The sequence below is a fragment of the Cupriavidus sp. BIC8F genome, assembly GCF_032465815.1.
Taxonomy (GTDB): domain Bacteria; phylum Pseudomonadota; class Gammaproteobacteria; order Burkholderiales; family Burkholderiaceae; genus Cupriavidus; species Cupriavidus necator.
Genome location: NZ_CP136095.1, coordinates 507816 through 563472 on the forward strand (window position 1 = coordinate 507816; position 55657 = coordinate 563472).

The window sequence follows — 55657 nt, forward strand, 5'->3', positions numbered from 1 at the left end:
GCATGTGGCCATGGTGGAAGGCCCGGCCCGCATCGTCTATATCGCGGGGCAGGGCGGTGAGGACGCGGCCGGTTGCCTGCCGCTCGATTTTCCGCGCCAGGTGGCACGCGCCATGCAGAACCTGCGCATCGCGCTGCAAGCGGCAGGTGCCGACGTGGGCGATGTGGCCAAGCTCACGGTGCTGGTGGTCGACCACTCGCACGACCGCCTGCGTACCTTCGGTGCGGCGCTGCGCGAGATGTGGGGCGACAAGCCAACGCCGGCCTGCACGCTGATCCCGGTGCCGCGGCTGGCGCTGGACAATATGCTGTTCGAGATCGAAGCGACGGCGGTGCTGCCGGGCTGAACGCAGCTCAACGACTGCGTGATCGCCGAAGTGGCGCGCGTGGTCGGGCGGGAGCGGATGAAGGCAATGCGCTTCGGGCCGATGTCAAAGGCAGGATTGCCTGCAGCCGCGAAGTAGGCCTGGGCTGCGGCGCTTTGCCGCAGCGGCTGTCCTATCTTCAGCGCGGTGCGGCGCTGAAAGTCTTGTTGACGATCTTCCAGGCGCCGTCGATTTCCAGCAGCGTCATATAGTCGGTGAAGGTCACGCCCGGGTATTCCAGCACGACCTTGGCGACGCCGGCATTGCCCACCACATCGAACTGCGTGATAAAGCGCTTGCGCTGCGCCTCGTCCGCCGCGGGATGGCCGGGGCAGCGCGCCGAGGTGAATTCCTCAACCGTCAGCGAATGCAGCTTGCCATCACGGAACGAGACGATGCGTGCGTCGGCTGCAAACGCCTTGTACATGAATTCGGCCTTACCGGTGACATGGCCCTGCAGGTAGTCCTCGATCGGCGCGAGCGCGGCCACGTGGCGGGAAGTCAGGCCCGTTTCCGAATACGTCATGGTCTCCTCCAAAACTGGGGCGGCACCGGGTTACCACCGCATGCCGCAGCGTTGAAAGCGATGATTGTATTCCAGTTTTGTATGCAAAAGTGCGATGCGGCGCCACTCAGACCGATGTGGCGATGAGTTCACGCAGCCAACTGTGTGCCGGATCGCGATGCACGCGCTCTGGCCACAACATCGACATCTCATAGCCCGGCACTTCGACTGGCGGTTGCACAACCTTCAGTCCCGGCACGCCGCGCACCAACCGCTCGGGCAACATCGCCACCAGATCGGTGCTGGCGACGGCCGACGTGACAAACAGGAAGTGGGGTACGGACAGCACCACACGCCGTTGCATGCCGGCCAGCGCCAGCGCCTCGTCGGTGACGCCGTGAAAGCCGCCGCCGTCCGGCGACACGATCACGTGGTCGAGCGCGCAGAACTGCGCCAGCGTGGGCCGCCGCTTCAGCCGCGGATGCCCGTCGCGGCCCACCAGCACATAGCGCTCGGTGAACAGGGCGCGCCGGTGCAGGCCCGGCGGCGAACCATCGGTGGTGTGCAAGGCCAGGTCCAGTTCGGCACGCTCGGCCTGCCGGGCGATGCGCGGCGGCACCATCTCCACCACGGCCAGGCGCGCGCCGGGCGCCGCCATGCGCAGCGCCTGCAGCGCCGGCAGCACGATGGTCGTTTCGCCGTAGTCGGTCGCGGCCACGCGCCAGGTGTGGGTCGAGGCAGCGGGATCGAACGGACTATCGGACGAAACCGCGTGCTCCAGCGCGCCCAATGCTTCGCGCAACGGTTCGCGCAGCGATTCGGCCCTGGCGGTGGGGCGCATGCCGCGCGGGCCCGGCAATAGCAACGGGTCGCCGAAGTAATCACGCAGCCTGGACAGGTGGACGCTGACCGAAGGCTGTGACAGGTGCAGCCGCTGCGCCGCACGGGTCACGTTGTGCTCGGACAGCAGCACATCCAGCGTCACCAGCAGGTTCAGGTCGAGCCGCCTGAGATTAGTCATGACAATACCTGGGATATTGGATATTCATTTTTAATATAGCGGACGACGGCCTATGCTGACTTCACTCAATCATTGGAAGCCGCTGTCATGAACGTACTGCTTGTCTATGCCCACCCGGAACCGAGGTCGCTCAACGGTGCGATCCGCGACTTTGCCGTGCAGCGCTTGCGCGATGCCGGGCACCAGGTCCAGGTCTCGGACCTGTATGCGATGCAATGGAAGGCCCAGCTAGACGGCGCCGACACCAAGGCGCAGCCGGGCGATGCGCCGTTCCACCCGTCACTGGATTCCAAGCACGCCTTCGAGAACGGGCTGCAGAGCGATGACATTGCGCATGAGCAGGAAAAGCTGCGCTGGGCGGACACCGTCATCCTGCAGTTCCCGCTGTGGTGGTTCTCGATGCCGGCCATCCTGAAGGGCTGGGTCGAGCGCGTCTATGCCTATGGATTTGCCTATGGCGTCGGCGAGCACTCTGACGAACGCTGGGGCGACCGATATGGCGAGGGTATGCTCGCCGGCAAGCGCGCCATGCTGATCGTCACGACCGGCGGCTGGGAATCGCACTACAGCCCGCGCGGGATCAATGGCCCGATCGACGACATCTTGTTCCCGATCCATCACGGCATCCTGTACTACCCCGGGTTTGACGTGCTGCCGCCGTACTTGGTGTATCGGACCAGCAAGGTTGACGAGGCGCGCTTTGCTCAGATTCGCGAGGAGTTGGGCGAGCGGCTAGATGCGTTGGGGACAACCGCACCGATTCCGTTCCGGCGGCAGAACGCTGGGGACTACCGGATTCCGCAGCTGACGCTTCGCGAGGAGGTTGCGCCGGGAACGGTGGGGTTCGCGGCGCATGTGGAATAAGGGCGGCAACCGACGGCCGCCCCGGTGGACTTACTCGGCGCGAATATCCGCCCGCGCCGCCACCGCCCGCATCTCCGGCAATTCCTTCTCCACCCGCGCCTTCACCGCCGCGCCATTGCCATAAGCCGGCGTCAGCGCCAGTTCGACCATGCGCGCTTTGGTAGCCGGCGCGCTGGCGACGTCCGCCAGGGCTTTCTCCAGCTTCTGCTGCACCGGCGCGGGCAGGCCCGCGGGTGCCAGCAGCGCGAACCACGTGCCCATCTGGAAGCCGGGGTAGCCGCTCTCGGCCACCGTCGGCACTTGCGGCAACGCTGGCAGTCGCTGCGGCGACAACACTGCCACTGGCCGGATCTTGCCGCCCTTGATCAGCGGCAGGGTGGCCACCACGGTATCGACCGCGACCGGCACCTGGCCGCCGGCCAGCGCGGTCAGGCTGGGGGCGCTGCCGTTGAAGGGCACGTGGACCATGCGGATGCCGGTGGTGGACTTGAGCATCTCCGCGCCGAAATGCACCGAGGAACCCGCGCCGAACGAGCCGTAGGAGAACTTGTCAGGGTGGGCTTTGGCCTGCGTCACCAGATCCTTGAGCGAGGTGATCTGCGTGTCCGGGTTGGCTACCAGCACCAGGCTCATGTCGGCGACCAGGCCCAGCGGGGTGAAGCTCTTGATGGGGTCGTAGCCCAGGTGTTGGCGGATCGCCGGGTTCAGCGTCAGCGTGGTGCTGGCCGCCAGCAGCAGCGTGTAGCCGTCGGGCGCGGCCTTGGATACCTGGGTGGCGCCGATCACGGTGCTGGCGCCCGGCTTGTTCTCGACCACCACCGACTGGCCGAGCTTTTCGCCAAGGCCGACTGCCAGCAGGCGGCCCAGCACGTCAGTGGCGCCGCCCGCGGCGAAGGGCACCACCAGCCGGATCGGGCGGTCCGGCCAGGACTGCGCGGCGGCGGGCGTTGTGGACAGCATCGCGCTCAGGGCGGCGGCGCAGGCGAGAAACAGCTTCGGGGGCATTGCGGTCATCGTTGGCACTCCTGCCGGCAGTTGTAGGAATAGAAGGCAATCGGAAGCAATACGAAGCGGGGCCAGGACAAGTCGAGGGCTCAATCGAGCCAGGGGCTGCGCACGCGCGAGAAGCTGCCGGCCTGGTCATAGGCATGGCCGAGCTGCAGCACCGCGGCGTCGGCCTGCGCCGGGCCGATGATCTGGATGCCGGCCGGCAGGCCCTGGGGGCCGAAGCCGGCTGGTGCGGCCAGGGCGGGCAGTCCGGCCATGGTGGCCGGCACCACCGCCTGCATCCAGCGGTGGTAGGTGTCCATGTCGCGGCCGTCGATGGCGTGCGGCCAGTCCCAGTCGGCATCGAACGGGAACACCTGCGCGGCCGGCAGCACCAGGTAGTCGAAGCGCTCGAACAGCGAGCGCAATGCCTGGTACCACGCGCTGCGCTCGCACAAGGCCTCGTACACGCGCGTGCCCGGCAGGGCCAGGCCGCGCTCGATTTCCCATGCGGCCTCAGGCTTGAGCAGCGCGCGCCTGGCGGGGTCGTGGTACAGCGCCGCGTTGGCGCCGGCCACCGAGAAGCTGCGCAGGTCGATCCACGCGTGCCACAGGCGCTCCAGGTCGAACTCGGGCAGCGCGGGGTCCACGGTGCAGCCGAGCGTGCGCAGGTGCGTGAGCGCCTGCTCGCAGGTCTCGAGCACGCCGGCTTCGGTCGGCAGGTGGCCGCCCAGGTTGCCCAGCCAGCCGATGCGCACGCCGGCCCAGTCGCGTTCGGGCGGCAGCGTGAAGGTGCCGGACGCTTCGGTGCGGTGCGTCAGCGGCAGGCGCGCGTCAAAGCCGGCATGCACCGACAGCAGCAGGGCCAGGTCCGGCACGTTGCGCGCCATCGGGCCGGCCACGCTGAACTGCTGGAAGAAGACCTCGTCGCCCGGGCCGTGCGGCACGCAGCCGACCGAGGTGCGCAGGCCATACACGTGGTTGAACGCCGCGGGCGTGCGCAGCGAGCCCATCATGTCCGAGCCATCCGCCACCGGCAGCATGTGCAGCGCCACCGCCACCGCGGCGCCGCCGCTGCTGCCGCCGGCTGAGCGTGCCGGGTCGAAGGCGTTGCGGGTGGTGCCGTAGACCGGGTTGTAGGTATGGCCGCCCAGGCCAAACTCCGGCGAGTTGGTGCGCCCGACAAAGACCGCGCCGCCGGCGCGCATGCGCTCGAAGATCACGGCGTCGGCCTCGCTGACCTGCCCCGCGAAGATCGGCGAGCCCTTGGTGGTGACCATGCCTGCCGCCGGGCTGATGTCTTTTGGCGCCTGTGGGAAGCCATGCAGCGGGCCGCGGCTGGCGCCGCGTGCCAGTTCGGCGTCGAGCCCGGCGGCCTGCGCGCGCAGGGTGTCGCGCCCCACCGGCGCCACGATGGCATTGACGCGCGGGTTGTGGCGGTCGATCTGGCCAAGGAAGGCATTGAGCACTTCCACGCACGAGACCTCGCGTGCATGGATGGCGCGCGACAGGGCGACGGCATCGAGTTCGGTGATGGGATCGGTGGACGGGGTGGGCGCCATGGCTCGGGTGTCTCCTGTGGTGTCGGGAAAAAGCATACGGGCGGCGCACGGTTTCCCGCAATCGATGATTTTTTCAAATATCCTTGCGTAAAACGCAAACCACCCGCCGGAGCCGCCCATGCTGTCGCATCGCCTGCAGGAAACCTCGCTGCGCTATTTCCTGGAGGTGATGCGCAGCGGCTCGCTGACCGAGGCGGCGCAGCGGCTGAATGTCACCGTGTCGGCGGTGAGCCGCCAGGTCGGCGCGCTCGAGGCGTTGCTCGGCGTGCCCCTGTTCGATCGCCGGCCGCGTGGCATGGTGGCCAGCGCCGCCGGGGAGTTGCTGGCGGCCTATGCCCTGCGCGGCGCACTGGAAGCCGATCGGGTGGTGTCAAAGATTGCCGCGCTGCAGGGCCTGCGCCGGGGCCGGGTGCGGGTGGCCAGCTCGGCGGGGTTTGCGATCGAGTTCCTGCCGCGCATCATTGCCGAGTTCCGCCAGCGCTATCCGGGCCTGCAGTTCCATGTGCGCGTGGCGCCGCCTGCCGAAGTCACCGGCATCGTGCTGCATGGCGATGCGGACATCGGCATCACCTACAGTCGCGCCGCGGAGCAGGGCATCCGCGTGGAGCACCGCCAGCCCGCGCCGGTGATTGCCATCATGCGTCCGGACCATCCGCTGGCGCGCTTTCGCAGCGTCACGCTGGCGCAGATGCAGCCTTATCCGCTGGCGCTGCCGGAGGGCGACAACACCGTGCGCCAGCTGTTCGACATCGCTTGCGGCGAACGCGGCATGGTGTTCGAACCGGTGCTGGTGACCAACCACTTCGAGACTTTGACCAACTTCGTGCTGCACGGTGGCGGGCTGTCGATCTCCGGCGCCGTCACCGTGGGCGACAGGTTGCGCCGCGGCGAACTGCACGCTGCCTCGATCCGGGAGCGCGGCATGCGCAGCCGCGCGGTCGAACTGCAGACGCTGGGGGGCCGCACCCTGCCTGAAGGCGTGCATGCGTTCCTGGGGTTTATCCGCGAACGGCTGGCGGCGGAGGTTGGCGTGGCGGGCGCCTAGGCCGAAGCTGGCCTGCGGCGCCCGCCATTGTTGGCGTCATCCGCGCCAGGTGCTGCCGGTCACATCGCCGGTGCCGCGGGCTTCGTGGGGCTCGCGGCGCACGCGGATGTCGTTGTTGACCTCCTTGACGCCGTAGGTGCCGTCGGCCAGGTCTTCGATATAGAACTTCTGGCCGCGGTCGCGCACGGTGCCGGTCAGTGACACCACGCCTTCGCTGACGTCGACGCTGACGTCGCTCACGTCAACGCCGCGCGCGTAGCTCAGCTGCTCGCAGATCTGGTCGCGGATGCGCTCGTCGCTGCGCTGGTAGCCGCGCGGGCCAGTGTGGCGTTCTGAGGTGCCGAACCAGTCGCCCACGGCTTCGCCGATGCGGCGGCCCAGGTTGTAGAGCACGCCATGCGAGCCCTCGCGCTCGTCATCGGGAATGTCGGTTTCCCAGCCGCGGCGCTGCGCATATTCCCGGTAGCCCGGGCTGTGGCGCCGGGCTTCATAGCGCTGCTTCTCTTCCCAGTCCTCGCGCGGGTCGACCCAGTAGCGGGTGTCGCTGCGCAGGTCGCTGAAGTAGGTGTCATGGCCGCGCGCATGAGGCGACTCACGCGGATCCCGTGCGCGTTCGGCGCTGCGGCGCCACTGGCGCTCGGCGTTCTCGTCGTCGCGTTCCCATGCCTGCGGATCGCGCCATTCGCTGGCACGTTCCCAACCATAGCCGCCGTTCAGGCCGTAGCGCAGGTTGCTGCCGTAGCGAGCGCCGGACGGGTGTTCCGGGTACCTGCCGGCGCCGTACGCTTCATTGAAATCCCGGCCCGGGCGGGCGGGGCCGCCGTAGCTGGTCTGGCCGGGCGCCATTTGCTGGCGCCGACGCCGCGCTTGCCAGCGCTCCTGTTCGGATTCAGGTTGCCAGTCATCGTCTTCCCATGCCTGGCGGCGTTGGCGCGCGGCGCGCGCATTGCGCTCATCGTAGTAGTAGCCCATGCTGCTTTCCTGACAGTGTGCGTGTGGCGCCATGTGCGGGCGCAGGCGCACACGCCGTGCGCGAACCGCTGGCGGGTAATCAGGAAGGGGCAAGATTCGTACCGTGCGGCGGGTGCACCGCGGACGGGGGTTTGCCGGCACTTTGGTGCACTGCATCCATGCAAGGGTTTCAGAGCTTGTAAGGGATGCCGGTCCGGATGGGCGGGGCGTGCCGCAGTATCCACATGGCGCGAGGCAGGGCGCCACGCGCACCGGGGCAGGCGTGCCGGGCGGCCGTACTGCCGCCCGTCGCCACCTTTTTGCCGGTTTACTTCGTGCTGCTGGTCTTGGTCGACTTTGTCGATTTGGTCGATTTGGTGGTCGTGGCTTTCGCAGGGGCGGCTGCGCTGCCAGCGGCCGTGGTCGCCGGGGTCGGTTCGATCTTCGACTTGGCGAACGCAAAATAGCATTCGGTATTGCTGTTGTTGTACGTTTCCGAATCGCTTGTGGCCAGCACGCCGGTGACGTTGATCTTGTCCCCGGTCTGCAGGTTGCTGATCTTCTTCTGGTTGACCATCAGCGCATCGCGCATCAGCGCCTTGCCGGTGCACTGCGGATTGACCGAGTCCTTGAAGTAGACGGCGATGGTGTCGTCCGACTTGCGCAGGCCATCCACCTTGGTGATGCGGGCGACCGTACCGGATACCAGGATTGCCTGCGAATCCCACTTCTTCTTCGCGGTGATTTCGTTCTTCTTCCAGTCCGACCAGATATCGCCCAGCGAAGCCGGCTTCGGATCCGCCAGCATGCGGAAGTCGCCGCTCAGCACGTCGCCGGTGCCGTCGAGCACGCCGCTGATGGAGGACATTGCGCCGTCCATCGATTCACACCCCGCCAGCAACCCGGCCAGCGCGAGCCCTACCACCAGTTTTCCCGTCTTCATTCTTTTTTTCTCCAGGTCCGCCAGCTCCCTCGGCTGACGCCGGGGCATTGTATTCGTACAACCTGCAAAATCCAACAGAACTGGCAAAAACGCTCTATTTCCGGCAAAAATGAGGTGGCATCCCCGAGCGGGGTTGTCCCGGCTTAATCTCGGGAGCCGGCCGGTTCGGCGCCTCCCCGGAACATGGGATGGGCAACGGTGCGCGGCCATGCGATGAGCAAGGGCGGCAGACAAGCGCGGCGGCGTTTACCCTGAAGGGACCCGCCCGGCCGTCCCATGCGCGGGCGGATATGGCAGAATCCGCCGTCGTGCCCGGCACAGCATGCAGTAGTACGGGCAGCAAGACTGGCCCGACAACGGGCAGCACCACGGCATGGCTCGGGAACACAGGCATGGCAAGCACAACAAGAGTCCTGATCGTCGAAGACGATCCCGCAGCGCTGAGCCGCCTGGTGCAGGCCGTTGAGATGCATGCGCCGGCCACGGTGGTGGCAGGCTGCACCGCCAGCGCGACGGAAGCGCTGGCCTGGCTGGCGCAGCACCAGCCCGACGTGTTGCTGTGCGACCTCGGCCTGCCGGACGGCAGCGGCATCGACGTGATCCGCGACGCGCGCGCGCGCTATCCCGCCTGCGACTGCATGGTGGTCACGGTGTTCGGCGACGACCAGCACGTGCTGGCCAGCATCGAGGCGGGCGCCATCGGCTACCTGCTCAAGGACGAAACCACGGACCGCATCGCCGCCTCCATCGGTGAACTGCGCGGGGGCGGCTCGCCGATGAGCCCGCTGATCGCGCGGCAGGTGGTGAACCGGCTGCGCGGCGCGCCGGCCGAGGCGGTTGCGCGCGATACCGCGGCCACCGGCGCCGTGGTGCTGTCGGTGCGCGAGAACGAGATCCTTGACCTGATCTCGCGCGGCTATACCTATGCCGAGACTGCCCGCTACCTGGGTCTGAGCGTGCATACCGTGCAATCGCACATCAAGAACATCTACGGCAAGCTGGCGGTGCGCTCGCGCGGCGAGGCCGTGTTCGAGGCGGCCAAGCTGGGCCTGCTCAAGTCCTTGTAACCCCACCCCATGCTGCATCGTCCGCGCCACTTCCGGACCGTGCTTGCCGTGCTGCTGGCATGGGCCTGCCTGATGCTGTCCGGCATGGCGGCAGCCGAGGGCACGATGGAACTCGCCGCGGCCACGCGCTCGGCCACGCTGACCGACGGCACGGTGCTGCCGGCGCGCCTGCTGACGCTGCCTGACTACTGGGACCGGGAGCAGCCGGGCAAGTCCGGCACGCTAGTCTACGAACTGCGCTTTGACCGCAACTGGCCCGCGGCTGACCCTGGGGGGCTGTTCGTACCATGGGCCGGCGGCAGCTACGAGGTGCGCCTCAATGGCGTGCTGATCGCCGCCGGCGGGCGCCTGGACGCTCCGTCGTCGGCGCTGGCCAAGCGCCCCTACTACGCGGCCGTGCCGCCCGAGCTGGCGAGCGCGCACGGCAACCTGCTGCGCATCACCGTGGCGGCGCGCGCCTATGCGCGCTCGGGCCTGCTGCCGGTGACGGTGGGTCCGGCCGCCGAAGTGCGCGCGCAGTTCGAGCAGGCCTTCCGCCTGCGCGTGGTCGGCCCGCTGATCGCGGCGGTGCTCAGCGTCGTGCTGGGCTGCCTCGCGCTGCTGATCTGGTGGCGCCAGCGCGATCCGCTGTTCGGCCTGTACGGGCTGGCCGAGGTCGCGTGGAGCGTGCGGCTGCTCGACTACTTTGTCGATGACCTGGCGATTCCCGCGGAACTGCGCAGCTATATCGTCGCCGCCGCGCGCGAGGTATTCCTGGGCGCCATCGCCCGGTTCTGCCTGCTGGTGATCCGCGTGCCGTGGCGCTGGCTGCATCGCACGCTCAATGCCTACCTGTGGCTGGCGCTGCCGGTGATCGCGCCGCTGGCCGCCGTGTCAAGCCACCCGATGGTCTTTCCGCTGAGCTGGCTGGTCAAGGTGGGCATCATCCTGACCGTGGCCGGCGCGATGGTATGGGGCGCATTGCGCCGGCCCAGCCGCGAGGCAACGCTGCTGGCCGCCACCGTGGGCGTGTCGGCGGTGCTGTTCCTGGCGGACTGGATCAAGGTCTGGCTGACCGGCGACTACTACTGGGTCCATTCCATGACCCGCTATGTGTCCGTGCCGTTCAGCGTGGTGATGGCATGGATGCTGGTGGAGCGCTACACCAGTGCGGTGCAGAGCCTGCAGGACGCCAACCAGGTGCTGACCGAGCGCGTCGCGCAGCGCGAGGCGCAGCTGCGCGCGGCCTTCGCGCGCACGCAGAAGATCGCCGCGGAGGAGACCGCGCTGCGCGAGCGCGGCCGCATCCTGCGCGACATGCACGATGGCCTGGGCAGCCAGCTTGTCACCACGATCTCGATGCTGGAATCCGGCAAGGCAAGCTCCCCGGAAATCGCCGTGCAGGTCCGGCACGCCCTGGATTCGCTGAAGCTCTCCATCGACGCCATGCAGGACACCGGCGGCGACCTGGCGGCGGTGCTGGGCAACCTGCGCTACCGCCTGGGGCCACGCATCGCCGATGGCGGCCTCGATATCCACTGGGAGGTCGAGCGCCTGCCCACGCTGGCGCATTTCACCGCTCGCAAGGTGCAGGAGCTGCAATACCTGCTGCTCGAAGGCATCACCAACGTGCTGCAGCATGCGCGGGCAACCGCCCTGACCGTGACCGCCCATGCGGACATGGACGCGCAGGTGATCCGGATCACGCTGGCCGACAACGGCCGCGGCTTCGACACAGGGGCCACGCGCGGCGGGCGCGGGCTGCGCAATATGCAGGTGCGCGCGGCGGCCATCGACGGGCGGCTGCTGATCCGGTCGGCGCCGGGCAGTACGGCGCTGACGGTGGAGGTGCCGCTGGCCCCGGGAGACGGCGATGAGGCCGGCACCGACGGGGAGGGCATCGCCCCCGCCGCGTAGAGGCTCCGGGCGGCCTCGGCGCGAAGGCTCAGCATGCCAGGCCGGGGGCTGGCGCTCAGCGCGCGCCACGCCGCGGCGCCAGCCGCACGGCCAGCGCAGCCAGCGCGGCGGCGGTCGCCAGCGCGGCCACGCCGGTCCAGCCGAAACGCGCCAGTGCCAGGCTGCCGAGCGCGGCGCCGACGGCCATGCCGGTGAACATGCAGACGAACAGCACGGCATTCAGGCGGCTGCGCGCGCCCGGATCGATGCCATAGACGATGGTCTGGTGCGCGACCAGGGCGATCTGGACACCGAGGTCGAACCCGATGGCGCTGGCGCCGATCAGCCACAGCTGCGCATGCGGCGATACCAGCGGGTTCAGCAGCATGCCGGCAAACGACAGCGCTGCCAGTGCCGCGCCCAGCCGGGTCACCCGCTCCGGCCCGCTGCGGTCGGCAAGGCGCCCGGCAAGCGGGGCGCCCAGCGCGCCGGCGGCGCCGGCCAGGCCGAACGCGCCCGCGGCTTCACTGCCGAGATGGAACGGTGCGCCATGCAGCATCACCGCCAGCGTGGACCAGAACGCGCTGAAGCCCACCGACAGCAGCCCCTGCGCCAGGGCGGCGCGGCGCAAGGCGCCATGCTCGCGCCACAGGGCCGCCAGCGAGGCCAGCAGCGCATGATACGGCAGCACCGTGGTGGGCGTGAAGCGCGGCAACTGGCGTCGGGCAACCAGCGCGACCGCCGCGATGCTGGCCGCCGCAATCATGAACATGGCGCGCCAGCCGAAGTGCGCGGCGACGAAGCCGCTCACCACCCGCGACAGCAGGATGCCCAGCAGCAATCCGGTCATGACTGTCCCGACCACCTTGCCGCGCTGCGCCGCGGGCGCCAGCGCCGCTGCAGCGGGCACGATGTCCTGGGCTATGGTGGCGGCCAGGCCCACCACCAGGCTGGATACCAGCAACGCGCCAATGCCGGGCGCCAGGCCCGCCAGCAGCAAGGCGCCGACCAGCGCCACCGCCTTGGCCACGATGATGCGGCGGCGGTCATAGCGGTCGCCCAGCGGCGCCAGCAGCAGGATGCCCAGCGCATAGCCGAGCTGCGTCAGGGTCGGGATGGCGCCGGTTGCCGAATCGGAGGCATGCAGGTCGGGTGCCATCACCCCGAGCATGGGCTGGCTGTAGTACAGCGAGGCGACTGACAGGCCCGCGCCGACGGCAAGCAGCAGCACCAGGCGTCCCGGCAAGGACGGGCTGGCAACGGTGGCGGCGGATGGGCTGGCGGGAACAGAGGACATGTTGGGGTTGCGTGGTCCGCAGGCAGGTTTGGATGGCTCGAAGTGTTGTCCACGCGGGCGGATTCTGGTAGACGTGCGGGATGAACAATGGTTATACGAGATACGTATGAAACGCCAGCCAGCATTGCCGCGAACCCACGCCGCGCAGGGCAGGGCAACTGCCCGCGGCGCCACCAGCGCCGACCGCATAGACCTGATGCAGACCTTTGTGCGCATCGTCGAGGCCGGCAGCCTGTCGATGGCGGCAGCGCAGCTGCAGACGACTCAGCCCACCGTCAGCCGGCGCCTGCAGACGCTGGAGCGGTTGCTCGGCGTGCGACTGCTGCAGCGCTCCACGCATGCGATGAAGCTGACCGAGGACGGCGAGCGTTGCTATGAGCGTGCCAAGGAACTGGTGGCCGACTGGACCATGTTCGAGGCCGACGTGCGCGGGGTCGGGCATGCGCCGGCAGGCACGTTGCGTGTGGTGGTGCCGCACGCTTTCGGGCAGGAGCTGCTGGTCGGCCCGCTGGCCGGCTTCTTGCAGCAGTACCCCGAAGTCTCGGTGGAATGGCTGCTGCATGACCGTACCCCGGATTTCATCGCCGAGGCCATCGATTGTGCGATTCATGTGGGCGAGGTGCATGAACCCGGCGTGGTGGCGGTGCGGCTCGCCGACGTGCCGCGCGCGGTCATTGCCGCACCGTCGCTGTTTGAGGGTAAGCCGCTGCCACGCCGGCCGGAAGACCTGGAGGCCTTGCCATGGCTGGCGCTGCGCACCTTCTATCGCAATGAGATCGTGCTGCAGAACACGCAGACGCAGGCGCGCCAAGGCATCGCATTCCAGCCGCGCATGAGCACGGACAGCCTCTACGCGCTGCATTCGGCGACCCGGCTAGGGCTGGGCGTTGCCGTCGGCTCGGCCTGGATCTTTGCCGACGACATTGCCAGCGGCAGGCTGCTGCACCTGCTGCCGCAGTGGCAGGCGGACCCCTTGCCGATCTACCTGGTCTACCCCCATGCGCGCTTCTATCCGGCGAAGCTCAGGTTGTTTGTCGATGCCATGCGGCAAGCCATTCCCACGCCGGGTATGGTCGGGAGCCCGGGCCCGCAGCGGCGCGAGCGCGGCGAGCGGACCCGTCGCGCATGAGCGTGCTCAGGGAGGCGCGGAAGACGACCCCGCTTGCGCCGGGGGCGTGGGCCGCAGGCACGACCAGGCCCACCCCAGCAGCGTGAAGACCAGGAACGGGTAAGCGAAGAACGGCAGCGGCTCGGACAAGGGCGTCAGGCCGCTGCCGCCCAGCATCCGCAGCGACGACGCCGCCAGCAGGATGGCCGCGATCGCACCCGGCATCCGGACCGCATTCGGCATCACCGTTGGGGCGCTGATCAGTACCAGCGCCGCGGCCCACAGCCCGGCGCCCGCGGCGAAGGACGGCGCGCTGTCCTCCAGCGCCATGCCCGCGCCCGACACCACCAGCGCCTGCCCGGCGAGAAAGACCAGGAAGCCCGCGGCCACCAGGTCATGGTGGTGGCGGAAGAAATGCACGGCAAGCAATGCGGAGGCGATGACCAGGGCGATGCCGTCGAGGCCCCAGGCCAGGCTGCGCCATGACGCCGACGGGACAAAGCTCCCGCCCATGCCAAGCAGGGCACCGGCAACCAGGCAGACGGGCGCCAGCAGCGGGGGGCGGTGACGGTGCATGCGAGTCTCCTCCGTGCCAGGCGGCTTGCGGCAGCGCTGCCGCCTCACAAGATACTAGGCGCCCCGGGGTCTGGCCGCGGAGTGGCCGGTACCGAAGCCGTGCGGGCCATGCCACACATGGCGATGGCGGACCGGCTGGCGACCGGTCAGGAGCACAAGGCCGGAAAAGCCGCCGTCACCCCTTGCCCGATGTCCCACACGTCTTCGGTGCAGGTGGGCAGGCAGCGGTGCCGACGCTGCCCGCAACCCGTGCTGTCTGCCCCACTTCAGCGCATTTTCCGCACCGGATTTGCGCATTATCAAGACCTTCGAAATCCGCGCTTCAGGCCTGCCAATCAAGGCCGATAGGAGGAAATCCAAGCCAGGTTCCGCGACCGCCATGACTCCTATTTTCCTTCCCGCCGAGCGCCTGATGGCGCGCCTGAATATCAACCGCAAGCTCGCGCTGATCGCCGTGCTGTTCCTGGTGCCGCTATGCGGCGCGATGTACGTGGTGCTGAGCGATGCGGCGCGATCGATCCGCACCACCGGCGATGAAGTGCGGGGGCTTGCCGTGGCCGGGCATGCGCTCGACTTCATGCGCGAGACCCAGGTCCGGCGCGGCGCCGCCAATGCGGTGTTGTCGGGCAATACGGCCTTTCGCGCCACCTTCGACGCGGCCGACAACAAGGCCGCGGCCGGCCTGGCGGGGCTGACGCGCAGCATCGCGGAGAATCCTGCATTCGAACTGGCGGCCGGGGCGCGCAAGCTGGAGCAGGACTGGCAGCATCTGCGCGGGCTTGGCCTGGACACCACGGCGGGGCCGCTGTTCGAGCGCCACAGCGCGCTGGTGCGGCAGACGCAGGCGTTTATCGGCGATGTGGCCGAGCGCTCGCAGCTGGCGCTGGACAGTGAAGCGGGCTCTTACTACCTGCTCAACCTGCTGGTGGGCCCGATGCCGCGCCTGGCTGAGCTGAGCGCGCTGGCGCGCGGCCGTGGGGCCGGCATCATCGCGCAGGGCGGCTATGCCGATGCCGCGCAGCAGGCGGGCCTGGGCGCGCTCGCCGAGCAGATCCACGAGGGGCTGGAAACGGTGCGGCGCGACATCGCGCGCGTCGGGAACGCGGCACCCGCGTACCGGCCGCGCATCGACGCCGCGCTGGCGCGGCTCGCCGCGATGGACAACTTCCATCGCACGCTCAAGGTCCGGATGCTGGGCGCGACCGGCATCGATATCGATGCCAAGACCTACTTCGACGAGGCCACCGCGGCCATCGAAGGCGTTGCGGCCGCCAACAAGGCGTTTGCCGGGATCGTGGACGCCATGCTGGCACAGCGTGTCGCGGCGCAGGAAGGGCAGTTCGTGTTGCTGGCGGGCATTGCGCTGGTTACCGTAGCCGCCGCGTTCTACCTGTTCATCGGCTTCAGCCGCGGCATGCGCGGCGACGTGCGGCAGGTGGCGGAGATGGTCGAGCGCATCAATGCGGGCGACCTGACCCTGCGCATCTCGGTGCGCGGGCGCGACGAACTGAGCGAGATCAAGCGGCACCTGCTGTCGCTGGTGGACAGCTGGCGCGCGCTGATCGGCGACACTAAGGCCGGCGCGCACAACGTGCTGGCGGCGGCGGGCGATATCGCGCAGGGCAATATCGACCTGTCGCAGCGCACCGAGGAGCAGGCTTCGTCGCTGGAGCAGACCGCGGCCAGCATGGAGCAGCTGACGGCGACCGTGCAGCAGAACGCCAGCAATGCCGGCCAGGCCAGCGAGCTGGCGCGCGAGGCGTCTGGCGTGGCGCGCGCCGGCGGCGACGCGGTCGGGCGCATGCAGCAGACCATGCAGGAGATCGAGGCCGATTCGCGGCGCATCGTCGACATCATCGCGGTGATCGACGGCATTGCCTTCCAGACCAATATCCTGGCGCTGAACGCGGCGGTGGAGGCCGCGCGCGCGGGCGAGGCCGGCCGCGGCTTTGCGGTGGTGGCGACTGAAGTGCGCGGGCTGGCGCAGCGCGCCGGCAGCTCGGCCAAGGAGATCCGCACGCTGATCTCGCAATCGGCGCAGCGTGTGGCGTCGGGCAACACGCTGGCGCTGGACGTTGCCGCGACCATGGAGAGCACCGTTGCCGCCATCGGCCGCGTGACGGCGATGATGGATGAGATCAGCCATGCCTCGCGCGAGCAGAGCAGCGGCATCGCCCAGGTCAACCAGGCGGTGACGCAGATGGACCAGGTCACGCAGCAGAACGCCGCGCTGGTGGAGGAGGCCGCCGCGGCGGCGCAGTCGCTGCAGGAGCAGGCGCTGCATATGCAGCGGGCGGTGGCGGTGTTCCGGACCGAGGCGCGAGCCTAGTGCACCTCGCAGTGCTCAGCGCCGGAAGATCCAGATCACGACCGACACCAGCACCGACACCAGGATGCAGGTCGTGATCGGAAAGTAGAAGCTGAACCCGTCCCGGACGATATGGATATCGCCGGGCAGCCGCCCGAGCGGCAGCTTCGACAGCCAGGGCCAGGCAGCGGCGGCTGCGATCAGCAGGCAGCCAAGGATGAGAAGCAGGCGTTGCATGATCGGATGGATTTGTTCGGGCCGGCGGCTTGTGGCGCCCCGGATCCTGAGACGTTGGACAGGCACTTCGCCGCAGGATTGCATCGGCTCGGCGCACCGGGGGCAGGGACTATAGGTCTCGGATTTCGGAATGTAAATTGAGAGTTGGCGCTCTTTGCATGAAATTTGGTTATACCGCCGGAATGCCGCAAGGTTAGTCTGATGGTAAATTTCACGATCAGCCTGTTTTCTGATAGAAAGCACTGTTCCCTGATCCAGATGTTCAGTCTGGTTCCACAAAAATGGCGTGCTCCGGCGAAATCCACACGCTGGACGGCCAATTTCCCGCCGGGTTAACGCTAATTCTGAGTCGCAATGCCCGTTGCCTAAGATTCCGTTCAATTGGAGAACAGCAGTTCGCCATTAGAACAGCATCGCATTGCCGGCCTGCAGGACGGCTCGTGCGATTTCCAGGCAAACGGAGACAGCAGTGCAACATCCCACCCAAACGACGGGCGGCGTCACGGACGTCCAGGCCCTGATCGACGGACAGCGATTCACTGGTTACCAGTGGCTCATTCTTGTGCTGTGCTTCCTGATCGTTGCCATTGACGGTTTCGATACCGCCGCAATCGGATATATCGCGCCGGCGCTGGTGCAGGACTGGGGGATCGAGAAAGCCGCCCTCGGGCCCGTCATGAGCGCGGCCCTGTTCGGTCTTGCTTTCGGTGCGATCTTCGCCGGTCCGCTGGCTGACCGTGTCGGCCGCAAGAAGGTGCTGGTGCTGTCCGTCTTCTTCTTTGGCGCCTGCAGCCTCGCCACCGCGTTTGCGCCCACGCTGGGCTGGCTCACGGTCTGGCGCTTCCTGACGGGCCTGGGCCTGGGCGCCGCCATGCCCAATGCCGTGACGCTGACATCGGAGTTTGCGCCGCAACGCCGCCGTGCCGTGCTAGTGAACACCATGTTCTGCGGCTTTCCGCTTGGTTCCGCGGCCGGCGGCTTTGTCGCCGCCGCGATGATTCCGCACTTCGGCTGGCATAGCGTGCTGCTGCTTGGCGGCATCGTGCCGCTTGCGCTCGCGCTGTTGCTGGTGGTGCTGCTGCCGGAGTCCGTGCGCTACATGGTCCTGCGCAACTATCCTGCCACCCAGATCCGCAACGTGCTGCGGCGCGTGACTGGCGCAGACCTGTCCAAGGCCAACAACTTCATCATCGGCGAGCAGGCCCCTGTGACCCGATCCGCCATCGGCACCGTGCTGGCGCCCGGCTATCGCCTGGGCTCGGCGATGCTGTGGTCCACTTACTTCATGGGCCTCGTCATCTTCTACCTGCTGACGAGTTGGATGCCGACGCTGATGAAGGACGCCGGTTTCTCGATCCAGCACGCGTCATTCCTGACGGCGCTGTTTCCGCTCGGTGGCGGCATCGGCACCATCGCGGCCGGCTGGTTCATGGACCGCTTCAATCCGAACAAGGTCATCGCCATCACCTACGCTGCAACCGGCGTACTGATCTACGCCGTGGGCCACGGCACCGGCAGCCAGGTGCTGCTGGGCGTGCTGATCTTCCTCGCCGGTACGGCCATGAACGGCGCCCAGTCTTCGATGCCTTCGCTGGCCGCGGCGTTTTACCCGACGCAGGGCCGCGCTACCGGCGTTGCCTGGATGCTTGGCATCGGCCGCTTCGGCGGCATCACCGGCGCGCTGCTCGGTGCGGAACTGCTGCGCCTGCACCTGGGCTTCGACACGATCTTTACGCTGCTTACCGTGCCGGCATTCCTTGCCGCCGGTGCACTGCTGGTGAAGCATTTCAGCAGCCGCCCTGCGGCTGCCGCCGACTCAGTCAATGCCAGCGCAAGCGTCGCGAGTCACTGAGCGAAATCAGGCTGGGCCGCGGCGCGAATGCAGTTCGCCAGCGCCTCGGCCATCGGTGTGAGCGTGCGGTCGCCGTGCCGCAGCAGGCCGATCGGTTCCTCGGTGCCCTGCGTATCGATCGGCAGGAGTACCAGCTCCCCCTCGGATACCGCGCGCCTGGTTGCGGAGAGCGGCGCTGCCCACACGCAGTCGCTCTGCCGGGCCAGCAGCCGTCCGAGATAGGCGTCCGAGGTTTCCACGCATCCGCCTGGCAGGGGCAGGCCGTGCCGGGCGAGCAGGCTTTCCGTGTTGTGGCGGGGAATCGAGCCCGCTGCCGGAATCACCAGCGGCCACGCCAGCGCGTCAACCAGCGTTGGCCGCGATACGGCGGCGAGGGGATGCCCGGGACGAACCGCCAGTGCCAGCGAGTCCGGGCCCAGCGACTCGAACCACAGGCTCTCCATGGCCACCGGGTCGTCCATCCGGCCAATGACGAGGTCGAGCACATCCGATTTGAGCTGGTCGATGAGATTGCGGTTCATGCCGGTCTGCACGGCAAGGCCGACCTCGGGATGTGCGGCGCGGAAACGCAGCAGGGCATCAGTCAGCACGGCCGGCACCACGCTTGGCAGCGCACCCAGCCGGATGCGCTCCTGCGGCAGCGCATCCGCGCCGGCCATGCTGTCCGCCGCGGCATCGATATCCGCGAGGATGCGCAGGGCGTGGCGCAGGAAGCGCGTGCCGGCGGTGGTCAGTTCAGTGCCGGCTCGCTGCCGGACCAGCAGGCGGGTGCCGGCCAGTTCCTCGAGCTCGCTCAGTGTCTTGGAGACGGCTGGCTGCGTCAGCCCCAGGCGTTCGGCGGCGCGGCCCAGGTGCTGGGTCTGGGACACCGCCACGAAACAATAGAGGTGCCGCAGCCGCACGCGATTGCGGAAGATTTCGAGCGCGAGTGGGGCTTGTGGTTTCATGTCAAAAAGTTATCGTATTTCGACGAATTATTAATTTACATGACTTTATGTGTTGTTTAAAGTCAAACCATTCCAATGACAAGGAGACTGCGCGATGACCCGTCTTGCCCAGTACCGCCGTCCCTACTGGGACACCCAGCCCGAATACCGCTTCGATCCCTATGCCTCGACGCAGAAGCGCTCGCCGGACCAGCCGCTGATTGCGCTGCCGCAGTCGCTGTCTGAAGTGACCGGCCCCACCTTTGGCGCCGAGTTCGTCCGCGAAGGGGACAACGACCTCACCGTCGGCAACGGCGGCGAGCCCATCGGCGAGCGCATCCTCGTGACCGGCCGCGTGCTGGACGAGAATGGCAGGCCGGTGCCGAACGCGCTGATCGAGGTCTGGCAGGCCAATGCGGCCGGCCGCTACGTGCACAAGCGCGACCAGCATGATGCGCCGCTCGACCCGCATTTCTCGGGCGAGGGCCGCACCGTCACCGATGCCAGCGGGCGCTACCAGTTCAAGACCATCAAGCCGGGCGCCTATCCCTGGCGCAACCACCACAATGCCTGGCGGCCGCAGCATATCCACTTCTCGCTGTTCGGCAACGCCTACGCCACGCGGCTGGTGACGCAGATGTATTTCCCCGGCGATCCGCTGTTGCCGTTCGATCCGATTTTCAACTGCGTGCCGGACGAAAAGGCGCGCGACCGGCTTGTGGCCAGCCTCGACTGGGAGACGACCCAGCCCGAATACGCGCTCGGCTACCATTTCGATATCGTGCTGCGTGGCCGCGATGCCACGCCGATGGAGTAAGACCATGCTTTACGCCACCGCATCCCAGACCGTCGGCCCTTATCTCCATATCGGCCTGAGCGGCCTGAGCGGCCTGAACTGCGCCGACCTGACCGCCAGCGCGCCGGAACTGGCTGGTCAGCGCATCGTGATTGAAGGCCGCGTGACCGACGGCAACGGCGAGCCCGTGCCGGACGGCATGGTCGAGATCTGGCAGGCCAATCCCGCCGGCCGCTACCGCCACCCCGACGATGCGCGCGAGCTGCCGCTGGTGCCCGGCTTTACCGGCTTCGGCCGAGTGCCGACCGAGGCCGACGGCTCGTTCCGCTTCGTCACCGTCAAGCCCGGCACCGTGCCCGGTGCGGACGGCCGGCCGCAGGCGCCGCACATCATGGTGTCGGTGTTCATGCGCGGGCTGGTCAAGCATGTCGCCACGCGCATGTACTTCCCAGACGAAGCGGCCGCCAATGCTGCCGATGCCGTGCTGGCACTGGTCCCCGCCGAGCGCCGCGGCACGCTGATTGCCAGCGATGCCGGCAACGGCACGCTGCGCTGGGACGTGGCGCTGCAGGGGCAGGGCGAGACGGTGTTCTTCGATATCTGAAGGCCCCGTTGCCGGCAACAGACGCATAATCGGGTGGCCGTCGATGTCACGGCCACTCACGCTACCCATCGCCCCCAATGCCAACCGCTACGCGTCTCACCGATCCCATGTCCGGCAGCCCGGCCGTGCTGGAAATTTTCTCCGACGCCGGCACGGTGCAGCGCATGCTTGCCGTGGAGGCCGCGCTCGCGCGCGCCGAAGCCGACAGCGGCGTGATTCCTGCCGCGGCCGCGGCCGTGATTTCCGACGTCTGCCGCGACCCCGGCATCATTGATCGCGACGCGCTTGCGCAAGCCGCGGTCGCTGCCGGCAATCTCGCCATTCCCTTCGTCAGGCAACTGACCGCCGCCGTGGCCGCGCGCGATGCGCAGGCGGCGCGCTTTGTCCACTGGGGCGCCACCAGCCAGGACATCATCGACACCGCACTAGTGCTCCAGGCCGGCGACGCGCTGCGCGCGCTGGATGCCGACCTGGTGCGCCTGGGCTCAGCCTGCGCCGCGCTGGCTTCGGCGCATCGGGCCACGCCCATGGTCGCGCGCACCTGGCTCCAGCATGCACTGCCGGCCAGCTTCGGCCTCAAGGCCGCGGGCTGGCTCGATGCGCTGCGCCGCGATCTCGGCCGTCTCGATGCCACCCGCGCCCAGGCCCGCGTGCTGCAGTTCGGCGGCGCCGCCGGCACGCTCGCCAGCCTTGGCCAGGCCGCGCCCGCGGTGACCGCCGCGCTGGCCCGCGAACTGGACCTGGCCGCGCCCGTGTTGCCGTGGCACGCGCATCGCGACCGCATGGCCGAGATCGCCACCACGCTGGGCATGCTGACCGGCACGCTCGGCAAGATGGCGCGCGATATCTCGCTGATGATGCAGACCGAGGTGGCGGAAGTGGCCGAGCCCTCGGGCCCCGGCCGCGGCGGCTCCAGCACCATGCCGCACAAGCGCAACCCGGTCGGCTGCGCCGCAGTGCTGACGGCCGCGGTGCGCGTGCCCCCGCTGGTGGCGACGATGCTGGCGGGCATGGTGCAGGAACATGAACGCGCCCTGGGTGGCTGGCAGGCAGAGTGGGACACGCTGCCGCAGATCGTGACGCTGGCCGCCGGCGCGCTGCGCCAGATGGGCGAGGTCGTGGCGGGGCTGCACGTCGATACGGCGCGCATGCGTGCCAACCTCGGCCTCACCCATGGCCTGATCCTCGGCGAGGCGGCGATGCTTGAACTTGGCAGCAGGATCGGCCGGCTGCCGGCGCACCATCTGGTGGAACGCGCCTCGCAGCGTGCCGTGGCCGACGGCACCAGCCTGCGCGAGGCGCTGGCCCGCACGCTGCAATCCGACCCGGCGCATGCCGGCCTGCTCGATGACGCCGCGCTGGACCGACTTGCAGACCCCGCCAACTACGCGGGCCAGTCAGCGGCCTTTGCCGATGCCGCCGTGCAGGCCTGGCAATCCGCACTGGCGGCGCGCCAGCCCTGAGACTGCCCTGAGCCCGGAACTACCGCGATGCGCCGGCCACGCCGCCGGCCGCGCACCCAAGGAGACTGCATTGCCCTACCTCGACCACGCCGGCGCCCGGCTCTTCTACACCGTTGACGGCCCCGATTCCGCGCCCGCCATCCTCTTCTCGAACTCGCTCGGCACCGACCACACCATGTGGGAGCCGCAGGCTGCCGCGCTGGCCGGGCGCTTTCGCGTGGTGCGCTATGACACCCGCGGCCACGGCCGCTCGACCGCGCCGGGCGATGCCTTTGCCGTGGCGCAGCTCGGGCAGGACGTCATCGCCATCCTGGACGCGCTGGGGATCGGGCAGGCGGTGTTCTGTGGCCTGTCGATGGGCGGGCTCACGGGGATGTGGCTGGGCATCCATGCGCCGCAGCGGTTCTCGCATATCGTGCTGGCCAATACCGCCGCGAAGATCGGTAATGCCGACGGATGGAATACCCGCATCGACACCGTACGGCGCGAAGGCATGGGCGTGATGGTCGCGCCTTCGGTCGAGCGCTGGTTCACGCCGGGGTTTGCCGCCACGGCGGAGCGCGCGCTGGACGGCCTGCGCGAGGTGCTGGCCGGACTCGATCCGCGCGGCTATGCGGCCAGTTGCGCGGCCGTGCGCGACGCCGATTTGCGCGAGTCGGTGGCGTCGATAACGGTGCCCGTGCTGGTTATCGCCGGCAGCCAGGACCCGTCAACCAGCGTGCAGGAAGGCCGCGCGCTGGCCGACGCGATTCCCGGTGCGCGCTTTGTCGAACTGCCCGCCGCGCATATTTCCAGCTTCGAGCAGCCCGGCCGCTTCACGGCGGCGCTTCTCGATTTCGTGCGCGGGCGGCTGCCCGTGAGCGACGATCATGCGCGTTACGACGCCGGCCTTGCCGTGCGGCGCGAGGTGCTCGGCAGCGCGCACGTGGACCGTTCGCTCGCGCGGCTGACCCCGCTCAACGAGGAGTTCCAGAATCTCATCACGCGCTATGCCTGGGGCGAGATCTGGACGCGCGAAGGCCTGCCGCGGCATACGCGCAGCCTGCTGACGATCGCCATGATGGCGGCGCTGAACCGCGCGGAGGAGCTCAAGTTGCATCTGCGCGCCGCCGCCAACAATGGCGTGACGCGCGACGAGATCAAGGAGGTGCTGCTGCAGACCGCAATCTATTGCGGCGTGCCGGCGGCGAACTCGGCCTTTCACCTGGCCGAGGAGGTGTTCGCCGGGATGGACCAGGCCGGCTGACCGGTCACCCCGCCGCATCCGCGGGCGGCGGCATGGCAAATGCCGGCAGCCGCGCGCGCCCCGATTGCCGGAACTCAGTCGGCGACTGTCCTACCAGCCGCGCGAAGAAGCGCGAGAAGTAGGCGGCGTCGGAGAACCCGAGCGACAGGGCGATGTACTTGACCTCCAGGTCGCTGAACAGCAAGTCGCGCTGCGCCTCGGCCAGCACGCGCGCATGGATCATCTGCAGGGCCGACTGCCCGCACGCCTGGCGGCACACGCGGTTGAGCTGCGTGGGCGTGATGCCGATGGCGCCGGCATAGTGCGCGATTTCCTTCTGCTCACGATAAGCAGACTCGAGCATCTGCTGAAAGTGCTGGAAGTGCCGCGCGGGCCGGCTGTTGCTGCGCACCGCGGCGGGCGCGGTGGCATTGGCCAGCCGCGCGATGCCGATCAGCAGCAGCGTCAGCAACGCCGACAGCGACGCCCCACGCCAGGCGGACACAGTTTCCATCTCATCACGAACGAGCGCCAGCGTATCGGCCAGCGCGTGGCCCCGGCGCACGCGGTCGTGGCGCGGATGGGCGAACAGCGGCAGCGCATCCGGCACACCGGCCAGCAGCGTGCGCAGGTGGCTATCGGTCATGGTCACGACCATGCCGTCGGTGTCCGGAGTGAAGACAAAGCCATGGATATGCCGTGGCGGCATCGTCACCAGCGAACCGCTGCGCAGCGGTTCGCGCCGCTCTTCCAGCAGGGCTTCGCCGGCGCCTGAGTGAATGTACAGAATTTGCAGGAAGCGTTCATGCCGGTGGGGCTTGATCTCCCACCCGTGCAGGCGGCTGCGTGCGGCAATGGATTCGAAATGCAGCTGGTTTGACAGCAGTTCCGAGGGATTGATGCCATACAGCGAGTACGTCGGGACAGGTCTCACGGTGGCTTAGGTGTTTACCAGCGATGTTCCGATTGTCCTGTCATTGGTTCGATCTGTCCATTCCTTGGCGGGCCGCCGCCGACTATCTTTAGCGGCAGAAGACGGATACCCACAAGGAGACAAGACATGCGCACCCAGGTTGCCATCATCGGCGCCGGCCCGGCCGGCCTGCTGCTCGGCCAGTTGCTGACACGCGCCGGCATCGACAACATCATCATCGAACAACGCAGTCCCGAATACGTACTTGGCCGCATCCGCGCGGGCATCCTGGAGAGCGTCACCGTCGACGCGCTGGAACGCGCCGGCGTGGCCGGGCGGCTGCATGCGGACGGCCTGGTGCACCACGGCATCGCCCTGTCGTACGGCGGGCAGCGCCACCATATCGACCTGCATGCGCTGATCGGGCGCAGCGTCACGGTGTATGGGCAGACCGAGGTCACGCGCGACCTGATGGATGCACGCCGCGCCGACGGCACCCCCACCATCTATGAAGCGCGGCAGGTCAGCGTGCAGGGCTTCGACGGCAGCACGCCGTCAGTGCGCTATCGCAAGGATGGCGCCATGCACGAGGTTGCCTGCGACTACATCGCCGGCTGCGACGGCTTTCACGGCATCTGCCGCGAGAGCGTGCCGGTGGCGGCGCGGCAGGTGTTCGAGCGCGTCTATCCGTTTGGCTGGCTGGGGCTGTTGTCGGAGACGCCACCCGTTGCCGATGAGCTGGTCTACGCCAGCCATGAGCGCGGCTTCGCGCTGTGCAGCATGCGTTCACGCCACCGTAGCCGCTACTACGTGCAGGTGGCGTCGAGCGAGCGCGTGGAAGACTGGTCCGATGAGCGCTTCTGGCAGGAGCTGCGCACCCGGCTCGATCCGCTGACGGCAAGCGCGCTGGTGACCGGGCCCAGCATCGAGAAGAGCATTGCCCCGCTGCGCAGCTTTGTGAGCGAGCCGATGCGTTTTGGCCGGCTGTTCCTGGCGGGCGACGCGGCGCATATCGTGCCGCCTACCGGGGCCAAGGGGTTGAACCTGGCGGCCAGTGATGTGCTGGCGTTGTCCGAGGGCTTTGAAGCCCGTTACCGCCATGCCGATACCAGCGGCCTTGATGGCTATTCCGCGCGTTGCCTGCAGCGTGTGTGGAAGGCCGAGCGCTTCTCGTGGTGGATGACTTCGCTGTTGCACCGGTTCCCCGATGCGGATGCGTTCTCGTTGCGGATGCAGCAGGCGGAGTTGGATTACCTGGTGGGGTCCGAGGCGGCGTCACGGGTGTTGGCGGAGAACTATGTGGGGTTGCCGTATTGAGCAACGCCCTCAACCGAGCAAGGATCCCCAAAAGGAAAACGCGCGGCATCGCCGCGCGTTCTTCACCAGTTACACCCCCATCTTCGCCGCCTGCGCCTGCCGCCGCAGGCTCTCCGTGGTTTCGCCGCTACCGTCCGGCGTCCAGCCCGGGGGCATGATCAGGTAACCGATGGCATTGGTGACGCTGCCGGCGTTGGCCATGTCGCGCAGCAGACCCGCCCAGTGCTCGAACTGGTTGACCAGCGGGTTATGCGTGGTGGTCGGCTTGACCAGCCCATATCGGCACGGCTCGTCGGCACGTTCTTCCACATAGGTGCCGAACAGGCGGTCGAAGATGATCAGCACGCCGCCATAGTTGGCATCCAGGTAGTCGACATTCGATGCATGGTGCACGCGGTGCGCCGACGGGGTGTTGAACACATACTCGAACCAGCCCAGCTTCGGAATCCAGGTGGTGTGCAGCCAGAACTGGTACAGCAGGTTCAGGCTCAGCGCGGCCAGCACCACTTCCGGACGCACCCCGAGCCATACCAGCGGTGCGAAGAAGATTGCCGTGCCGGTGATCTTGCCGGTCCAGCCCAGGCGATACGCCGTCCCCAGCGTCAGTTCATTGGGCGAGTGGTGCACCGCATGCGTGGCCCAGAAGAAGCGGATGCGGTGCGACGCGCGGTGGTACCAGTAGTAGCAGAACTCCTGCCCCGCGAAGAGCAGCAGCACGGCCAGCGCACTGTTGATCTCCACCGTGAAGATGCGGTGCTGCCAGGCAAACGAGAACACCGGCGTGGCCAGCGACAGCGGCAGCAGCGCGAGCAGCTTGCGTCCGGCGAGGTCGGCGAGCGACATCCCCATTTCATGCCAGGGGTAGGCCTTGCCTTGCTGGCGGGCCTTGCGCGCCAGCACCAATGCCTCGACCAGCGAGACCGCCACGACGAAGGCCGTGACGTAGAGCGTGAATCTTCCGAGGTTGTGCATGATCGATCCAGTGCGGTGAGTTGAGACGCTTGGCTTGCGGAAAGGTCCGTCGCTGCGTCGGTGAGGCAAATGTAGTCGGCGGCCGCAGTCATCGCCATGCGAGAAAATGTGTCGCCGGATGTCATGGCCGCCGGGGTGGTGCCATGTAACACGGCGACATTTTTCCGGGCGCGAAAAACACAGCCCCTTTGCCTATAGTTCGTCCCGTTGCCGCGCTGCAGTGCGCGGCCCGAACCGAACCAAACCTGAAGGACCTGCGATGACATACCGCCTTTCACAGACTTCCCGCCTGCCGCGCCTGCTCGGCATCGCCGCGGGCGCGCTGGTGATCCTGGCCAGCACCCCGGCCTTTGCCGCATGGGGCGGCCACGGCACGGCCTATACGCCGCACGGCGTCTACAACGGCGCGCACGCCGGCGCTTGCGGTGGCGGCAGCTGCTCGCACGCCGGCGGTGTGGCTGGCCCTTACGGCGGCCTGGCCACCAACACCGGCACCGTGACGCGCAATGCGCCAGGGCAGTTCTCGAATGCCGGCACGGCCACTGGGCCGAATGGCCGCTCGGTGCAGCACGACGGCAGCACCAGCTGCGCCGGCGGCACCTGCTCGCATACCGGCGACCTGACCGGCCCAAATGGCCAGAGCGCCACCACGGCGGGCAGCGTGACGCGCGAAGTCGCCGGCCAGTATTCATCGTCAGGCACGGTCACTGGCGCAAATGGCAATACCGTCAACCATGCGGCGTCGACGAGCTGCGCGGGTGCGACCTGCTACCGCTCCGGCACGGTGACCGGCACACAGGGCGGCACCGTCACGCACGTGGGCAGCGCAACCGAGGTCGCCCCTGGCGTCGTCAGCAATGGTGGCGGTGCCACCGTGGTCCATGGCACCACGGTGGCCACCGCCGGCAGCGTGACGGCCGTCGGCGCGACGGTGGCCGTCAGCACGCCGCCGGTGGTGGTGACGCCGCCGCCTGCGGCGATCTACGTGCCGCCGCCGGCCACCGTCTACGTCCCGCCGCCGGCCAGGGTCGTGGTCGCCGCCGCGCCGCTGCCGGCCGTGGTAGTGCGGGCCAAGCCCCTGCCGCGTGCGGTCTATGTCGCGCCGCGCGCCGTCTACGTCGCGCGTCCGGCCGGGGCGGTCGTGCTGGTGCCCGGACGCTGGGCCGGTGCCGTCTGGATCCCAGCCCACCTGGCCTGAGGGCCTTCAGGTTTTCATCCCCCTGCCGGCCGCGCCGGCGGTCTCACGGAGTCCGTCATGAAGAAGATGATTGCAGTGCTTATCTTGTGTATTGTTTCAGCAGGTGCCTCGGCACAAAGTGTCGAGATGCCCGCGGCCGGCGGCGCGCGCTTGGAGCGTGCATTGCAGCAATTGCAGGCGCGCTTTGCCAGCGCCAATACCACGCGGGACGGCAAGCTGACCCGCGAGCAGGCTGCGGCAGGCATGCCGATGGTTGCCAACCACTTCGACCAGATCGATACGCAGCGCGCGGGTGACGTGACGCTGGCGCAGATCGAGGCGTTCATGAGGCAGAAGATGATGTCGCGCTGACGGCTGGCCACGCAGGCCGGCAGCGGCGGCCGGCATCGCCGGAGACCCGTCATGGAACAGGCGAACAGGATTGTGGTGCTCGACGACGAGGCCGAGCTGCGCAACATGCTGCAACGGTTCCTGACCGGGCACGGATTCCGCGTGCGTGCGGTGGCCGACGGCAGGCAGCTGGACAAATACCTGCAGCGCGAGCCCTACGACCTGCTGGTGCTGGACCTGATGATGGAGCCGGAAGACGGTCTCACGATCTGCCGGCGCCTGCGCGCCGAAGGCCACACCTTGCCGATCCTGATGCTGACCGCCAAGGGCGATCCGGTCGACCGCGTCGCGGGGCTGGAGACTGGCGCCGACGACTACCTGGCCAAGCCCTTCGTGCCGGATGAACTGGTGGCGCGCATCCGGGCGCTGCTGCGCCGCCAGAAGATGGCCGCCGGCGATCCGACCGTCACCACGCAGACGCTGCGCTTCGGCGACTTCACCTTCGACGTCGGCAAGCAGATGCTGATGCGCGCCGGCGAGCTGGTCGAGGTCCATTCCGCACAGATGCTCTTGCTGCACGCACTGGGGTCTTCGCCGAACCGGGCCGTCAGCCGCGACAACCTGCTGGCCCGCGCGCGCGGGCGCGACCACGATGCGCTTGACCGCAGCATCGACGTGCAGATCCTGCGCCTGCGCCAGATCGTGGAAGCGGATCCGTCCAGGCCGCGCTTTATCAAGACGGTGTGGGGCGTGGGCTACATGCTGGTCGCCGGCGTCGAATCGTGATGCGGCTGCTGCCACGCTCGCTGCTCGCGCGCAATATTGCGTTGCTGATGGCGCTGGTGGCCGTCACCCAGGCGTGCTCGCTGAGCGTGCTGCTGCATTTCGTGCAACGCCCGCGCATCGAGCGTGCTGCCATCATCTTCTCGGATTACGTAAAGACGCTCGACGGCGTGCTCGCCGCCACGCCGCCGGAAGCGGGCACAGCGGTGGCCCGGCGTCTCGGTGCGCAGCGGCAAGACCCCGCCCGCGCCGCGCCCGCGGCCGCCCCTGACGCGCTGCACCTGATGCGCACGTGGCAGCGTGACGTGTTCCTGGAAGCCCTGCAGCGCCAACTGCCCGATACGCCAGTGCGATGGCAGAGCGGAGATGGCGAGAAGCTGTGGATTCGCCTGCATGTGGCCGGCTCGCCGCAATGGGTCGCCTTGCCGATGAGTGAAGACGCGCGCGCTGGCGGCATCGGCACCGCGCTGGTGCTGTCGTTGGCGCTGGCACTGCTGGCGGCGCTGACCGGCTACCTGATCCAGCTGCACCTGAACCGCCCGCTGCAGGACCTGGCACAGGCGGCGCGCCAGATCTGCGCGGGTGAGACGCCGCCGCCACTGCCCACCAACGGGCCGACTGAGATTGCGCAGGTCGGCAGCGCCTTCAACCAGATGACGCAGGCGCTGCAGCAGGCCGAGCAGACCCGTGCGCTGATGCTGGCCGGGGTCTCGCACGATATCCGCACGCCGCTGACCAAGCTGCGCCTGGCGATGGCGATGGCGATCCCGCGCGGCGCCGACGACGCCTTCGTGGCGTCGGCAGAAGGCTACCTGGACCATATCGAGACCATCCTGCAGCAGTTCATGGACTACGCCGGCAGCGGCGAGAAAGAGCTGCCGCAGCCTGGCGACCTCAATGCGCTGGTCGGCCAACTGGCGTCCGACTTCGCCGGCCTCGGCCATGAATTCGCGCTGTCATTGGGCGAGTTGCCGCAGGTGCCGTTCCGGCCGGTCAGCCTGATGCGGCTGCTGATGAACCTGATGCAGAACGCTGTCGTCTACGGCAAGTCAGGCCTCAGCGTGCGCACCTGGCGCGACGCCGCGTGCGCCTACGTGGCCGTGGGCGATCGCGGCACGGGCATCGCCGCACACGAACTGGAGCGGCTCAAGGCGCCGTTCAGCCGCGGCGCCAACGCGCGCGGCCGTGCGGGCGGAACCGGCCTCGGGCTGGCCATCGTCGAGCGCATTGCACGGCTGCACGGCGGCTCGCTGCAGTTCCGCGCACGCGATGGCGGCGGCCTGGAAGCGGTGGTGGCGCTGCCGCTGCAGGCAGCTTCCGCGCCGCGTGGGCACGGCACCGCGCCGTGACATCGCGCGAAATATTTCCCGCATGGCATTGCCGCCGGGTATTTCCGATACTTCGGTCACTGCGATGCAGCGCGCGGCAACAACGAGGCGCGGCTCGCGATGACAGGCTCCCCGATGGTTTGCGATCTTGCTGGTCGAACGATTGTCGGTAACAGCTTTCCCCGACGACTGACGGCACTGACGTGCCAATGAAGGAACCGACATGCGCAACCCCATCCAGACCATCGCCCGCCAGACCCGGCGCCTGACCATCGCGGCCCTTGCCGTCACCGCCATGCTGAGCGCAGGCTGCGCCAGCGCCGGCGTGACCGGCATCGACCAGAGCGGCCTGCTGCAGCCGGTGCACGCTGACGTCATCTACGTGCGCGCCTTCGGCGCCGGCGCCGGGCAAGTGAAGCAGGACGGCGGCCTGGCGCGGAAGGTGAAAACGATGGTGGCGGGCGGCTCCCCGGCCAGCGCGACCGCGCAGACGGCCACCGAAGCCCGCGAGCAGGTTGCCGACGAGATCGTGCGCGAGCTGCAGGCCAAGGGCTTGCATGCCGTTCGCTCGGATGCGCCGGTCCCGGCCGGTGCCAATGCGCTGATCGTCGACGGCGACTTCAGCAGGATCGATGAAGGCACTGCCCGCCGCCGCCTGCTGATCGGGCTGGGTGCGGGCAAGAGCGAACTCAGCGCGGCGGTGCGGATCACGTACCAGCAGGCCAACGGCGCGGCGGTGCCGCTGCAGAGCTTTGTTGCCGATGCCGACAGCGGCTATATGCCGGGGGTGGCGGAAACCGGCGGCGCAGGCGCCGCGGCGGGTCACCTGGCGGTGGCTGCCGGCGCCGGCGCGGGCTTGCACGGCGTGTCCGAAGTCAGGCATGACTCGGTCTACGCCGACGCCACCCGCCTGGGCAACACCATTGCCACCCAGGTCATCGCGGCCAGCACGGAGGAAGGGTGGCTGACTGCTGCTGCCGCGATCTGATGCGCAACTGGCCCGGGTGCCGACGCTACGCGGCCAGCGGGCCGGCGCCCGGGACCATTGCCTGCACCGCCTGCAGCGTGTCTGCGACCACCCCACCCACCAGTACCACGGCCGGGCTCGCCAGCCCCGCCGCGAGCGACTCGGCGAGCGTGCCGAGCGAGCCGGTCCAGCTGCGTGCCTGCTCGCTGCCGGCATGCATCACCACCGCCGCCGGCATGTCGCTGCGCATCCCCGCCGCCAGCAAGCCGTCGCGAATCGCCGCGATCCGGCTCATGCCCATATAGATCACCAGCGTGGTGCCGCCACGCACCAGCGCCTGCCAGTCGGGCGAGCCGTGCGCGCTGGTATGGCCGGTCACGAAGGTCACGCCGTGGCAGTGCGCGCGGTGTGTCAGCGCAATCCCCAGTGCCTGCGCGGCGGCCATGCCGCTGCTGATGCCGTTGACGATCTCGACGGCCACACCGTGGCCGCGCAGGAAGGCGGCTTCTTCGCCGCCGCGCCCGAACAGCAGCGGATCGCCGCCCTTGACGCGCGCCACGGTGCGGCCGGCCAGCGCATGCTGCAGCGTCAGCTGCTGGATGCGCTCCTGGCTGACCGAGCAGCGCCCGCCGCGCTTGCCGACCCACTCCACATGGGTGCCGGGGCTGGCGTAGCAGGACATCTCCGGCGCGACCAGATCATCGACCAGCCAGACCCCGGCCGCGGCCAGCGCGCGCATGGCGCGTACCGTGACCAGGTCCGGGCTGCCGGGGCCGACGCCGACCAGCCAGACCTTGCCGGGTTTCAGGGGTGGGTTCATCTCGGGCTCCTGCAATGGGGCATCACCACGCCGGCTCAGTGGCTGGTGCCGGCCGAGCGCGTGGTCTTGTTGAAAACGTTGTACTTGCCGATGGGCTTGTCCATCGCCAGGCGTTTGACCTCCTGCAAGGTGGCCGCGTCGTAGACCACGATGGCGCCGTCGCGCTCCATCAGGCTGACCAGCGCGTAGCGCCCGTCGCGCGTGAATTCGACGTGCGCAGCGGTGCGCCCCGGGCTCGGCGTGACGCTGCCGACCACCCGCAGGCTTTGCTTGTCGATCACCTGCAGCGTGTCGCGCTTCGGGCTCATCATGGCGTCGGCCCAGGCGTAGGGGGTGTTTTCATGGCTGCGCAGGAAGAAGCCCGGACCGTTGGTCGGCACGGTGGCGACCGTATGCCAGTCCTGCATGTCGATCACCGTGACGCGTCCTTGCCCGAGGTCGGGCGAGGCCATCACTTCACGGCCATCGCGCTGCCAGGTGATGCCGCTGCCCAGGTGCGGCATGCCGCCAAGCGCAAGCGCCGCAACCTTGCGGCCCTGCTGCAGGTCGATCACTTGTCCGCCACCTTTGCGCGAAGCGCCCAGGATATGGCGATAGGACTGGTCGAAGAAGAAGTCGTCGAGCACATCGTCCAGCGCCACCACGCGCGGTGCCAGCGCGGGCAGTGGCGTGCCGGCCGCATCGGCATAGGGAATTTCCCAGACCTCGGCGATATCCTTCAGCGCGGCAATAAAGCTGTGGCGCGGCGCGGCGTCGTAGACGGCGGAGACGCGCGAGGCCTCGCCATCGCGCCCCCTCACGTCGATCACCCGCGCCAGCGACAGGTCTTCGGCATGGAGCAGCACCAGCGTGCGCGGCAGCGTATTGCCGGCCAGCACCCAGCGGCCGTCGTCGCTGACGGCGACGTTGCGCGTGTTCACGCCGACCCGGATCTCCGCCACATAGGCCAGGTTCCACAGGTCGTACTTGCTGACCCAGCCATCGCGGCTGGCCATGTAGACATAGCGGCCGTCGCGGCTGAACTTGGGGCCGCCGTGCAGCGCAAAGCGGGTGGCAAAGCGATGGACCGGTGCCAGCCGGTCCCCGTCCAGCACGGTCATATGATGGCTGCCGGCCTCCACCACCACGAACAGGTTTTGCGGATCGGCGCTGAACACGGGCCGTGCCGGCAGGCTGCCGGGGGCGTGGTGGACGATATGGCTGGCGCGAATGGCCTCCACGTTCCATTGCGGCATGGCTGTGGGTGCCGTGCGCAGCCAGCGCGCCAGCGCCTGCAGGTCGGCCTCGGCCGGCGTGCCTGCGAATGCCGGCATCTGCGTGGCGGCGCGGCCAGCGTGCAGCACCTGGTCTAGTTCGCTGGCGCGCAGGCGTTCCAGGCTTTCCGGCAGCAGCGCGGGGCCCATGGCGCCGAGGCGGTCGGCGCCATGGCAGGCGGCGCAGTGCTGGCTGTAGACCGCCGCGGGGTCGGCGGCCATGGCGGCTTGCGCTGCGCAGGCAAAGGCCAGGGCGACCAGCCATCGGAGCACGGTCTTCACGCCGTGACCTCCGTGCCAGGCGCATGCGCGATCTCGTCATCGCTCAGGTAGCAGCCCGGGTCCTCCGCCCAGGCGTTGCCTGTCAGCGCAAAGGCGCGCACACGGGTATTGCCGTTGCAGATGGCGCGATATGCGCACCCCGCGCAACGCCCCTGCAGCGGACGCGGGGTGCTGGCCAGGCCCGCCATCAGCGGATCGGCGCGGCTGGACCAGATCTCGCCGAACGGCCGCTCGCGCACATTGCCCACGGTCACGTGCCACCACATCGTGTCGGGATGGACATTGCCCAGGTTGTCGATATTGGCCACGCCGACGCCGGTGGCGTTGCCGCCCCAGTGTTCCAGCCGCTGGCGCATATCGGCCAGGCGATGCGGCAAGCGCCTGGCGATCCAGTGCAGCAGGTACACGCCATCCGCATCGTTGTTGCCGGTGACGAAGTCGCCCGCATGGCCCTGCTGCGTGCGCTGCCAGACGTGGTCGAACAGCCAGTCGAGCGCGGCGCGGGTGCGCGCATGGTGCGCGTCTTCGGCGCGATGGCTGCGCGCACGGCCAGCATAGTTGAAGTGCGACAGGTAGAACTTGTCGATGCCCTCGCGCTCGGTCAGCGCCACCAGGTCGGGCAGTTGTGCCGCGTTGGCTTCGGTCAGCGTCATGCGCACGCCCACGCGCAGGCCGGCCGCGCGCGCGGCGCGCAGGCCCGCCAGCGCCTGTGCAAAGGCGCCGTCGCTGCGGCGGAACCGGTCGTGCGTGGCGGGCAGGCCGTCCAGGCTGACGCCGACGTAGTCGAAACCCGCTGCCGCGAGCCGGGCGGCATGTCCTGCATCGAGCAGCGTGCCGTTGGACGACAGCGACAGGTGGAAGCCGAGCGCGCGCGCCCGTGCGGCGATCTCGTACAGGTCAGGCCGCAGCAGCGGTTCGCCCCCGGACAGGATCAGCGCAGGCACGCGCGCATCGTGCAGCTGCTCGAGCACGCGCAGCGCCTCGGCGGTAGCCAGCTCGCCCTTGAAGTCCGTGTCGGCGGAGGTGGCATAGCAGTGCCGGCAGTTGAGGTTGCAGCGGCGGATCAGGTTCCAGATCACCACCGGGCCGGCGGGCTTGCGCGGCGGCGGCACCGGGCCGGCATCGCGCAGGGCTTCCATGAAGCGTGACAGGCGGAACATGGGCGGGGTTTCCTATCGGTCTGGGCCGGGCGGCGGCAGGCGCAGCCCGGTTTTCTTGAGGATGCGGGTGGACCACAGCACGTCGTGCGCGCGGCAGGCGTCGCCAAGCAATGCCGCGATCGCGGCAACCTGCGGCGCGGCGTCTTCGCGGGAGCGCGCATGGACCATCGCGAACAGGTTGTAGGGCCAATGCGGCAAGTGGCGCGGACGGCGATAGCAATGGCTGACGAAGGGCAGGGCGCCGATGCGCTCGCCCAGCGTGTCAATGCAAGCATCGTCCACGTCCCACACGGTCATGCCGTTGGCGCGCCAGCCCAGCCGGTAGTGGTCGGGCACGGCGCCGATACGGCGCAGCACGCCGCGCGCCTGCATCGCGGCGAGCCGCGTGATCACTTCGTGCTCAGTCAGGCCGAGTTTGTCGGCCACTGCGGCGTAGGGCGCCGGCACCAGCGGCAGGCCGGCTTGCGTGGCGCGGATCAGCGCCAGGTCGACGGGATCGACGGGCTCGGGCATCAGGCGGGCAGGTAGAGGTTGACGAAGAACTCGCGTTCCTTCGGGAATGGCAGGATCTCGACGCCGGCCGCCGCGGCAATGCGCGCAAGTACCGGCGCGACCTCCTCCGGCCGCGCCACCGCCAGCACGAACCACAGGTTCAGGTGATGCGTGCGCGCGTAGTGGTGGGCAACCTCGGGGTGCCCGTTGATGGCGGCGATCACGGCGTCCATCCGTTCGGCGGGCGCATGGCAGGCGCACAGCACGAAGCTTCCGCCCGCGCGCTCGATCTGGTACAACGGGCCGAAGCGCGTCAGCACGCCTGCGGCAAGCAGTGCGCACAGCCGCTCCAGCAGTTCGGCCTCGGTGATGCCGAGCGCCGCCGCGGCTTCGGCATATGGGCGCGGTACCAGCGGCAGCCCGCGCTGCAGCGCGTTGATGATGCGGCGGTCGAGTGGATCGAGTGCGGCGATTGCACGGGTCATGCCGACCCCTGCATGGCATAGCGTGTGCCGCGCTGCTTGTAGCAGCGCGTGCCGACCAGCACGGTCCCGGGCGCATGTTCCAGCCCGGCGGTGGCGTGGATGCGCGCCAGCGCCGGCTGCAGGTCCTCCGCATTGCGCGCATGGACCATCGCAAACAGGTTGTAGGGCCAGTCGGGCAGCCGGCGCACACGGCGGTAGCACAGGGTCACGCGCGCCTGCCGGGCCAGCCGCATGCCGATGGCGTCCACGTGCGCGTCGGGCACGTCCCACACGCACATGGCGTTGTGGCCGAAGCCGAAACGCCCATGCTGCAGCACCACGCCCAGGCGCCGGATCACGCCCTGCGCGGACCAGCGCGCCAGCCGCTCCAGGACCTGCGGCATCGGCATCCGCGCTTGCGCTGCCAGTGCGTGGAACGGCCGCGGCGTCAGCGGCAGGCCGGTTTCCAGTGCTGCCACCAGGCGCCAGTCGTCATCATCCAGGGCGACAGGCGCGGCGGGAGCGGCCGCGCTGGCCACGCGGCGGGCGCGTGCGCTGCCCGGGCGCGCCAGCGGGAAGCCGAGATCAATGTGATACTCGCGTGCCATGGGCAGGTCCAGCGGCGCCAGGCCGGTCATGTCCCCGATCGACGCCAGCGTGACGTCGAGCATGCGGCGCTCGCGCGCGCCCGCGACGAACCACAGGTTGTACGGGTGGCCGCTGCGCGCATAGTTGTGGCTGACCGCGGCGCAGGCGCTGACGCGCGCTGCCACGCGGTCCAGCTGGGCCGGCGGCACGGACAGCGCCGCCAGCGTGCTGACGCCGATCACGTTGGGCGCGAACACGGCACCGACGCGGCTGATGCGCCCGCCGCCCAGGTCGCGCGCTAGCAGGCTCAGCAGCGTGTGTTCACACAGGCCGAGCTTGCCGGCCAGCGCCTGGTAGGGCCGCGGCTGCAGCGGGAAATCGCGCTGCAGGGTGTCGTAGAGGTTCAGGTCATCGTACATGGTGCCCTTACATGCCGAACCGTTGCGCGCGCACGGTGAAGAAGATGCCGCTGGGGTTGTCGGCGGGCAGCGTGGCAATGCGCGCCAGGCTGGCGGTGTCGTAGACCTCGACACGGTTGTCGTCGCGGCAGGACAGCCACAGGGATTCGCCCTTGGGCGTGAATTCCATATGCAGCACGCCGCGGCAGGGATGCAGCGTGCGCACCACCTGGCGCGTGGCGGTGTCGATCACCTGCACCGTGTCGTTGTTGGGGAAGGCGAAGTTGACCCAGACCTGGCGTCCGTCGGGCCGTGCCATCACAAAGACCGGCTGGCCGGCCAGCGGCACGCGCGCGGCCTGCTGCCAGCCGTTGGCGGGGTCGGCCACCAGCACCTCATGACGGCCGATCGCCGGCAGCCAGGCCATGCTCTGGGCCATGGCCCAGCCGCGCAGGTGCGGCATCTTGTAGACCGGCAGCGGCGCGCTGCCGCGGCCGTAGCCGGAGAGCACGCGGCGCGACTGCAGCGGCGCCTGCCACAGGTCGACCAGCGCCAGGCCGTCCTCACCGAACAGGCCGGCCAGGTACCAGCGGCCATCGGGCGTGACCAGTCCGTCGTACGGCTCGCGGCCGGCGGGCAGGCGTGTCACCTGCGGCTGGCGCGGATCGCTGGCGTCGATGATCCAGATCTCGCCGGATTCGAACAGGCTGGCGGCAAAGCGGCGGCCGGGCAGGTCGGCCAGCCCCACCACCTTGGAGCGGCGGCCGTCATTGCCGATGGCCGGCAGCTCCGCCAGTGGCTCAAGCGTCTGGGCGTCGAACAGGCGGATGCCGCCGGGCGCGTAGTTCTGCGCGGCCACCACGCGGCCATCCTGCGAGATCGCGCCGCCGATGCTGTTGCCCGCCTGCAGCACGCGGTGGGTGATGCGGGCGCTGAACAGGTCCACGCGCGTCAGGCCCCCATCGCGGCCGAAGACATAGGCGTAGCGCGCATCGCGCGAGAACACCACGCTGGCGTGGGACAAATCGCCGAGTCCTTCCACCGTTGCCAGCCGGGTCATGCCGGTGGTCTCGACAATCTGCAGCCGCCCGGCAGCGCGCTCCACCACCACGCCCAGGTCGCCGGTGCCGCGCACGGTGCTGGCACAACCGGCCACCAGCGCGGCGGCAACGGTGGCGCACAAGGCCGCGGCCAGGCCGCGGATCAGTTGCCTTGCGGCGAGGCGGCCGGTGGCTTGCCGGCCTGCAGTCGATCGATCAGCCATTGGGCTTCATCCTGCGTCATGAAGGGTTGCCAGGGCGGCATCGCGGTGCCGGGGCGGCCGTACAGCACGGTGGCGGCGAGGCCCGCGGGCGGCTTGCCGGACAGTGCCTCGCGCGTCAGCGGCGGGCCCAGCCCGCCGCTGAGCGTCATGCCATGGCAGGCGCCGCAGTCATCGCGCAGCCAGTGCGCAAGCTGCGCCTGCCGGGCAGGGGTGGGCTGGGCCGCCGCGCCGGGCGCTGCGCCCAGCAGGGCCGCTGCCAGCCCCGCCAGCGCAGCGCGCCGCCAGGCGATGTGATTACGCATGGTGGCGCCGGCTCAGTACACGTCGTGCTGCGTGTTGTAGGCGTTGAACTTGCCGGTCGGGGTGACCAGGCGCTTGTCCTTGATCACGGTCTTGAGCGTGCGGGTCTTGTCATCGACCACCACCAGCGCGGACTCGCCGTCCTTGGTGCCCCAGACCGAGAACCAGACCTCGTCGCCGGCCTTGTTGTACTCGGCCTGCACCACGCGCCTGGCGCCCGCGCCCTTCAGGTCGGCCCAGTCGGCGATCGGCAGCACCTTGTAGCCGGCTTCCAGGTTGCGCGTGTCGAATACCGCCACCGACTGGTTGAGCTTGGCGTCAGTATTCAGCGGCGTGTCGACCCACAGGTTGGACGACTTCGGGTGGGTCTTGATGAAGAGCGAGCCGCCGCCCTGGCCCTTGATGGTCTGCACCACCTTCCACGCCTGCGCCGGGTGTCCGGCCGGATCGGTGCCGATCAGGCTGATGGTCTCGTCGCCAAGGTGGCTGGTAGCCCAGACCGGGCCGAACTTCGGATGCGTGAAGTTGGCGCCGCGCCCCGGATGCGGGGTCTTGCCCACGTTGATCAGCGCGGTCAGCTTGTTGTCCTTGGTGTCGACCACGGCGATCTTGTCGGACGCATTGGCGGCCACCAGGAAGTAGCGGCCGGTGGCGTCGAAGCCGCCGTCATGCAGGAACTTGGCTGAATCAATCGTGGTGGTCTTCAGGTTGGACAGGTCCGAGTAGTTGACCATCAGGATCTTGCCGGTCTCCTTGGCGTTGATCACGAACTCCGGATGGAAATGGCTGGCGACGATGGCCGCCACGCGCGGCTCGGGGTGGTATTCGTTGTCCACGGTCATGCCGCGCGTGGAGACCACCTTGAGCGGCTTGAGCGTGTCGCCTTCCATGATCACGTACTGCGGCGGCCAGTAGGAGCCGGCCACGGCGTACTTGTCTTCATAGCCCTGGTACTTGGAGGTCTCGACCGAGCGTGCCTCCATGCCGACCTTCACTTCCGCGACGATATCGGGCTTGGGCAGCCACAGGTCGATCAGGTCCAGCCGCGCATCGCGGCCGATCACGTACAGGTAGCGCCCGGACGCCGACATGCGCGAGATATGCACCGCGTAGCCGGTCTTGACGATATTGATGATCTGCTTGCTGTCGCCGTCGATCAGCGCGACCTCGCCGGCATCGCGCAGCGTGACCGAGAACAGGTTGTCCAGGTTGTATTGGTTCATCTTCCTGGTCGGGCGCTGGGCCACCGGCAGCATGTCCTTGCGGCTTTTCTCGATATCGGCCAGCGAGTACTCGGGCGGGGTCGGCGGGTCGAGCTGGATATAGCGCGCCATCAGGTCGACTTCCGGGTCGGAGAGATCGCCCGAGGTGCCCCAGTTAGGCATGCCGGCGGGGCTGCCGTACTTGATGAAGGTCTTCAGGTACTCGGTGCCGCGCGCGCGGGTGATGTCCGGCGTCAGCGCCTTGCCGGTGGCGCCCTTGCGCAGCACGCCGTGACAGCCGGCGCAGCGTTCGAAGTAGATTTGCCGGGCGTGGTCGAACTCAGCGGCAGTGAGGGTGGGGATCGCGGGCTTGGATTCCGCCTTCGGTTCTGCCTTGGTGGCTGCATGTGGCAGCCCGAGCCAGAGTGAGAGCGGCAATGCCGCGATTGCCGGGTACAGCCAGTTTTTTGCTTTCATGGGTGCCGTGGATCAGCGGTGAGGAAAGCGGTTTCGCGGTGCCCATGCCTGGGTGGCGGGCACCTGTCGTCATGTGGGAAGCATGCGGACACACTGACGACATGGAATTGACTGGCATCAAACGGCGGCGGTGGTGCGGGAACGAAGTGTGGGGTGGTTGATGTTTGTCGTTTGCTATGTTGCAAGCGCACCGTGGAGGCGGCGCGCTTGCAAGGCAGGCTTCAGGTCGCGCCCAAGCGGTCGCGCGTGCGCCTGGCCACGTTGGTTGTCCACGGGAACGCGGTCCGGTACTGCTGGATGAACTGCTCGATCTCGCCGCGCTGCCGCAGGGACAGGCCGATCATGTCCAGCCCTTCGATAAACATGCGGCGGTGCCGTGCCGACAGCTCGAAGGCGTAGTCGCCGGACGGAGTGCGCACGCGCATCGCCTCGACATCGAGGCTGATGGTGTTGCCCGCGTCCGCATCCACGTCGTTCATCAACGGCTCGATGACCTCGCGCGGCAGCATTACCAGCAGCAGCCGGTTGTTCATCGCGTTCGAATAGAAGATCTCGCCGAAGCTCGGCGCAATCACGGCGCGGATGCCAAATTGCTGCAGGCCCCAGACGGCGTGCTCGCGGCTGGAGCCGCAGCCGAAGTTGGCGCCGCTCACCAGGATGCTGGTGCCGGCGTACTCGCGCCGGTTCAGCACGAAGTCGGGGCGCGGCGCGCCGCTGGCATCGAAGCGGTGGTCGTAGAGAATGCCCTCGGCCAGCCCCGATTTGTCGATCCCACGAAGGAACTGCTTGGGGATGATCTGGTCGGTATCGAGGTTCTCGAAGCGGATGGCGGCGCCTTTGCCGGCGATGCAGGTGTGTTCAGGCATGGGTGATCTCCAGCTTGCGGACGTCGGTGATGACGCCGGTGACCGCTGCCGCGGCGGCCATGGCCGGGCTCATCAGGTGGGTGATGGCACCGCGTCCCTGCCGGCCCTCGAAATTGCGGTTGGTGGTGGAAGCGCAGCGCACGCCGTCGGCGAGCACGTCGTCGTTCATGGCCAGGCACATCGAGCAGCCCGGTTGCCGCCATTCAAAGCCGGCGGCGGTGAGGACTTCGGCCAGGCCCTCGCGCTCGGCCTGGGCCTTGACCGCGCCAGACCCGGGCACCACCATGGCCCTGACCCCGGCGGCCACCTTGCGGCCACGCACTACGCTGGCCACCGCGCGCAGGTCCTCGATGCGGCCGTTGGTGCAGGAGCCGATGAAGACGTGCTGGATCGGCGTGCCTGCCAGCGCGGCGCCCGGTTGCAGGTGCGTGTACGCCAGCGCGCGCTCGACCGAGCGCTGCTCGGCCTCGTCGATCTGGTCTTCCGGGAACGGGATCTGCCCGGACACCGGCAGCACCTGGTCCGGGCTGGTGCCCCAAGTGACGTAGGGCTCGATCTCGCTGGCATCGAACGCGAAATCCATGTCGAACACGGCCTCCGGATCGCTCTGCAGCGTGGCCCAGTAGCTGAGCGCGGCGTCGCGCTGCGGACCTTCGATATCCACGGCGCGGCGCAGCACATAGTCGGTGGCCACTGCATCCGGCGCGATCAGCGCGCCGCGCGCCGCGGCCTCCACGGTCATGTTGCACAGCGTGAAGCGGGCCTCGACGCTCAGGTCGCGGATCGCCGATCCACAGTACTCCACCACATAGCCGCGCGCACCTTGCGCGCCGATCGCGCCGATGATCCTGAGGATCAGGTCCTTGGCCGTGGTGCCGGCGGGCAGCTTGCCGTCCACGCGGATGCGCATGGTCCTGGCCATCCGGTAGACCAGCGTCTGGGTGGCCAGCACATGCTCGACTTCGGACGTGCCGATGCCGAAGCCCAGCGCGCCGAGCGCGCCGTAGGTGGTGGTATGGCTGTCGCCGCAGATCACCACCATGCCCGGCCGGATCATGCCGTGCTCGGGCGCGATCACGTGCTCGATGCCCTGCAGCGTGTCGTTGGTGTCGAACAGCGGGATCGCGTGCCGCTCGCAGTTGGCACGCAGCTTGGTGGCCTGCAGCGCCGAGGCCGGATCCGCGATCACGCGGATCGCGGTGGGGTGCGTCGGGATGATATGGCTGACCACCGAGACGTTCTGTCCCGGCACCAGCACGCCGCGGTCCTGTTCATGCAGCCCGGCGAAGGCCTGCGGGCTGGTGTACTCGTTCATCAGGTGCAGGTCGCAGTACAACAGCACATTGTCGTCGTCGATCCTGGCCACGGTATGGGAGTCGACCAGCTTCTGGTATAGCGTCTTGGGGGTCATGGCAACTGCCTTGTCTGTCGTTATTCCGCGGTGATGCCGCGCTGCCTGATCAGGTTGGCCCACACGGGCATCTCCTTTTCCAGGCGCTGGCGTGCCGCCTCGGGCGTGGTCGGGGTGGGCTCGAAGCCTTCCTTGAGCATGCGGTCACGGGTTGCCTGCGCGGCCAGCGCGGTGTTCAGCGCCGCGTTCAGCTTGTCGATCACGGGCCGGGGCGTGCCGGCCGGGGCAAACACCATGAACCAGGTCTCGAAGGCATAGCCGGGCAGGCCCGCCTCGGCCGCGGTCGGCACATTCGGCAACTGCGGCGAGCGCCTGGTGCCGGTGACGGCGAGCGCCTTGAGCTTGCCGCCCTGCACATGCTGCTTCGCGGCCGAGACCACCGGGAAGCTCATGTCGACCTGGCCCGCAATGGTGTCGACCAGGGCCGGGCCGCCGCCGCGGTACGGCACGTGGACGATGGAGACGTTGGCCACCGACTTGAACAGCTCGGCCGACATATGGAACGTGCTGCCGTTGCCCGCGGACCCGTAGGTCAGCTTGCCCGGCGTAGCCTTGGCCGCCGCGATCAGTTCCTGCAGGTTCTTGGCGGGCACGTTGTTGTTGACCACCAGCACATGCTGCGAGCTGGCGACCATGCCGATCGGGGCCAGGTCTTTCAGCGTGTCATACGGCATGCGCGGGAACAGGCCCGGGTTGATCGCCAGGGACACGGTCTGCAGGCCGATGGTGTAGCCGTCGGCGGCGGCCTTGGCCACGGCATCGACGCCGATATTGCCGCCGACGCCGGCACGGTTCTCGACCACGATGGTGCCGCCCAGGCTCTTCGACCAGACATCCGAGACCAGGCGGGCGGCGATGTCGGCGCTGCCGCCCGGGGCGTACGGCACGATCAGGCGTACCGGGCGCTGGGGATAGGACTGCGCCGCGGCCGTGCCGATCGACGCGGCACACAGCAGCAAGGCCGTGAGGTGGGCAACTTTCATGGGTGTCTCCTGGTTTAGGAATCGTTATGGAAACCATCGTATCATTCACCCAGAAGCACATAATTCAAACTCAGTTACTTCTTTATTTCCTGGTATTCACTAATGGATAACCTCTCGGACGTCGCGTTCTTTGCGTGCATCAACAAGCACGGCAGCCTGGCCGGTGCCGCGCAGGAGCTTGGCGTGACGCCGCCGGCGGTCAGCAAGCGGCTGGCGGGGCTGGAGGCACGGCTGCGCGTCCGGTTGCTGCACCGGACCACGCGCCGCATCAGCCTGACGCCGGAAGGGGAAAGCTATCTGGTGGAAGGGGCGCGGATTCTTGCGGAGATGGAGGCGCTGGAGCGATCGATCGCAGGCACCGGCAGCACCCCGCACGGCTTGCTGAAGATCGGCGCTACGCTCGGCTTCGGACGGCGGCATATCGCGCCGGCGCTGTCGGGGTTCTCGCGCCGTTTCCCGAATATCGAGGTCCAGCTCTATCTGACTGACCGGCCCCTGAACCTGGTCGAGCAGGGCCTGGACGCCATGATCCACTTTGGCGAGATGCCGGACGTGCGGCTGACGGCGCGCCTGCTGGCCAGCAACCGCCGCCTGCTCTGTGCCGCGCCGTCCTACCTGGAAGCGCGGGGCGAGCCGTCAAGCCCGCGCGAGCTGGCGCGGCACAACTGCATCTTCATCCGCGAAGCCGACGAGACCTTCGGCACCTGGCACCTGCGCCATGGCGCGCAGCAGGAGACCGTCAAGGTCCGCAGCACCATGAGCACCAATGATGGGGAATCGGCGCTGGCCTGGGCGCTGGATGGCCAGGGCCTGATCGTGCGTTCCGAGTGGGATGTTGCGGAGCACCTGCGCAGCGGCGCCCTGCGCCGGGTGCTGCCCCAATGGCAGTTCGCGCCCGCGGATATCCATTTGGTGTTCCCGGCGCGCAACCATCGTCCGGACAAGGTGCGGGCGCTGGTGGACTTCCTGCTTGATCACTTTGCCAGCCACCGTGCCTCCGGCGCGGGCAGCGCGGACAGCTGCTGGTAGCCATCTGGCGGCGATCATGCGCGGTACGGGGGCCGCGCCACCCGATATTGGGGGGCGATTCCGGCGCCACTAGCGTCCATCATGGCTGGCAATACCAGAAGCCTGATGGAAACGCGCATGGAAACAGCCCCGACGCCCCAACCCGGACGCACGCTGCGTCACACTCGCCAGATCGAATGCCGCGGCTATCTGCGCGACGATGGCCTTTACGATATCGAGGCCGAAATGCGCGACATTTCCGCCGATGCCACGGAAATGCCCTTTGCCCGCGTGCCAGCCGGTGGTTCGATCCACCATATGCGCCTGTGCATGACGATCGACGCGGACCTGGTGATCCGGGACTTCGAGGCCCGTACCGAGACCGGGCCGACACCGTTCTGCACGGAGATCAATGCCGCCTATCGCCAATTGCGCGGGGTGCGCATCGGCAGCGGCTTCCGCCAGGAGGCCCGGGCGCGCCTGGGTGGCGCGAAAGGCTGCACGCACCTGACGGAACTGCTGTCGCCGCTGGCGACCACTGCGATGCAGACGGTGATGTCGGTGCAGCGCGACCAGTCGCCGTGGCATGCCAAGCTGGCGGGAGACGCGGCGTTACCCAGGCCCTGGATACTGGACACCTGCCACGCCTACCGCATCGACGGCGATGGGGCCAAGGTCATCTGGCCGCTGCATCGCCGCGCAGGCGGCTGAGCGCGCAAGCCGCGGGCATCGCCGCGGCCGCATCCTTCATGGCGAGGATAAAGCTGCCGACCTGCGCGATGTCGTCCAGCGCCATGCAGGGTAGCACCGTGTCCATGCGCGCATCGGTGGCCAGCGCGATGATCGAAGCATCGCCCGGATAGTAGGGCGCACGCCCGTGCGCCGGTCGGTAGACCTCGATGCGCGGAATCGCCTCGCGCCGGAAGCCTTCCACCAGCGTGATATCGGCCGGCCGCAGGCGCGCCACCTGCTCGGCCAGCGTCGGCTCGGCCTCGTCGGCCAGTTCGCGCACGATGGCAAAGCGATATGGCGATGCCACCATCACCTCGGCCGCGCCGGCGGCGCGAAAGCGTGCGCTGTCCTTGCCCGGCGGCTCCAGTTCCAGCGGATGATGGCTGTGCTTGATCACGTTGACGGTCAGGCCCTGCGCGCGGAACCACGGCAGCAGCGCCGTGATCAGCGTGGTCTTGCCGCTGCCGGAGGTGCCGGTGATGCCAAGGATGAAGGGATGCATGGTGTCAGGGTTCGCAGGATTCGCGGAGTTCAGTTTGGGCGGGCAGGGGGCACACCAGCGGCAGGAAGCTGTCGGCACGCTGCGAATAGGCCAGCAGTGCGCCGGCCTGCAGGTCGAAATACCAGCCGTGCAGCGTCAGCCTGCCGGCCTCCAGAGCGCGCCGCACGAACGGGAAGGTCTGCAGGTTGCGCAGCGACACCAGGATCGCCGCCTGCTCGCAGGCGCGCTGGCGCTCGGCGGCGCTGGCCGTGGCCAGGGTTTCCTCTACCTGCCTGCGCGCCGGTGCGGCGATGCGCACCCAGGCGCCGATGTAGTCGGGGTCTTCGCTTTCATCGGGCGGATGGTCGCCGGCGTCGGCCGGCTGCGCCAGCAAGGCGCGGATGCCGCCGCAGCCGCCGTGGCCCATCACGATGATGCGGGCCACGCGCAGCTGCTGCACGGCAAACTGGATCGCTGCGGATACGCCGTGCAGGGTGCCTTCATGGCGGCCGGTGCAGGGCGGCACCAGGTTGCCGATATTGCGCACGGTAAAGAGTTCGCCCGGGTCGCAGCCCAGCAGCAGTCCAGGATCGACGCGTGAATCGCTGCAGCCGATCAGCAGTGTGGGCGGGCGCTGGCCGGTGCGTAGCGTGTCGAACAGCCCGGGCTCGTCGTCGAAATAGCGTTGCTGGAAGCGTTCGAAACCTTTGAGCAGTTGTTCGATGTGATGCATGGCGGCGTCCAGGCGCTACTGCACCAGCGGGCTGTCGGCGCCTTCCAGCTCGATGCCTTCGATGCGCGCGCGCCCGATCAGCAGGCTGGCGTATTGCTTCCAGGCACGATCGCGCGCGGCGCTGGCGAGGGCGCGGGCAATATCGCCGCGCACCGCATCGAAGGGCAGGCGCGTGCCGGGGCAGCGTTCCAGGACGCGCACGATATGCAGGCCATAACGGGTTTCAAGCAACTGCGGCAGCACGCCGTCCTGCTGCGCGGTGAACAGCGCGCGCTCGAATTCCGGCGCGGTCTCGCCGCGGAACACGCGGCCAAGCCGGCCGCCGTTGGCGCCGCTCGGGCAATTGGACAGCGCGCGGGCGTGCTCGGGGAAGGTGAAAGGATCGCCCCGCACCAGTGCCAGCGTCTGCGCGGCGATCTCGCGCAGCGCGTCCAGCGGCATGCGCGGCGTGACCTGGAACAGGATATGGTCGGCCTCGACCCATTCGCCGTCGCGGAAGCGCTCCGGGCGGCTGTCGTAGTGGCGGCGGCAGCTGGCTTCGTCTGGCTCGGGCGTGCCGGCTTCATGTGCCAGCAGCGCCTGCGCCAGCGCGTCGTCATCCAGGCCTTCGGCCGCCAGGCCGATGCGGTCGGCTTCGGCGCGCACCAACTGGCGCAGGATGGCCGAGATCGTGGCCAGCCGCGCCGGGTTGGCCGCATCGTGATGGTGGTCCAACTCGCGTTCGATATCGGCGTCGCGCAGTTCCACGCCGTTGACGGTGACAGGCATGCTGTTCTCCTTGTCCGATTGTGGCGCTCAGCGGCTACGCACCAGTTGCCAGGCGCGGCCGAGGTAGCCGACCGAAGCGAAGCCGCTCCACACATGCACCAGCCGCGTGAACGGGAAGATCGCGAACAGCGTGATGCCCATGAACAGGTGCGCCTTGAACAGCAGCGGCGCATCCGCGACATAGCTGGCGGCGTCGCCGCGCAGCGTGACGATGTGCTGCGCCCAGGTCATCAGCTGCACCATCATGTGGCCGTCCATGTGGCTGGCGGATTCGAAGATGGTGGACAGGCCCAGCAGCAGCGTCACCAGCAGCCACAGCAGCAGAACCTTGTCGCCGGTGCGGGTGACCGCCGACACGCGGGCGTTGGTCAGGCGGCGGTGCAGCAGGATCAGCAGCCCGGCCAGGCACATGGTGCCCATCACGCCGCCGGCGGCCATGGCCACGGCCTGCTTGAAGCCGTGCGAGATGCCCAGCGCATCCCACACCGCCACCGGCGTCAGCAGGCCCACCAGGTGCCCGAAGAACAGGCCGAGGATGCCGACGTGGAACAGGATGTTGCCGGTGCGCAGGTTGCCGCGATACAGCACCTGCGAGCTGTCGGTCTTCCAGGTGTACTGCTCGCGCTCGAAGCGCGCCAGGCTGCCGAACAGGAAGATGGCGGCAGCGATGTACGGGTAGATGCCGAAGAGGAATTGGTGGATCGTTGCCATGGTGTGTTAACCCATTGTCTGGTGTTCAGTTTGCATTGCCATGCCCTGCCAGCAGGCAGCCGGCACTGGCGCCCTGACACGCGGATCGCGCGGATAGAATTTCACTGCCTGCGGCCCGGTCTGCGGCGCCAGCAGCGGTTCCACGCCGTCGGCCCCCGGCCCGAAGGTTTCCAGCGCCTCGTCCATGTCGCGCACCGGCGGCTCCTGCTGCGGTTGCGGCTGTACGTCGGTGAGCGTGCGCAGCACCGCGAACACGCCGGCGTACGGGCTTTCGTTGCGCGCCAGGCGGTCGCCGATCGCGGCCAGCACGTGGATCGCGTCGCCCAGCAATTGCTCGGCGCGCGCTTCCTTGTCGTCGGCCACCAGCGCGCCGAGGAACTCCAGGAACAGCGGCACGTAGTCGGGCAGTTCCGACGCGGCAGGTTCAAAGCCGTCGCGCCGGTACTCATCGATCAGGTCGACCATGGCCTGGCCGCGGTCGCGGCTTTCGCCGTGCACGTGCTCGAACAGGTGCAGCGAGTGCGCCGGGTTGCGGTCGAAGGTGGCGACGTAGTTCTCCTGCAGCGCGATCAGTGATTCGCTGCGCAGCAGGCCGGTCACGGGGGCCAGCAGCTCGCGCGCCTGCGGCCATTCGGCCAGCGCGGCATCGATCTCGGGCAGGGCGTCCAGCAGATCCTGCTCGGGGTAGCCGAGCAGGACGCTGAGGATGGGATAGAGGGGCATGTTGTTCTCCGTGCGGTTCGTGGAACGCATCAGCTCATCACGGCGTTCTTGCGCGACTTGGGCATGTCGACAAAGTGGACGCTGCCTTGCGGCTTCTTGCCGAACAGCGAGCCGTCCGAAGTACCGCCCGAGCAGCCGTTGCCAAAGGTGAAGCCGCAACTGGCCTTGTCGTTGAAGCTGTCCTCGACCATTTCCTTGTGCGAGGACGGGATCACGAAGCGGTCCTCGTAGTTGGCGATGGCCATGGTCTGGTACATGTCTTCCACCTGCGCGGGCGTCAGGCCCACCTGCTCCAGCACACCCAGGTCCTGCACGCCGTCCACCACCTGCGAGCGCTTGTAGGCGCGCATCGCCAGCATGCGGTCCAGCGCGGACAGCACCGGCATCACATCACCCGCGGTCAGCAGGTTGGCCAGGTACTTGACCGGGATGCGCAGGCTCTTTACGTCCGGGATCACGCCGTTCAGGCCCATGTGGCCGGCTTCGGCCGCCGACTGGATCGGCGACAGCGGCGGGATGTACCAGACCATCGGCAGGGTGCGGTACTCCGGGTGCAGCGAAAAGGCAACCTTCCACTCGCACGCCATCTTGTAGACCGGGGACTTGCGCGCGGCATCCAGCCAGCTTTGCGGAATGCCCTGGCGCAGCGCCTCGGCCTGCACCGCGGGATCGTGCGGATCGAGGAAGACGTCGAGCTGCGACTGGTACAGGTCGCGCTCATCGGCCACCGATGCCGCCTGTTCGATGCGGTCGGCGTCGTACAGCATCACGCCGAGGTAGCGGATGCGGCCGACGCAGGTCTCGGAGCAGACCGTGGGCTGACCGGCCTCGATGCGCGGATAGCAGAACAGGCATTTCTCGGCCTTGCCGCTCTGCCAGTTGAAGTAGATCTTCTTGTACGGGCAGCCCGAGATGCACATGCGCCAGCCGCGGCACTTGTCCTGGTCGACCAGCACGATGCCGTCGTCCTCGCGCTTGTAGATCGAGCCCGAGGGGCACGAGGCCACGCAGGCCGGGTTCAGGCAGTGCTCGCACAGGCGCGGCAGGTACATCATGAAGGTGTTCTCGAAGGTCGAGTACATCTCCTTCTGCACGTCGTCGAAGAGCTTGTCGCGCCCGCGCGAGCTGAATTCGCCGCCGAGGTCGTCTTCCCAGTTCGGGCCCCACTCGATCTTTTCCATCTTGCGGCCGGTCAGCACCGACACTGGGCGAGCGGTGGGCGGGGTCTGCACCAGCGGCGCCTTTTGCAGGTGCTCGTAGTCGTAGGTGAAGGGCTCGTAGTACTCGTCGATCTGCGGCAGGTTGGGGTTGGCGAACAGGTTCGCCAGGATCTTCAGCTTGCCGCCCTGGCGCGGCTCCAGCGTGCCGTCAGCGTTGCGCTTCCAGCCGCCCTGCCACTTGTCCTGGTTCTCCCATTCCTTGGGGTAGCCGATGCCGGGCTTGGTCTCGACGTTGTTGAACCAGGCGTACTCGACGCCGTCGCGGCTGGTCCAGACGTTCTTGCAGGTCACGGAGCAGGTATGGCAGCCGATGCACTTGTCGAGGTTCAGCACCATGGCCACCTGGGCACGGATCTTCATTGCGAGGCTCCTTCCTTGTTCGATTCCACGAGCGGCCCTTCCAGCCAGTCGACCTTCTTCATCTTGCGCAGGATCACGAACTCGTCGCGGTTGCTGCCCACGGTGCCGTAGTAATTGAAGCCGTAGGCCAGCTGCGCGTAGCCGCCGATCATGTGCGTGGGCTTGGTTACGGCGCGCGTGACCGAGTTATGGATGCCGCCGCGCATGCCGCTGGTCTCGGCGCCGGGCACGTTCACGATCTTTTCCTGGGCGTGGTACATCAGGCACATGCCCTTGGGCACGCGCTGCGACACCACCACGCGGGCGGTCAGCGTGCCGTTGACGTTGAAGACCTCGACCCAGTCGTTGTCGCGGATGCCGTTGGCCTTGGCCTCGGTTTCCGAGATCCACACGTGCGGGCCGCCGCGCGACAGCGTCAGCATGCGCAGGTTGTCCGAGTAGGTGGAGTGGATGCCCCACTTCTGGTGCGGCGTGATCCAGTTCAGCACCAGCTCCGGGTTGCCGTTGGGCTTCTTGCCCAGCATCGGCGCTACGGTCTTGGTGTCGATGGCCGGCTTGTACACGCACGCGCCTTCGCCGAAGTCCAGCATCCAGCGGTGGTCCTGCCAGAACTGCTGGCGGCCGGTCAGCGTGCGCCAAGGGATCAGCTCATGCACATTGGTGTAGCCGGCGTTGTAGCTGACCTCTTCCGATTCCAGTCCCGACCAGGTCGGCGCGGAGATGATCTTGCGCGGTTGCGCCTGCACGTCGCGGAAGCGGATCTTGTCGTGCTCGCGGCCTTCGGCCAGGTGGGCGTGGTCGCGGCCGGTGATCTTCGACAGTGCTTCCCAGGCCTTGACGGCGACGTGGCCGTTGGTCTCGGGCGCAAAGGTCAGGATCATCTCGGCGGCGTCGATCGCGCTCTCCAGCCGCGGGCGGCCCTGGCTGACGCCGGGTTCTTTCACGGTGTGGCTGAGCTGGCCGATTTCCTTCACTTCATGCTGGGTGTTCCAGTTGATGCCCTTGCCGCCGTTGCCGAGCTTGTCCAGCAGCGGCCCGATCGAGGTGAACTTCTTGTAGATGTCCGCATAGTTGCGCTCCACCACGGTCATCGACGGCGCGGTCTTGCCGGGGATCAGGTCGCACTCGCCGGCCTTCCAGTCCTTCGGCTCGAACGGCTGGCCGAGTTCGCCCGGGGTGTCGTGCAGCAGCGGCGTGCACACCAGGTCCTTGCGCGTGCCAAGATAGGGTCCGGCGATTTCGCTGAACTTCTTTGCGATGGCCTTGTAGATCTCCCAGTCGGTCTTGCTTTCCCACAGCGGCTGCACGGCTTCGGACAGCGGGTGGATGAACGGATGCATGTCGGACGTGTTGAGGTCGTCCTTCTCGTACCAGGTCGCCGTGGGCAGCACGATGTCGCCGTACAGGCAGGTGGTGCTCATGCGGAAGTCCAGCACGGTCAGCAGGTCCAGCTTGCCTTCGGCGGCCGGGCGCACGTTGACCTCGCTCGGCGTGATCGCATCGTTCTCGTCGCCGAATACGGCGTTCTGCGTGCCCAGCAGGTATTTCAGGAAGTACTCATGGCCCTTGCCAGAGCTGCCCAGGATATTGGAGCGCCACACGAACATATTGCGCGGGAAGTTGGCCGGGTTGTCGGGATCGTCGCAGGCGAACTGCAGCTCGCCGGACTTCAGCTGTTCGACGGTGTAGGCCACCGCGTCCTTGCCGGCGCGCTCGGCTGCATCGACCACGTCGAGCGGATTGGTGCCGAGCTGCGGTGCCGACGGCAGCCAGCCCATGCGTTCGGAGCGCGCGTTCAGGTCCAGCAGCGAGAGGCCGTCATAGCGCTTGCGGTCGGCGGTGGGCGAGAGGATCTCGTCGACGCCAAGCTTCTCGTGGCGCCACTGGCTGGTGTGGTTGTAGAAGAACGAGGTGCCGTTCATCTGGCGCGGCGGGCGCGACCAGTCCAGGCCAAAGGCGAGCGGGGCCCAGCCGAACTGCGGGCGCAGCTTTTCCTGGCCGACATAGTGGGCCCAGCCGCCGCCGCTCTTGCCGATGCAGCCGCACATCATCAGCAGGTTGATGATGCCGCGGTAGATCATGTCGTTGTGGTACCAGTGGTTCAGCGCGGCACCGACGATCACCATGCTCTTGCCCTGCGTGCGGTCGGCGTTGTCGGCGAACTCGCGCGCCACCTGGGTCACCAGGCGCGCGGGCACGGAGGTGTGCTTTTCCTGCCAGGCGGGGGTGTAGGGCACATCGTCCTCATACGACGCGGCCACGTTCGGGCCGCCCAGGCCCTGGTCGACACCGTAGTTGGCCATCTGCAGGTCATACACGGTGGCCACCAGTGCGGTGCTGCCGTCGGCCAGCGTCAGCCGGCGTGCCGGCACGTGGCGGCGCAGCAGTTCGTCGTGTTCGCCGCCGAAGTAGGGGAAGCCGACTTCCACCACTTCGTCATGCTGGCTGACCAGCGACAGGCGCGGATCGATGGTGCGGCCGCTGCCGCCGTCCTTCATTTCCAGGTTCCAGCGGCCCACCTTTTTGCCGCCGTTGTGCGCGGCTTCGCCCCAGCGGAAGCCGATCGAGCCGTTGGGCGCGACGATCTCGCCGGTGGCGTCGTCAATCTGCAGGGTCTTCCACTCGGGATGGTTGGCTTCGCCGAGGTTATCGGCCAGGTGCGAGGCGCGCAGGAAGTGATCCGGCACCAGCGTGCCCTGGTTCTCACGCAGCAGCACCAGCATCGGCATGTCGGTGTACTGCTTCACGTAGTCGCGGAAGTAGGCGGACTTGCCGCTGGCGTGGAATTCCTTCAGCACCACGTGGCCCATGGCCATCGCCAGCGCGGCGTCGGTGCCTTGCTTCGGCGCCAGCCAGATGTCGCCGAACTTGACCATCTCGCCGAAGTCGGATGACACGGCCACGGTCTTGGTGCCCTTGTAGCGGACTTCGGTGTAGAAGTGTGCGTCCGGGGTGCGCGTCTGCGGCACGTTCGAGCCCCACACCATCAGGTAGGTGGAGTTGTACCAGTCGGCAGATTCCGGCACGTCGGTCTGTTCACCCCAGACCTGGGGGCTGGCCGGTGGCAGGTCGCAGTACCAGTCATAGAACGACAGGCAGGCGCCGCCCAGCAGGCTCAGGTAGCGTGCACCGGCGGCATAGGACACCATCGACATGGCCGGGATCGGCGAGAAGCCGATCACGCGGTCCGGGCCGAATTTCTTCACGGTGAAGGCATTGGCCGCCGCGATCATCTCGGTGGCCGTGTTCCAGTCCGCACGCACGAAGCCGCCCAGCCCGCGCACGCTCTTGTAGCGCGCGGCCTTGACCGGGTCCTGGCTGATCGATTCCCACGCGGCGACGGGGTCCATCGTCTTGCGGGCCTCGCGCCACATTTCCATCAGGCGGCCGCGGATCATCGGGTACTTGACGCGCTGCGCTGAGTAGACGTACCAGCTGTACGAGGCGCCGCGCGGGCAGCCGCGCGGCTCATGGTTGGGCAGGTCCGGGCGCGTGCGCGGATAGTCGGTCTGCTGGGTCTCCCACGTGATCAGGCCGTTCTTCACGTAGACCTTCCACGAGCAGGAGCCGGTGCAGTTCACGCCGTGGGTCGAGCGCACGATCTTGTCGTGCTGCCAGCGGCTGCGGTAGCCGTCTTCCCACTTGCGGTCTTCGTTCACCACTGCGCCGTGGCCGTCCGCATAGGTGGACTTGACGCGCGACATGAACTTCAGTCGATCCAGGAAATGACTCATTGCTTTGTTCTCCGCGGGTGCTTTGCTGCGGGCGCTCCGGTGGTTTCGGGAGCTTTGCAGGGACACCCTCAGCTTATGGGGGAGGCGGGCGGCAGCCAATTCGCTGGTGGAACAGCCGCCGCATGGCGATCGGGCTAGGCGGCGGGCACGGGACTAGTTCGGAAGAACTAGCCCGGCCGGCGGCACTGGTGACAGGGTCAGCAGGGCATGGGGGCGTTGCGGCGCGCGTAGTACCACCACGTCACCAGCACGCAGCTGAGGTAGAAGGCGATAAAGCAATACAGCGCGGCGTCGGCGGCGCCGGTCAGCTCCAGCGAGGTGCCGAAGCTCTTGGGGATAAAGAAGCCGCCGTACGCGCCGATCGCGCCGGAGAAGCCCAGCACGGCGGCGGATTCCTTGCCGGCTTCCTGCAATGCCTGCTTCTGTGCGACATCGCCCTTGCCCGCGGCGGCGCGCTGGCGCTCTGTCAGGAAGATCACGGGGATCATGCGGAAGGTCGAGCCATTGCCGATGCCGGTCAGCGCGAACAACGCGATGAAGGCGGCCAGGAAGAAGGTGAAGTTGCCGCCGGCGCCGTCATGCGGCAGCGTCGCCAGTACCGCGAACACTGCCGCGATCATGCCGACGAAGGTCCACAGCGTGACGCGCGCACCGCCAAGCTTGTCGGAGATCCAGCCGCCCACGGGCCGCGTCAGCGCGCCCACCAGCGGCCCCAGGAAGGCATAGGCGGTCGGGTTCACGCCGGGGAACTGCGACTTGGTCAGCAGCGCCAGCCCCGCCGAGAAGCCGATGAACGAGCCGAAGGTGCCCACGTACAGCCAGCACATCAGCCAGTTGTGCTTGCGCTTGAAGATCACTGCCTGCTCGGCAAACGAGGCCTTGGCGTCCGCGATGTCATGCATGCCGAACCAGGCCGCCAGCGCCGACACGATGATGAACGGCACCCAGATGAAGCCGGCGTTCTGCAGCCACAGGTCGTGCGTGACGCCATTGGCCTGGTACTGCTGCGGCTCGCCGCCGAGCGCGCCGAACACGGCCACCGACACGACCAGCGGCGTGACGAACTGCACCACCGACACCCCCAGGTTGCCGATGCCGGCATTCAGCCCGGTGGCCAGCCCCTTCTTCGCCTTGGGGAAGAAGAAGCTGATATTGGCCATCGACGAGCTGAAGTTGGCCCCGCCCAGCCCGCACAGCAGCGCCAGCACCAGCAGCGTCGGGTAGCCGGTGGACGGGTCGCGCAGCGCGAAGCCCATGCCCAGTGCCGGGATCAGCAGCAGCGCGGTGGAGATTGCGGTGAAGCGGCGCCCGCCGAACACCGGCACCAGGAAGGAGTAGAAGATGCGCAGCGTGGCGCCGGACAGCGCCGGCAGCGCGGTCAGCCAGAACAGCTGGTTCTTGGTGAACTGGAAGCCGGCGCGATCGAGGTTGACCGCGACCACGCTCCACAGCATCCAGACCACGAAGGCCAGCATCAGCGCCGGGATCGAGATCCACAGGTTGCGGTAGGCGATGCGTTCGCCCTGGGTTTGCCAGAAAGCCTTGTTCTCTGGCTCCCAGCGGGTGAGTACGGAAGATGACATGACAGTGTGCCTTGGTTGTTTGCGTGACAGGGGCCGTCAGGCGGCCTGGGTGAGGCCGACGGCCTGTTCTTTGCGCCGGCGCTCGCCGCGCTGGCTGTAGTGCATCCACACCAGGCTCACGCACACGGTCCCGTACATCAGCATGAAGCAGCTGCTGCGCACGCCGGTCAGGTCGGCCAGCACGCCGAACAGAATCGGCAGCACGAAGCCGCCCAGCCCGCCGGCCAGGCCCACCACGCCCGAGACCGCGCCGATGTTGT

General features: G+C 68.1%; 53 protein-coding genes (2 of these 53 only partly in view). 20 read left to right on the forward strand and 33 right to left on the reverse strand.

Features of this window, described 5'->3' with window-relative positions; all coding sequences use genetic code 11:
• Positions 1 to 346 carry the 3' portion of a RidA family protein gene (locus RS901_RS22535; RefSeq protein ID WP_316156056.1) on the forward strand. It extends 152 nt beyond the left edge of the window, so the window shows 346 of its 498 coding nt (coding positions 153–498); its start codon lies off the left edge, out of view; its stop codon occupies positions 344 to 346.
• A 157-nt stretch (positions 347 to 503) separates the two neighbouring features.
• On the opposite strand, the gene RS901_RS22540 is transcribed toward RS901_RS22535, so the two are convergent.
• Positions 504 to 890: a nuclear transport factor 2 family protein gene (locus RS901_RS22540; protein ID WP_316156057.1), complete on the reverse strand. Its 387-nt coding sequence runs from the start codon at positions 888 to 890 to the stop codon at positions 504 to 506.
• Positions 891 to 996: 106 nt separating this feature from the next.
• On the reverse strand, positions 997 to 1890 hold the full coding sequence (locus tag RS901_RS22545; RefSeq protein WP_316156059.1) for a LysR family transcriptional regulator: 894 nt from the start codon (positions 1888 to 1890) through the stop codon (positions 997 to 999).
• A gap of 87 nt (positions 1891 to 1977) precedes the next feature.
• Here RS901_RS22545 and RS901_RS22550 point away from each other — a divergent pair, with 87 nt between their 5' ends.
• Entirely contained in the window at positions 1978 to 2754 is a 777-nt protein-coding gene (locus RS901_RS22550; protein ID WP_316156062.1) for an NAD(P)H-dependent oxidoreductase, read from the forward strand.
• 30 nt (positions 2755 to 2784) lie between these two features.
• Here RS901_RS22550 and RS901_RS22555 read toward each other — a convergent pair whose 3' ends face one another.
• Positions 2785 to 3768 carry a tripartite tricarboxylate transporter substrate binding protein gene (locus RS901_RS22555; protein ID WP_316156064.1) on the reverse strand — a complete coding sequence of 328 codons (984 nt, stop codon included), beginning with the start codon at positions 3766 to 3768 and terminating at the stop codon, positions 2785 to 2787.
• An 80-nt stretch (positions 3769 to 3848) separates the two neighbouring features.
• On the reverse strand, positions 3849 to 5303 hold the full coding sequence (locus RS901_RS22560) for an amidase (protein ID WP_316156066.1): 1455 nt from the start codon (positions 5301 to 5303) through the stop codon (positions 3849 to 3851).
• A 118-nt stretch (positions 5304 to 5421) separates the two neighbouring features.
• Between RS901_RS22560 and RS901_RS22565 the strand changes: the two genes are divergently transcribed.
• On the forward strand, positions 5422 to 6348 hold the full coding sequence (locus RS901_RS22565; RefSeq protein ID WP_316156068.1) for a LysR substrate-binding domain-containing protein: 927 nt from the start codon (positions 5422 to 5424) through the stop codon (positions 6346 to 6348).
• Between the two features lie 36 nt (positions 6349 to 6384).
• On the opposite strand, the gene RS901_RS22570 is transcribed toward RS901_RS22565, so the two are convergent.
• On the reverse strand, positions 6385 to 7320 hold the full coding sequence (locus RS901_RS22570; protein WP_316156070.1) for a BON domain-containing protein: 936 nt from the start codon (positions 7318 to 7320) through the stop codon (positions 6385 to 6387).
• Between the two features lie 307 nt (positions 7321 to 7627).
• Entirely contained in the window at positions 7628 to 8242 is a 615-nt protein-coding gene (locus tag RS901_RS22575; RefSeq protein WP_316156072.1) for an OB-fold protein, read from the reverse strand.
• A 392-nt stretch (positions 8243 to 8634) separates the two neighbouring features.
• Here RS901_RS22575 and RS901_RS22580 point away from each other — a divergent pair, with 392 nt between their 5' ends.
• Both RS901_RS22580 and RS901_RS22585 read left to right on the forward strand, forming a co-directional pair.
• The gene (locus tag RS901_RS22580; protein WP_316156074.1) at positions 8635 to 9309 is read left to right on the forward strand and encodes a response regulator transcription factor; all 675 of its coding nucleotides are present in this window, start codon (positions 8635 to 8637) and stop codon (positions 9307 to 9309) included.
• A gap of 9 nt (positions 9310 to 9318) precedes the next feature.
• Entirely contained in the window at positions 9319 to 11205 is a 1887-nt protein-coding gene (locus tag RS901_RS22585; protein WP_316156076.1) for a sensor histidine kinase, read from the forward strand.
• A 55-nt stretch (positions 11206 to 11260) separates the two neighbouring features.
• Here RS901_RS22585 and RS901_RS22590 read toward each other — a convergent pair whose 3' ends face one another.
• Positions 11261 to 12481, reverse strand: coding sequence for an MFS transporter (locus tag RS901_RS22590; protein ID WP_316156078.1), 1221 nt, complete (start codon positions 12479 to 12481; stop codon positions 11261 to 11263).
• A 106-nt stretch (positions 12482 to 12587) separates the two neighbouring features.
• On the opposite strand from RS901_RS22590, the gene RS901_RS22595 reads away from it, so the two are divergent.
• Complete coding sequence (locus RS901_RS22595) at positions 12588 to 13610, forward strand: LysR family transcriptional regulator (protein WP_316156080.1); 1023 nt, start codon at positions 12588 to 12590, stop codon at positions 13608 to 13610.
• Between the two features lie 6 nt (positions 13611 to 13616).
• Here the strand turns inward: RS901_RS22595 and RS901_RS22600 are convergent, their stop codons facing one another.
• Positions 13617 to 14165, reverse strand: a complete 549-nt coding sequence (locus RS901_RS22600; RefSeq protein WP_316156082.1) for a hypothetical protein — start codon at positions 14163 to 14165, stop codon at positions 13617 to 13619.
• Between the two features lie 379 nt (positions 14166 to 14544).
• Between RS901_RS22600 and RS901_RS22605 the strand changes: the two genes are divergently transcribed.
• Positions 14545 to 16494, forward strand: coding sequence for a methyl-accepting chemotaxis protein (locus RS901_RS22605; RefSeq protein ID WP_316156083.1), 1950 nt, complete (start codon positions 14545 to 14547; stop codon positions 16492 to 16494).
• Positions 16495 to 16509: 15 nt separating this feature from the next.
• Here RS901_RS22605 and RS901_RS22610 read toward each other — a convergent pair whose 3' ends face one another.
• On the reverse strand, positions 16510 to 16710 hold the full coding sequence (locus RS901_RS22610) for a DUF2905 domain-containing protein (RefSeq protein ID WP_010810842.1): 201 nt from the start codon (positions 16708 to 16710) through the stop codon (positions 16510 to 16512).
• Positions 16711 to 17179: 469 nt separating this feature from the next.
• Between RS901_RS22610 and RS901_RS22615 the strand changes: the two genes are divergently transcribed.
• Positions 17180 to 18562, forward strand: a complete 1383-nt coding sequence (locus tag RS901_RS22615; protein ID WP_316156088.1) for an aromatic acid/H+ symport family MFS transporter — start codon at positions 17180 to 17182, stop codon at positions 18560 to 18562.
• Here the strand turns inward: RS901_RS22615 and RS901_RS22620 are convergent.
• Complete coding sequence (locus RS901_RS22620) at positions 18556 to 19509, reverse strand: LysR substrate-binding domain-containing protein (protein ID WP_316156090.1); 954 nt, start codon at positions 19507 to 19509, stop codon at positions 18556 to 18558. The genes RS901_RS22615 and RS901_RS22620 overlap by 7 nt on opposite strands.
• 94 nt (positions 19510 to 19603) lie before the next feature.
• Between RS901_RS22620 and pcaH the strand changes: the two genes are divergently transcribed.
• The 4 genes from pcaH to pcaD all read left to right on the forward strand — a co-directional run bounded on the left by pcaH (position 19604) and on the right by pcaD (position 23597).
• Positions 19604 to 20305: a protocatechuate 3,4-dioxygenase subunit beta gene (pcaH, locus tag RS901_RS22625; protein ID WP_316156092.1), complete on the forward strand. Its 702-nt coding sequence runs from the start codon at positions 19604 to 19606 to the stop codon at positions 20303 to 20305.
• Positions 20306 to 20309: 4 nt separating this feature from the next.
• Positions 20310 to 20888, forward strand: a complete 579-nt coding sequence (gene pcaG, locus RS901_RS22630) for a protocatechuate 3,4-dioxygenase subunit alpha (RefSeq protein WP_316156094.1) — start codon at positions 20310 to 20312, stop codon at positions 20886 to 20888.
• Between the two features lie 107 nt (positions 20889 to 20995).
• Positions 20996 to 22351: a 3-carboxy-cis,cis-muconate cycloisomerase gene (locus RS901_RS22635; protein WP_410054229.1), complete on the forward strand. Its 1356-nt coding sequence runs from the start codon at positions 20996 to 20998 to the stop codon at positions 22349 to 22351.
• A 70-nt stretch (positions 22352 to 22421) separates the two neighbouring features.
• Positions 22422 to 23597 carry a 3-oxoadipate enol-lactonase gene (gene pcaD / locus RS901_RS22640; RefSeq protein ID WP_316156098.1) on the forward strand — a complete coding sequence of 392 codons (1176 nt, stop codon included), beginning with the start codon at positions 22422 to 22424 and terminating at the stop codon, positions 23595 to 23597.
• A gap of 4 nt (positions 23598 to 23601) precedes the next feature.
• Here the strand turns inward: pcaD and RS901_RS22645 are convergent, their stop codons facing one another.
• Positions 23602 to 24510: a helix-turn-helix domain-containing protein gene (locus tag RS901_RS22645; RefSeq protein ID WP_316156100.1), complete on the reverse strand. Its 909-nt coding sequence runs from the start codon at positions 24508 to 24510 to the stop codon at positions 23602 to 23604.
• Between the two features lie 126 nt (positions 24511 to 24636).
• On the opposite strand from RS901_RS22645, the gene pobA reads away from it, so the two are divergent.
• Positions 24637 to 25806, forward strand: coding sequence for a 4-hydroxybenzoate 3-monooxygenase (gene pobA, locus RS901_RS22650; protein WP_316156103.1), 1170 nt, complete (start codon positions 24637 to 24639; stop codon positions 25804 to 25806).
• 69 nt (positions 25807 to 25875) lie between these two features.
• On the opposite strand, the gene RS901_RS22655 is transcribed toward pobA, so the two are convergent.
• Entirely contained in the window at positions 25876 to 26778 is a 903-nt protein-coding gene (locus tag RS901_RS22655; RefSeq protein ID WP_316156105.1) for a sterol desaturase family protein, read from the reverse strand.
• A gap of 259 nt (positions 26779 to 27037) precedes the next feature.
• Here RS901_RS22655 and RS901_RS22660 point away from each other — a divergent pair, with 259 nt between their 5' ends.
• The 5 genes from RS901_RS22660 (at position 27038) to RS901_RS22680 (ending at position 31405) form a co-directional block, all read left to right on the forward strand.
• Positions 27038 to 27976 (forward strand): hypothetical protein, encoded by a 939-nt coding sequence (locus RS901_RS22660; RefSeq protein ID WP_316156106.1) that lies wholly within the window; start codon positions 27038 to 27040, stop codon positions 27974 to 27976.
• A gap of 57 nt (positions 27977 to 28033) precedes the next feature.
• Positions 28034 to 28327, forward strand: coding sequence for an EF-hand domain-containing protein (locus RS901_RS22665; protein ID WP_316156108.1), 294 nt, complete (start codon positions 28034 to 28036; stop codon positions 28325 to 28327).
• A gap of 51 nt (positions 28328 to 28378) precedes the next feature.
• Positions 28379 to 29092, forward strand: coding sequence for a response regulator (locus RS901_RS22670; RefSeq protein WP_316156110.1), 714 nt, complete (start codon positions 28379 to 28381; stop codon positions 29090 to 29092).
• The gene (locus tag RS901_RS22675) at positions 29092 to 30438 is read left to right on the forward strand and encodes an ATP-binding protein (RefSeq protein WP_316156112.1); all 1347 of its coding nucleotides are present in this window, start codon (positions 29092 to 29094) and stop codon (positions 30436 to 30438) included. Before RS901_RS22670 ends, RS901_RS22675 begins: the two co-directional genes overlap by 1 nt.
• Positions 30439 to 30640: 202 nt before the next feature.
• The gene (locus RS901_RS22680) at positions 30641 to 31405 is read left to right on the forward strand and encodes a DUF4410 domain-containing protein (protein ID WP_316156114.1); all 765 of its coding nucleotides are present in this window, start codon (positions 30641 to 30643) and stop codon (positions 31403 to 31405) included.
• 25 nt (positions 31406 to 31430) lie between these two features.
• On the opposite strand, the gene cobA is transcribed toward RS901_RS22680, so the two are convergent.
• The 12 genes from cobA to RS901_RS22740 form a co-directional block, all read right to left on the reverse strand.
• Positions 31431 to 32204: a uroporphyrinogen-III C-methyltransferase gene (gene cobA / locus RS901_RS22685; RefSeq protein ID WP_316156116.1), complete on the reverse strand. Its 774-nt coding sequence runs from the start codon at positions 32202 to 32204 to the stop codon at positions 31431 to 31433.
• Between the two features lie 35 nt (positions 32205 to 32239).
• Positions 32240 to 33679 carry a cytochrome D1 domain-containing protein gene (locus RS901_RS22690; protein WP_410054230.1) on the reverse strand — a complete coding sequence of 480 codons (1440 nt, stop codon included), beginning with the start codon at positions 33677 to 33679 and terminating at the stop codon, positions 32240 to 32242.
• 56 nt (positions 33680 to 33735) lie between these two features.
• Positions 33736 to 34899: a heme d1 biosynthesis radical SAM protein NirJ gene (gene nirJ / locus RS901_RS22695; RefSeq protein WP_316156120.1), complete on the reverse strand. Its 1164-nt coding sequence runs from the start codon at positions 34897 to 34899 to the stop codon at positions 33736 to 33738.
• A 12-nt stretch (positions 34900 to 34911) separates the two neighbouring features.
• Positions 34912 to 35412 carry an AsnC family transcriptional regulator gene (locus tag RS901_RS22700; RefSeq protein WP_316156122.1) on the reverse strand — a complete coding sequence of 167 codons (501 nt, stop codon included), beginning with the start codon at positions 35410 to 35412 and terminating at the stop codon, positions 34912 to 34914.
• Positions 35412 to 35876: an Lrp/AsnC family transcriptional regulator gene (locus RS901_RS22705; protein ID WP_316156124.1), complete on the reverse strand. Its 465-nt coding sequence runs from the start codon at positions 35874 to 35876 to the stop codon at positions 35412 to 35414. The genes RS901_RS22700 and RS901_RS22705 overlap by 1 nt, the downstream gene beginning before the upstream one ends.
• A complete protein-coding gene (locus tag RS901_RS22710) occupies positions 35873 to 36862 on the reverse strand; it encodes an Lrp/AsnC family transcriptional regulator (protein ID WP_316156127.1) in 990 nt (329 codons plus the stop codon). The genes RS901_RS22705 and RS901_RS22710 overlap by 4 nt, the downstream gene beginning before the upstream one ends.
• A 7-nt stretch (positions 36863 to 36869) precedes the next feature.
• Positions 36870 to 38105 (reverse strand): cytochrome D1 domain-containing protein, encoded by a 1236-nt coding sequence (locus RS901_RS22715; RefSeq protein WP_316156129.1) that lies wholly within the window; start codon positions 38103 to 38105, stop codon positions 36870 to 36872.
• A complete protein-coding gene (locus RS901_RS22720; RefSeq protein ID WP_316156131.1) occupies positions 38045 to 38407 on the reverse strand; it encodes a cytochrome c in 363 nt (120 codons plus the stop codon). Before RS901_RS22720 ends, RS901_RS22715 begins: the two co-directional genes overlap by 61 nt.
• A 12-nt stretch (positions 38408 to 38419) precedes the next feature.
• Positions 38420 to 40084 carry a nitrite reductase gene (locus RS901_RS22725; RefSeq protein WP_316156133.1) on the reverse strand — a complete coding sequence of 555 codons (1665 nt, stop codon included), beginning with the start codon at positions 40082 to 40084 and terminating at the stop codon, positions 38420 to 38422.
• Positions 40085 to 40305: 221 nt separating this feature from the next.
• The gene (gene leuD / locus RS901_RS22730) at positions 40306 to 40950 is read right to left on the reverse strand and encodes a 3-isopropylmalate dehydratase small subunit (RefSeq protein WP_316156135.1); all 645 of its coding nucleotides are present in this window, start codon (positions 40948 to 40950) and stop codon (positions 40306 to 40308) included.
• Positions 40943 to 42361: a 3-isopropylmalate dehydratase large subunit gene (gene leuC / locus RS901_RS22735; protein ID WP_316156137.1), complete on the reverse strand. Its 1419-nt coding sequence runs from the start codon at positions 42359 to 42361 to the stop codon at positions 40943 to 40945. The genes leuD and leuC overlap by 8 nt, the downstream gene beginning before the upstream one ends.
• Positions 42362 to 42381: 20 nt before the next feature.
• Positions 42382 to 43344 carry a tripartite tricarboxylate transporter substrate binding protein gene (locus RS901_RS22740; RefSeq protein ID WP_316156139.1) on the reverse strand — a complete coding sequence of 321 codons (963 nt, stop codon included), beginning with the start codon at positions 43342 to 43344 and terminating at the stop codon, positions 42382 to 42384.
• A 102-nt stretch (positions 43345 to 43446) separates the two neighbouring features.
• On the opposite strand from RS901_RS22740, the gene RS901_RS22745 reads away from it, so the two are divergent.
• Positions 43447 to 44373 carry a LysR family transcriptional regulator gene (locus RS901_RS22745; protein ID WP_316156141.1) on the forward strand — a complete coding sequence of 309 codons (927 nt, stop codon included), beginning with the start codon at positions 43447 to 43449 and terminating at the stop codon, positions 44371 to 44373.
• Positions 44374 to 44490: 117 nt separating this feature from the next.
• On the forward strand, positions 44491 to 45063 hold the full coding sequence (locus RS901_RS22750) for a DUF2889 domain-containing protein (RefSeq protein WP_316156143.1): 573 nt from the start codon (positions 44491 to 44493) through the stop codon (positions 45061 to 45063).
• On the opposite strand, the gene mobB is transcribed toward RS901_RS22750, so the two are convergent.
• The 9 genes from mobB to RS901_RS22795 form a co-directional block, all read right to left on the reverse strand.
• The gene (gene mobB / locus RS901_RS22755; RefSeq protein ID WP_316156145.1) at positions 45029 to 45586 is read right to left on the reverse strand and encodes a molybdopterin-guanine dinucleotide biosynthesis protein B; all 558 of its coding nucleotides are present in this window, start codon (positions 45584 to 45586) and stop codon (positions 45029 to 45031) included. The two genes, RS901_RS22750 and mobB, sit on opposite strands and share 35 nt — an antisense overlap.
• Before the next feature lie 4 nt (positions 45587 to 45590).
• The gene (locus RS901_RS22760; protein ID WP_316156147.1) at positions 45591 to 46298 is read right to left on the reverse strand and encodes a carbonic anhydrase; all 708 of its coding nucleotides are present in this window, start codon (positions 46296 to 46298) and stop codon (positions 45591 to 45593) included.
• 15 nt (positions 46299 to 46313) lie between these two features.
• Positions 46314 to 47066, reverse strand: a complete 753-nt coding sequence (locus RS901_RS22765; RefSeq protein ID WP_316156149.1) for a peptidylprolyl isomerase — start codon at positions 47064 to 47066, stop codon at positions 46314 to 46316.
• A 27-nt stretch (positions 47067 to 47093) separates the two neighbouring features.
• Entirely contained in the window at positions 47094 to 47777 is a 684-nt protein-coding gene (narI, locus tag RS901_RS22770; RefSeq protein ID WP_316156152.1) for a respiratory nitrate reductase subunit gamma, read from the reverse strand.
• 6 nt (positions 47778 to 47783) lie between these two features.
• Positions 47784 to 48500: a nitrate reductase molybdenum cofactor assembly chaperone gene (gene narJ, locus RS901_RS22775; protein ID WP_316156154.1), complete on the reverse strand. Its 717-nt coding sequence runs from the start codon at positions 48498 to 48500 to the stop codon at positions 47784 to 47786.
• Between the two features lie 29 nt (positions 48501 to 48529).
• Entirely contained in the window at positions 48530 to 50080 is a 1551-nt protein-coding gene (gene narH / locus RS901_RS22780) for a nitrate reductase subunit beta (protein WP_316156156.1), read from the reverse strand.
• Entirely contained in the window at positions 50077 to 53814 is a 3738-nt protein-coding gene (locus RS901_RS22785; RefSeq protein ID WP_316156157.1) for a nitrate reductase subunit alpha, read from the reverse strand. The genes narH and RS901_RS22785 overlap by 4 nt, the downstream gene beginning before the upstream one ends.
• Positions 53815 to 54011: 197 nt before the next feature.
• Entirely contained in the window at positions 54012 to 55397 is a 1386-nt protein-coding gene (locus RS901_RS22790; RefSeq protein WP_316156159.1) for a NarK family nitrate/nitrite MFS transporter, read from the reverse strand.
• 36 nt (positions 55398 to 55433) lie between these two features.
• Positions 55434 to 55657, reverse strand: the final stretch of a protein-coding gene (locus RS901_RS22795; protein WP_316156161.1) for a nitrate/nitrite transporter. Its footprint extends 1057 nt past the window's final position; the window shows 224 of its 1281 coding nt (coding positions 1058–1281); its start codon lies off the right edge, out of view — the gene reads right to left on this strand; its stop codon occupies positions 55434 to 55436.

Excerpts from the sequence above, each read along its gene's own strand:
- RS901_RS22665 (WP_316156108.1), top strand. The coding sequence starts at position 28,034 with ATGAAGAAGATGATTGCAGTGCTTATCTTGTGTATTGTTTCAGCAGGT.
- RS901_RS22710 (WP_316156127.1), bottom strand. The coding sequence starts at position 36,862 with ATGTACGATGACCTGAACCTCTACGACACCCTGCAGCGCGATTTCCCG.
- RS901_RS22675 (WP_316156112.1), top strand. The coding sequence starts at position 29,092 with ATGCGGCTGCTGCCACGCTCGCTGCTCGCGCGCAATATTGCGTTGCTG.
- RS901_RS22600 (WP_316156082.1), bottom strand. The coding sequence starts at position 14,165 with ATGCACCGTCACCGCCCCCCGCTGCTGGCGCCCGTCTGCCTGGTTGCC.
- cobA (WP_316156116.1), bottom strand. The coding sequence starts at position 32,204 with ATGAACCCACCCCTGAAACCCGGCAAGGTCTGGCTGGTCGGCGTCGGC.
- RS901_RS22620 (WP_316156090.1), bottom strand. The coding sequence starts at position 19,509 with ATGAAACCACAAGCCCCACTCGCGCTCGAAATCTTCCGCAATCGCGTG.
- RS901_RS22725 (WP_316156133.1), bottom strand. The coding sequence starts at position 40,084 with ATGAAAGCAAAAAACTGGCTGTACCCGGCAATCGCGGCATTGCCGCTC.
- RS901_RS22550 (WP_316156062.1), top strand. The coding sequence starts at position 1,978 with ATGAACGTACTGCTTGTCTATGCCCACCCGGAACCGAGGTCGCTCAAC.
- RS901_RS22540 (WP_316156057.1), bottom strand. The coding sequence starts at position 890 with ATGACGTATTCGGAAACGGGCCTGACTTCCCGCCACGTGGCCGCGCTC.
- leuD (WP_316156135.1), bottom strand. The coding sequence starts at position 40,950 with ATGCCTGAACACACCTGCATCGCCGGCAAAGGCGCCGCCATCCGCTTC.
- pcaH (WP_316156092.1), top strand. The coding sequence starts at position 19,604 with ATGACCCGTCTTGCCCAGTACCGCCGTCCCTACTGGGACACCCAGCCC.
- RS901_RS22605 (WP_316156083.1), top strand. The coding sequence starts at position 14,545 with ATGACTCCTATTTTCCTTCCCGCCGAGCGCCTGATGGCGCGCCTGAAT.
- narH (WP_316156156.1), bottom strand. The coding sequence starts at position 50,080 with ATGAAGATCCGTGCCCAGGTGGCCATGGTGCTGAACCTCGACAAGTGC.
- RS901_RS22595 (WP_316156080.1), top strand. The coding sequence starts at position 12,588 with ATGAAACGCCAGCCAGCATTGCCGCGAACCCACGCCGCGCAGGGCAGG.
- RS901_RS22580 (WP_316156074.1), top strand. The coding sequence starts at position 8,635 with ATGGCAAGCACAACAAGAGTCCTGATCGTCGAAGACGATCCCGCAGCG.
- RS901_RS22760 (WP_316156147.1), bottom strand. The coding sequence starts at position 46,298 with ATGCATCACATCGAACAACTGCTCAAAGGTTTCGAACGCTTCCAGCAA.
- narJ (WP_316156154.1), bottom strand. The coding sequence starts at position 48,500 with ATGCCCCTCTATCCCATCCTCAGCGTCCTGCTCGGCTACCCCGAGCAG.
- RS901_RS22745 (WP_316156141.1), top strand. The coding sequence starts at position 43,447 with ATGGATAACCTCTCGGACGTCGCGTTCTTTGCGTGCATCAACAAGCAC.
- RS901_RS22610 (WP_010810842.1), bottom strand. The coding sequence starts at position 16,710 with ATGCAACGCCTGCTTCTCATCCTTGGCTGCCTGCTGATCGCAGCCGCC.
- RS901_RS22715 (WP_316156129.1), bottom strand. The coding sequence starts at position 38,105 with ATGGCTGATCGATCGACTGCAGGCCGGCAAGCCACCGGCCGCCTCGCC.
- RS901_RS22700 (WP_316156122.1), bottom strand. The coding sequence starts at position 35,412 with ATGCCCGAGCCCGTCGATCCCGTCGACCTGGCGCTGATCCGCGCCACG.
- leuC (WP_316156137.1), bottom strand. The coding sequence starts at position 42,361 with ATGACCCCCAAGACGCTATACCAGAAGCTGGTCGACTCCCATACCGTG.
- narI (WP_316156152.1), bottom strand. The coding sequence starts at position 47,777 with ATGGCAACGATCCACCAATTCCTCTTCGGCATCTACCCGTACATCGCT.
- RS901_RS22740 (WP_316156139.1), bottom strand. The coding sequence starts at position 43,344 with ATGAAAGTTGCCCACCTCACGGCCTTGCTGCTGTGTGCCGCGTCGATC.
- RS901_RS22585 (WP_316156076.1), top strand. The coding sequence starts at position 9,319 with ATGCTGCATCGTCCGCGCCACTTCCGGACCGTGCTTGCCGTGCTGCTG.
- nirJ (WP_316156120.1), bottom strand. The coding sequence starts at position 34,899 with ATGTTCCGCCTGTCACGCTTCATGGAAGCCCTGCGCGATGCCGGCCCG.
- RS901_RS22720 (WP_316156131.1), bottom strand. The coding sequence starts at position 38,407 with ATGCGTAATCACATCGCCTGGCGGCGCGCTGCGCTGGCGGGGCTGGCA.
- RS901_RS22565 (WP_316156068.1), top strand. The coding sequence starts at position 5,422 with ATGCTGTCGCATCGCCTGCAGGAAACCTCGCTGCGCTATTTCCTGGAG.
- RS901_RS22750 (WP_316156143.1), top strand. The coding sequence starts at position 44,491 with ATGGAAACAGCCCCGACGCCCCAACCCGGACGCACGCTGCGTCACACT.
- RS901_RS22555 (WP_316156064.1), bottom strand. The coding sequence starts at position 3,768 with ATGACCGCAATGCCCCCGAAGCTGTTTCTCGCCTGCGCCGCCGCCCTG.
- pcaG (WP_316156094.1), top strand. The coding sequence starts at position 20,310 with ATGCTTTACGCCACCGCATCCCAGACCGTCGGCCCTTATCTCCATATC.
- RS901_RS22670 (WP_316156110.1), top strand. The coding sequence starts at position 28,379 with ATGGAACAGGCGAACAGGATTGTGGTGCTCGACGACGAGGCCGAGCTG.
- RS901_RS22545 (WP_316156059.1), bottom strand. The coding sequence starts at position 1,890 with ATGACTAATCTCAGGCGGCTCGACCTGAACCTGCTGGTGACGCTGGAT.
- mobB (WP_316156145.1), bottom strand. The coding sequence starts at position 45,586 with ATGCATCCCTTCATCCTTGGCATCACCGGCACCTCCGGCAGCGGCAAG.
- RS901_RS22690 (WP_410054230.1), bottom strand. The coding sequence starts at position 33,679 with ATGGCCGCCGACCCCGCGGCGGTCTACAGCCAGCACTGCGCCGCCTGC.
- RS901_RS22660 (WP_316156106.1), top strand. The coding sequence starts at position 27,038 with ATGACATACCGCCTTTCACAGACTTCCCGCCTGCCGCGCCTGCTCGGC.
- RS901_RS22680 (WP_316156114.1), top strand. The coding sequence starts at position 30,641 with ATGCGCAACCCCATCCAGACCATCGCCCGCCAGACCCGGCGCCTGACC.
- RS901_RS22570 (WP_316156070.1), bottom strand. The coding sequence starts at position 7,320 with ATGGGCTACTACTACGATGAGCGCAATGCGCGCGCCGCGCGCCAACGC.
- RS901_RS22765 (WP_316156149.1), bottom strand. The coding sequence starts at position 47,066 with ATGCCTGTCACCGTCAACGGCGTGGAACTGCGCGACGCCGATATCGAA.
- pobA (WP_316156103.1), top strand. The coding sequence starts at position 24,637 with ATGCGCACCCAGGTTGCCATCATCGGCGCCGGCCCGGCCGGCCTGCTG.
- RS901_RS22575 (WP_316156072.1), bottom strand. The coding sequence starts at position 8,242 with ATGAAGACGGGAAAACTGGTGGTAGGGCTCGCGCTGGCCGGGTTGCTG.
- RS901_RS22785 (WP_316156157.1), bottom strand. The coding sequence starts at position 53,814 with ATGAGTCATTTCCTGGATCGACTGAAGTTCATGTCGCGCGTCAAGTCC.
- RS901_RS22635 (WP_410054229.1), top strand. The coding sequence starts at position 20,996 with ATGTCCGGCAGCCCGGCCGTGCTGGAAATTTTCTCCGACGCCGGCACG.
- RS901_RS22560 (WP_316156066.1), bottom strand. The coding sequence starts at position 5,303 with ATGGCGCCCACCCCGTCCACCGATCCCATCACCGAACTCGATGCCGTC.
- RS901_RS22705 (WP_316156124.1), bottom strand. The coding sequence starts at position 35,876 with ATGACCCGTGCAATCGCCGCACTCGATCCACTCGACCGCCGCATCATC.
- RS901_RS22655 (WP_316156105.1), bottom strand. The coding sequence starts at position 26,778 with ATGCACAACCTCGGAAGATTCACGCTCTACGTCACGGCCTTCGTCGTG.
- RS901_RS22790 (WP_316156159.1), bottom strand. The coding sequence starts at position 55,397 with ATGTCATCTTCCGTACTCACCCGCTGGGAGCCAGAGAACAAGGCTTTC.
- RS901_RS22590 (WP_316156078.1), bottom strand. The coding sequence starts at position 12,481 with ATGTCCTCTGTTCCCGCCAGCCCATCCGCCGCCACCGTTGCCAGCCCG.